Annotated in this window: 49 protein-coding genes and 1 other RNA gene (1 of these 50 running past the window's edge); 30 read left to right on the top strand and 20 right to left on the bottom strand. The window is 45.5% G+C overall.

All coding sequences use genetic code 11. The annotated features are described in order from the left end of the window. Window positions 1-1,113: the 5' portion of an amino-acid N-acetyltransferase gene (gene argA, locus AC5O63_RS17380; protein WP_494505739.1), read on the bottom strand. The gene continues 225 nt to the left of window position 1, outside the view; 1,113 of the gene's 1,338 nt are visible here — the first part of the coding sequence; its start codon is at window positions 1,111-1,113; the stop codon falls past the left edge of the window. Window positions 1,114-1,350: 237 nt separating this feature from the next. Between argA and AC5O63_RS17375 the strand changes: the two genes are divergently transcribed. From AC5O63_RS17375 to AC5O63_RS17310, 14 genes are all read left to right on the top strand, one after another. After that, window positions 1,351-1,752: a DUF2850 domain-containing protein gene (locus tag AC5O63_RS17375; RefSeq protein WP_494505809.1), complete on the top strand. Its 402-nt coding sequence runs from the start codon at window positions 1,351-1,353 to the stop codon at window positions 1,750-1,752. 69 nt (window positions 1,753-1,821) lie between these two features. Then, window positions 1,822-2,925, top strand: coding sequence for a murein transglycosylase A (gene mltA / locus AC5O63_RS17370; RefSeq protein ID WP_494505738.1), 1,104 nt, complete (start codon window positions 1,822-1,824; stop codon window positions 2,923-2,925). Window positions 2,926-2,998: 73 nt separating this feature from the next. Further along, complete coding sequence (gene tcdA / locus AC5O63_RS17365) at window positions 2,999-3,808, top strand: tRNA cyclic N6-threonylcarbamoyladenosine(37) synthase TcdA (RefSeq protein WP_494505737.1); 810 nt, start codon at window positions 2,999-3,001, stop codon at window positions 3,806-3,808. Between the two features lie 16 nt (window positions 3,809-3,824). Further along, entirely contained in the window at window positions 3,825-4,256 is a 432-nt protein-coding gene (csdE, locus tag AC5O63_RS17360) for a cysteine desulfurase sulfur acceptor subunit CsdE (RefSeq protein ID WP_494505736.1), read from the top strand. Window positions 4,257-4,390: 134 nt separating this feature from the next. Continuing rightward, entirely contained in the window at window positions 4,391-5,518 is a 1,128-nt protein-coding gene (gene rlmN / locus AC5O63_RS17355) for a dual-specificity RNA methyltransferase RlmN (protein WP_494505735.1), read from the top strand. A gap of 324 nt (window positions 5,519-5,842) precedes the next feature. Continuing rightward, window positions 5,843-6,817: a cytoskeleton protein RodZ gene (gene rodZ / locus AC5O63_RS17350; RefSeq protein ID WP_494505734.1), complete on the top strand. Its 975-nt coding sequence runs from the start codon at window positions 5,843-5,845 to the stop codon at window positions 6,815-6,817. 9 nt (window positions 6,818-6,826) lie between these two features. Beyond that, window positions 6,827-7,945, top strand: a complete 1,119-nt coding sequence (gene ispG / locus AC5O63_RS17345) for a flavodoxin-dependent (E)-4-hydroxy-3-methylbut-2-enyl-diphosphate synthase (protein ID WP_004746274.1) — start codon at window positions 6,827-6,829, stop codon at window positions 7,943-7,945. 48 nt (window positions 7,946-7,993) lie between these two features. Continuing rightward, entirely contained in the window at window positions 7,994-9,262 is a 1,269-nt protein-coding gene (gene hisS, locus AC5O63_RS17340) for a histidine--tRNA ligase (protein ID WP_494505733.1), read from the top strand. Window positions 9,263-9,319: 57 nt separating this feature from the next. Continuing rightward, window positions 9,320-9,934, top strand: coding sequence for a YfgM family protein (locus AC5O63_RS17335; RefSeq protein WP_494505732.1), 615 nt, complete (start codon window positions 9,320-9,322; stop codon window positions 9,932-9,934). Between the two features lie 9 nt (window positions 9,935-9,943). Continuing rightward, entirely contained in the window at window positions 9,944-11,104 is a 1,161-nt protein-coding gene (gene bamB, locus AC5O63_RS17330; RefSeq protein ID WP_494505731.1) for an outer membrane protein assembly factor BamB, read from the top strand. 167 nt (window positions 11,105-11,271) lie between these two features. Beyond that, window positions 11,272-12,759, top strand: coding sequence for a ribosome biogenesis GTPase Der (gene der, locus AC5O63_RS17325; protein WP_004746279.1), 1,488 nt, complete (start codon window positions 11,272-11,274; stop codon window positions 12,757-12,759). Window positions 12,760-12,919: 160 nt separating this feature from the next. Further along, window positions 12,920-13,786, top strand: a complete 867-nt coding sequence (locus AC5O63_RS17320; protein ID WP_494505730.1) for an alanyl-tRNA editing protein — start codon at window positions 12,920-12,922, stop codon at window positions 13,784-13,786. Between the two features lie 318 nt (window positions 13,787-14,104). After that, on the top strand, window positions 14,105-15,133 hold the full coding sequence (locus tag AC5O63_RS17315) for a sensor domain-containing diguanylate cyclase (RefSeq protein WP_494505729.1): 1,029 nt from the start codon (window positions 14,105-14,107) through the stop codon (window positions 15,131-15,133). Window positions 15,134-15,171: 38 nt separating this feature from the next. Beyond that, window positions 15,172-15,393: a zinc ribbon domain-containing protein gene (locus AC5O63_RS17310; protein WP_494505728.1), complete on the top strand. Its 222-nt coding sequence runs from the start codon at window positions 15,172-15,174 to the stop codon at window positions 15,391-15,393. Window positions 15,394-15,445: 52 nt separating this feature from the next. Here the strand turns inward: AC5O63_RS17310 and xseA are convergent, their stop codons facing one another. After that, on the bottom strand, window positions 15,446-16,777 hold the full coding sequence (xseA, locus tag AC5O63_RS17305) for an exodeoxyribonuclease VII large subunit (protein ID WP_004746283.1): 1,332 nt from the start codon (window positions 16,775-16,777) through the stop codon (window positions 15,446-15,448). Between the two features lie 231 nt (window positions 16,778-17,008). Between xseA and guaB the strand changes: the two genes are divergently transcribed. The 4 genes from guaB (at window position 17,009) to AC5O63_RS17285 (ending at window position 23,049) form a co-directional block, all read left to right on the top strand. Then, window positions 17,009-18,472, top strand: a complete 1,464-nt coding sequence (guaB, locus tag AC5O63_RS17300; protein WP_004746284.1) for an IMP dehydrogenase — start codon at window positions 17,009-17,011, stop codon at window positions 18,470-18,472. Between the two features lie 212 nt (window positions 18,473-18,684). Next, window positions 18,685-20,238, top strand: coding sequence for a glutamine-hydrolyzing GMP synthase (gene guaA / locus AC5O63_RS17295; RefSeq protein WP_494505727.1), 1,554 nt, complete (start codon window positions 18,685-18,687; stop codon window positions 20,236-20,238). Between the two features lie 291 nt (window positions 20,239-20,529). Continuing rightward, window positions 20,530-22,212: a glycoside hydrolase family 19 protein gene (locus AC5O63_RS17290; RefSeq protein ID WP_494505726.1), complete on the top strand. Its 1,683-nt coding sequence runs from the start codon at window positions 20,530-20,532 to the stop codon at window positions 22,210-22,212. Between the two features lie 240 nt (window positions 22,213-22,452). Next, complete coding sequence (locus tag AC5O63_RS17285; protein ID WP_494505725.1) at window positions 22,453-23,049, top strand: acetate uptake transporter; 597 nt, start codon at window positions 22,453-22,455, stop codon at window positions 23,047-23,049. A 160-nt stretch (window positions 23,050-23,209) separates the two neighbouring features. Here the strand turns inward: AC5O63_RS17285 and AC5O63_RS17280 are convergent, their stop codons facing one another. Together AC5O63_RS17280 and AC5O63_RS17275 are read right to left on the bottom strand one after the other, a co-directional pair. Further along, window positions 23,210-24,748, bottom strand: coding sequence for an alanine/glycine:cation symporter family protein (locus AC5O63_RS17280; RefSeq protein WP_004744423.1), 1,539 nt, complete (start codon window positions 24,746-24,748; stop codon window positions 23,210-23,212). 319 nt (window positions 24,749-25,067) lie between these two features. Further along, complete coding sequence (locus AC5O63_RS17275; protein WP_494505724.1) at window positions 25,068-26,318, bottom strand: D-amino acid dehydrogenase; 1,251 nt, start codon at window positions 26,316-26,318, stop codon at window positions 25,068-25,070. A gap of 104 nt (window positions 26,319-26,422) precedes the next feature. Between AC5O63_RS17275 and AC5O63_RS17270 the strand changes: the two genes are divergently transcribed. Further along, window positions 26,423-27,307, top strand: coding sequence for a LysR substrate-binding domain-containing protein (locus AC5O63_RS17270; RefSeq protein WP_494505723.1), 885 nt, complete (start codon window positions 26,423-26,425; stop codon window positions 27,305-27,307). A gap of 144 nt (window positions 27,308-27,451) precedes the next feature. Beyond that, window positions 27,452-28,429: an ion channel gene (locus tag AC5O63_RS17265; protein WP_494505722.1), complete on the top strand. Its 978-nt coding sequence runs from the start codon at window positions 27,452-27,454 to the stop codon at window positions 28,427-28,429. 5 nt (window positions 28,430-28,434) lie between these two features. Here the strand turns inward: AC5O63_RS17265 and AC5O63_RS17260 are convergent, their stop codons facing one another. Beyond that, a complete protein-coding gene (locus tag AC5O63_RS17260) occupies window positions 28,435-28,974 on the bottom strand; it encodes a hypothetical protein (protein WP_494505721.1) in 540 nt (179 codons plus the stop codon). A 148-nt stretch (window positions 28,975-29,122) separates the two neighbouring features. Beyond that, on the bottom strand, window positions 29,123-29,848 hold the full coding sequence (locus AC5O63_RS17255) for a DUF3581 domain-containing protein (protein ID WP_494505720.1): 726 nt from the start codon (window positions 29,846-29,848) through the stop codon (window positions 29,123-29,125). 232 nt (window positions 29,849-30,080) lie between these two features. On the opposite strand from AC5O63_RS17255, the gene AC5O63_RS17250 reads away from it, so the two are divergent. Then, window positions 30,081-31,349, top strand: a complete 1,269-nt coding sequence (locus tag AC5O63_RS17250) for an O-acetylhomoserine aminocarboxypropyltransferase/cysteine synthase family protein (protein ID WP_494505719.1) — start codon at window positions 30,081-30,083, stop codon at window positions 31,347-31,349. 267 nt (window positions 31,350-31,616) lie between these two features. Here the strand turns inward: AC5O63_RS17250 and AC5O63_RS17245 are convergent, their stop codons facing one another. Then, on the bottom strand, window positions 31,617-32,894 hold the full coding sequence (locus tag AC5O63_RS17245) for a hemolysin family protein (protein WP_494505718.1): 1,278 nt from the start codon (window positions 32,892-32,894) through the stop codon (window positions 31,617-31,619). Between the two features lie 122 nt (window positions 32,895-33,016). Beyond that, window positions 33,017-33,910 carry a LysR family transcriptional regulator gene (locus AC5O63_RS17240; RefSeq protein ID WP_494505717.1) on the bottom strand — a complete coding sequence of 298 codons (894 nt, stop codon included), beginning with the start codon at window positions 33,908-33,910 and terminating at the stop codon, window positions 33,017-33,019. A 109-nt stretch (window positions 33,911-34,019) separates the two neighbouring features. Between AC5O63_RS17240 and AC5O63_RS17235 the strand changes: the two genes are divergently transcribed. Further along, complete coding sequence (locus AC5O63_RS17235; RefSeq protein WP_004744414.1) at window positions 34,020-34,880, top strand: MBL fold metallo-hydrolase; 861 nt, start codon at window positions 34,020-34,022, stop codon at window positions 34,878-34,880. 59 nt (window positions 34,881-34,939) lie between these two features. Here AC5O63_RS17235 and AC5O63_RS17230 read toward each other — a convergent pair whose 3' ends face one another. Together AC5O63_RS17230 and AC5O63_RS17225 are read right to left on the bottom strand one after the other, a co-directional pair. Further along, a complete protein-coding gene (locus AC5O63_RS17230) occupies window positions 34,940-36,271 on the bottom strand; it encodes an MBL fold metallo-hydrolase RNA specificity domain-containing protein (protein ID WP_494505716.1) in 1,332 nt (443 codons plus the stop codon). Between the two features lie 136 nt (window positions 36,272-36,407). Next, window positions 36,408-37,178 carry a 1-acylglycerol-3-phosphate O-acyltransferase gene (locus tag AC5O63_RS17225; RefSeq protein WP_239826372.1) on the bottom strand — a complete coding sequence of 257 codons (771 nt, stop codon included), beginning with the start codon at window positions 37,176-37,178 and terminating at the stop codon, window positions 36,408-36,410. Between the two features lie 168 nt (window positions 37,179-37,346). On the opposite strand from AC5O63_RS17225, the gene AC5O63_RS17220 reads away from it, so the two are divergent. Further along, window positions 37,347-39,038, top strand: a complete 1,692-nt coding sequence (locus tag AC5O63_RS17220) for a class I SAM-dependent methyltransferase (protein ID WP_494505715.1) — start codon at window positions 37,347-37,349, stop codon at window positions 39,036-39,038. Here AC5O63_RS17220 and AC5O63_RS17215 read toward each other — a convergent pair. Together AC5O63_RS17215 and AC5O63_RS17210 are read right to left on the bottom strand one after the other, a co-directional pair. Then, window positions 39,018-40,004 (bottom strand): nuclease-related domain-containing protein, encoded by a 987-nt coding sequence (locus AC5O63_RS17215; RefSeq protein ID WP_494505714.1) that lies wholly within the window; start codon window positions 40,002-40,004, stop codon window positions 39,018-39,020. The genes AC5O63_RS17220 and AC5O63_RS17215 overlap by 21 nt on opposite strands. Window positions 40,005-40,119: 115 nt before the next feature. After that, window positions 40,120-41,775, bottom strand: coding sequence for a mechanosensitive ion channel family protein (locus tag AC5O63_RS17210; protein ID WP_494505713.1), 1,656 nt, complete (start codon window positions 41,773-41,775; stop codon window positions 40,120-40,122). Between the two features lie 449 nt (window positions 41,776-42,224). Between AC5O63_RS17210 and AC5O63_RS17205 the strand changes: the two genes are divergently transcribed. The 3 genes from AC5O63_RS17205 to AC5O63_RS17195 all read left to right on the top strand — a co-directional run bounded on the left by AC5O63_RS17205 (window position 42,225) and on the right by AC5O63_RS17195 (window position 45,728). After that, the gene (locus AC5O63_RS17205; protein ID WP_494505712.1) at window positions 42,225-44,579 is read left to right on the top strand and encodes a S8 family serine peptidase; all 2,355 of its coding nucleotides are present in this window, start codon (window positions 42,225-42,227) and stop codon (window positions 44,577-44,579) included. A gap of 9 nt (window positions 44,580-44,588) precedes the next feature. Next, window positions 44,589-44,927 (top strand): ATPase, encoded by a 339-nt coding sequence (locus tag AC5O63_RS17200; RefSeq protein ID WP_494505711.1) that lies wholly within the window; start codon window positions 44,589-44,591, stop codon window positions 44,925-44,927. 84 nt (window positions 44,928-45,011) lie between these two features. Continuing rightward, complete coding sequence (locus AC5O63_RS17195) at window positions 45,012-45,728, top strand: DUF429 domain-containing protein (RefSeq protein WP_494505710.1); 717 nt, start codon at window positions 45,012-45,014, stop codon at window positions 45,726-45,728. 70 nt (window positions 45,729-45,798) lie between these two features. Here the strand turns inward: AC5O63_RS17195 and AC5O63_RS17190 are convergent, their stop codons facing one another. Next, window positions 45,799-46,758, bottom strand: a complete 960-nt coding sequence (locus AC5O63_RS17190) for an L-threonylcarbamoyladenylate synthase (RefSeq protein WP_494505709.1) — start codon at window positions 46,756-46,758, stop codon at window positions 45,799-45,801. A 198-nt stretch (window positions 46,759-46,956) separates the two neighbouring features. Between AC5O63_RS17190 and lhgO the strand changes: the two genes are divergently transcribed. Further along, window positions 46,957-48,189 carry an L-2-hydroxyglutarate oxidase gene (gene lhgO, locus AC5O63_RS17185; RefSeq protein WP_494505708.1) on the top strand — a complete coding sequence of 411 codons (1,233 nt, stop codon included), beginning with the start codon at window positions 46,957-46,959 and terminating at the stop codon, window positions 48,187-48,189. Here lhgO and AC5O63_RS17180 read toward each other — a convergent pair. From AC5O63_RS17180 to AC5O63_RS17170, 3 genes are all read right to left on the bottom strand, one after another. Continuing rightward, the gene (locus AC5O63_RS17180; protein WP_494505707.1) at window positions 48,173-49,324 is read right to left on the bottom strand and encodes an amidohydrolase; all 1,152 of its coding nucleotides are present in this window, start codon (window positions 49,322-49,324) and stop codon (window positions 48,173-48,175) included. The two genes, lhgO and AC5O63_RS17180, sit on opposite strands and share 17 nt — an antisense overlap. A gap of 97 nt (window positions 49,325-49,421) precedes the next feature. After that, on the bottom strand, window positions 49,422-49,847 hold the full coding sequence (locus tag AC5O63_RS17175) for a VOC family protein (RefSeq protein ID WP_494505706.1): 426 nt from the start codon (window positions 49,845-49,847) through the stop codon (window positions 49,422-49,424). Between the two features lie 119 nt (window positions 49,848-49,966). After that, window positions 49,967-51,559, bottom strand: coding sequence for a BCCT family transporter (locus AC5O63_RS17170; RefSeq protein ID WP_494505808.1), 1,593 nt, complete (start codon window positions 51,557-51,559; stop codon window positions 49,967-49,969). A 471-nt stretch (window positions 51,560-52,030) separates the two neighbouring features. On the opposite strand from AC5O63_RS17170, the gene AC5O63_RS17165 reads away from it, so the two are divergent. Next, window positions 52,031-53,038: a tetratricopeptide repeat protein gene (locus AC5O63_RS17165; protein WP_494505705.1), complete on the top strand. Its 1,008-nt coding sequence runs from the start codon at window positions 52,031-52,033 to the stop codon at window positions 53,036-53,038. A 49-nt stretch (window positions 53,039-53,087) separates the two neighbouring features. On the opposite strand, the gene ssrA is transcribed toward AC5O63_RS17165, so the two are convergent. Both ssrA and smpB read right to left on the bottom strand, forming a co-directional pair. After that, window positions 53,088-53,454, bottom strand: a transfer-messenger RNA (tmRNA) gene (ssrA, locus tag AC5O63_RS17160). Between the two features lie 67 nt (window positions 53,455-53,521). Further along, on the bottom strand, window positions 53,522-54,007 hold the full coding sequence (smpB, locus tag AC5O63_RS17155) for an SsrA-binding protein SmpB (RefSeq protein ID WP_004744371.1): 486 nt from the start codon (window positions 54,005-54,007) through the stop codon (window positions 53,522-53,524). Window positions 54,008-54,125: 118 nt separating this feature from the next. On the opposite strand from smpB, the gene AC5O63_RS17150 reads away from it, so the two are divergent. Both AC5O63_RS17150 and AC5O63_RS17145 read left to right on the top strand, forming a co-directional pair. Beyond that, window positions 54,126-54,569, top strand: coding sequence for an SRPBCC family protein (locus AC5O63_RS17150; RefSeq protein WP_004744370.1), 444 nt, complete (start codon window positions 54,126-54,128; stop codon window positions 54,567-54,569). After that, window positions 54,559-54,912: an RnfH family protein gene (locus tag AC5O63_RS17145; protein WP_486786576.1), complete on the top strand. Its 354-nt coding sequence runs from the start codon at window positions 54,559-54,561 to the stop codon at window positions 54,910-54,912. The genes AC5O63_RS17150 and AC5O63_RS17145 overlap by 11 nt, the downstream gene beginning before the upstream one ends. A gap of 252 nt (window positions 54,913-55,164) precedes the next feature. On the opposite strand, the gene bamE is transcribed toward AC5O63_RS17145, so the two are convergent. After that, entirely contained in the window at window positions 55,165-55,524 is a 360-nt protein-coding gene (gene bamE / locus AC5O63_RS17140) for an outer membrane protein assembly factor BamE (RefSeq protein WP_004744368.1), read from the bottom strand. 174 nt (window positions 55,525-55,698) lie between these two features. Beyond that, window positions 55,699-57,363, bottom strand: coding sequence for a DNA repair protein RecN (gene recN, locus AC5O63_RS17135; RefSeq protein WP_069665690.1), 1,665 nt, complete (start codon window positions 57,361-57,363; stop codon window positions 55,699-55,701). Between the last annotated feature and the right edge of the window lie 308 nt (window positions 57,364-57,671).

Genomic DNA, 57,671 nt, shown 5'->3' with positions numbered 1-57,671 from the left:
AATCGCAACACAGGCCATCTCTGCCATCTTTTCATCTGGATAAGGATACAGAGCAGCGCAGCCAATGATCAGTCCATCTTTTTCTATGATGGTGAACTGATGCAGCTCTTGCTCCAACTGTTCACGTGAACGCCTAACTAGCACGCCTTGTTCTTCCAGTGGCTGAATTAGATCTAAGATGCCACCAATATCATCAATGTCGGCAACACGAACTTGTTCGGCACTCGCTTTCACCACTTGGGTTCCGATACCATCAAGTGAAAACAGCTCTTGAATCAGAGCACCATCAACTTTATAGCTCACTAGGTGGCTGCGAGGAACCCCAGCGCGGCATGCCGCAGTCGCTGCACGCAAGAACCTTAGTGTGCCTGAGGAGTTATCAACGCCTTCGATTCGGTCTGTTTCAAGTCTGGATAAAATTCTTTCCGCATCTTTTGGGAACAGTTCAGCAACGACGTCACCATTTTCGTCGATGATGCCCTGTTCTGAACAAAAGCCGATTAACTTGTCCGCATTGAGCTTAATGGCGACCTGAGTTGCTACCTCTTCTGAAAGCAGGTTAAACGACTCTCCGGTAACTGAGCTTGCTATCGGGCCAAGGAGAACAATCGAACCTTGATCCAACATGCGATTGATCCCTTCCACATCGATGCGTCGAATCCGGCCACTGTGACAATAGTCGATACCATCATCGACCCCGAGAGGTTGAGAGGTAATGAAGTTACCGCTAACAACGTTCAGTTGAGTTCCAGCCATAGGGGTATTGCTTAAGCTCATCGACAGCTGAGCAGTGATGGTCAGCTGTAATTGCCCGGCAGCTTGCATGACATAATTGAGGGATGTCTCATCTGTAACGCGGATTCCTTTGTGATATGGGCTATCGTACTGATTTTGCTGAAGAAGGTGATTAATTTGTGGTCGCGCTCCATGAACGAGAACAATTTTGACACCTAAGCTATGCAGTAGAGCCAGATCACTGATAATATTCGAAAAATTGCCGTCAGCCACGGCTTCGCCGCCCAGCATAATGACCATGGTCTTATCTCGGTGAGCGTTGACGTAAGGAGCTGATTGTCTAAACCCTTTGACTAGGGCAGTACTTCGAATCTTCACAACATCTTCCGTGAATTGAATTTATATACAAATATATTGCAATTTTATTCGGTGTTCAGCAAGGTTTTTTTCTATGTGATGTAAGTGCTTCTTTGTGTTCTTAGTGTAAGGAGCGGATTTCGACTTTGAGACTCAGGGCCATTGAGCAGGTCAAAATGGTTTTGTAATTCGCGGTAAACACATTTTTGGTTAACAATTAATGGTGAAATTATCAGTAGTACATTGGTGACAAAGAAAGTGAGTGGTGTGAGCGGTAAGAAAAAGTTTCTTGAGCGAGCAATAGTGTTAGGTGCAATTATTGCGGCGGTAGCGGCTATTATGATGACAAGCAGCTTGTATCAGTTCTACTTAGCTAAAACGTATCCTAAATCGAATGTTTATGGCACTTGGGTTGAGCAAAACGTTGCGTCTTATGCGGCGGAAGAGTTTGTGGTCAGCTCTGCAGGTATCTCTATTAACGGTGGGATTGTCGATACTCAGTATAGTTGGGATGGCTCCCATCTGGAGTATCGCCTTGGAGATAAGGTACGTAAGTTTAAAGCGCTCAATGAGGAATTTACCGAGCTGCAGTTAGTCTCAGAACCCAACTACCAACCCGTGTATCGATTGTCAGAAAAAGTTAAAAATAACATTCATTAACGACGACTCGATTGCGAATTCCTAACAAGTTTGTCATGCTCATGACATAGCTTGTTAGGGATAAAACCAGTGTTTAAAAAATATCTTCCTCTTACAGCCGCCAGTGTACTGTTCGGCTGTGCTCAACCTACCGACCGCGCACAACAATATGTCGATGATGAGTTCAATTCAATTTTGAATAAATCTGCAGTTGTCGAATCGACTAAGCCACGCGATTTTACCGAGTTTCATCGTCAAGCCGAGCAAGTCGTTGATAACTCGCCTTCAATGGCAAAGATCTATCAGCCTCTGTATGACAAGCTAAATGAATGGGTGTTGCAAAGCGGTGAACCTACCGATCTCGCTAGTTTTGGTATTCAAGCTGCTCAATTAGGTGGTGGCGACAAGCAAGGCAATGTTTTGTTTACCGGGTACTTTTCTCCGGTGATGGAGCTTCGCCATGAGCCGAACGAGAAATTTAAATACCCTGTTTATGCTAAACCTGAGTGCGAAATTGATTGCCCGACCCGAGCTCAAATCTATGATGGTGCGCTAGAAGGTCAAGGGCTGGAGCTAGGTTACGCATCTAATAGGATCGACCCATTTTTGATGGAAGTGCAGGGCAGTGGCTTTGTCCATTTTGAAGATGACGATACCTTGGAGTATTTCGCCTACGGAGGCAAAAACAACAAGGCTTATGTCAGCATCGGAAAGGTATTAATCGAACGAGACTTAGTGCCAAGAGCAAAAATGTCGATGAAGGCGATCAAAGAGTGGGTAATGGAAAATGATGAAGCGACCGTTCGTGAGCTTCTTGAACAGAATCCTTCTTTCGTCTTCTTCCAGCCTCGCGCTGATGCACCAGTAACTGGTTCGGCAGGTATTCCACTTCTACCTATGGCCTCTGTCGCTGGCGATCGCTCCATATTCCCGATGGGGACACCAATCCTTGCTGAAGTACCATTGCTAAATCCGGATGGTTCATGGAGTGGTGCGCATCAGCTGCGTCTATTGATCGTGCTCGATACTGGCGGTGCAGTAAAACAGAACCATCTCGACCTTTATCATGGGATGGGGCCAAGAGCGGGTACCGAAGCTGGTCACTACAAACATTTCGGCCGAGTGTGGAAACTGGGGCTTGAAGGGAGTGCGACACAAGCGCCTTGGGCATTGCCTCCAGAAAAGCTACAATAGCTTCATCTAGACTTTTTAATTAAGAGTGCGTATAAATCGCACTCTTTGTTTTTGTACCTTGCGGAATACCCATATGCGTGAACTCGACACACCAGCTTCTGATAATTACAACCAACGTTTTGGTGGCACACGCCGTCTTTACGGTAATAGTGAAGTTGAGATTTTGCGCGCTGCGCATGTCTGCGTAATCGGTATTGGTGGTGTGGGTTCTTGGGCTGTTGAAGCACTGGCAAGAACAGGTATCGGTGAGCTAACCCTGATCGATATGGACGATGTGTGTGTGACCAACATTAACCGTCAGATTCACGCAATGAGCGGAACCGTGGGTCAAAGCAAGATCGAAGTGATGGCTGAAAGGGTTAAGCTGATTAACCCAGAGTGTAAAGTGAATCTGATTGATGATTTTATTACGCCAGACAACCAACATGAGTACCTGAGCAAAGAATACGACTATGTGCTGGATGCGATTGATAGCGTCAAAGCAAAAGCGTCTTTATTGGCTTACTGTCGCAGCAATAAAATCAAAGTCATTACGACGGGCGGCGCTGGTGGTCAGGTTGACCCAACTCAAATTAAAGTCGCAGACCTGACAAAGACGATTCAAGATCCATTGGCGAAGAAGATCAAAGATACGCTGCGTCGTCATCATAACTTCCCAACTAATCCGGCGCGTAAGTTTGGTATTGAATGTGTATTTTCCACTGAACAACTGAAATACCCTCAGCCGGATGGCAGTGTGTGTGGAGTCAAATCAACCGCAGAAGGACCAAAGCGCATGGACTGTGCCAACGGTTTCGGCGCAGCTACCGTTGTGACGGCGAGCTTTGGTTTTGTTGCAGTATCACGCATCGTTGAAAAGCTTATCCAGAAATACAGCAAGTAAATAAGGTCAGAGAAAAATGTCACCGTTTCCTCAATCACCATTTGGTACTGAAATCACGGCCGAAGAGATTGCCCAAACCATGCAAGGTTTCAAAGGCTGGGAAGATCGCTATCGTCAGGTTATCCAATGGGGCAAGAAACTGCCAAAGATGCCTGAAGAGCTTAAGTCTGAGCAAGTGACGGTCTCTGGTTGTGAAAGTACCGTATGGCTAGTGAGTGATAATTCCGATGGAATCTGGCATTTTTGCGCAGATTCCGACGCACGTATTGTGCGTGGTCTGATTGCTTTGGTGATGGCGGCATTCGATGGTAAATCTTCGCAACAAATACAATCTTTTGATATTGATGCCTATTTTGACAAGCTGGGCTTGATTGCCCACTTAAGCCCTTCTAGAGGCAATGGCTTGAAAGCGATTGTTGAGCAGATTAAGCAAATCTCTGAAGACTAATTTCCTCTGTACAAAAAATAAACACCACTATATTAACGCCTTAGTAAATACAGGGCTTTACAGGTCTTGTTGTCGCTGCGTAAAGGCTGTACAATTCGCGCCCTTAATTAATGTTCCGTCGCTTGAGAGGCCACATGACCACTGAAAAAATCAATCTACTCGACTTTGATCGCCAAGGTTTGCGTAAGTTTTTTGCCGATGAGCTTGGTGAAAAAGCATTCCGTGCAGATCAGGTGATGAAGTGGATCTACCATTTCGGTGTCGATAACTTCGATAATATGACCAACATTAATAAGAAGTTACGTGAAAAGCTACAACGTCGTTGCGAAATTAAAGCGCCAACCGTAGCGGAAGCTCAGCACTCGTCAGATGGTACGATTAAGTGGGCAATGAAGGTGGGTGATCAAGACGTAGAAACGGTATACATCCCAGAAGATGACCGTGCTACCTTGTGTGTTTCGTCGCAAGTTGGCTGTGCGCTAGAGTGTAAATTCTGTTCAACCGCTCAACAAGGTTTCAACCGCAACCTGAAAGTATCTGAAATTATTGGTCAGGTATGGCGCGCTGCGCGTGAGATCGGTTTAGAAAAAGAGACAGGTCGTCGTCCAATCACCAACGTAGTCATGATGGGTATGGGTGAACCACTACTCAACATGAAGAACCTGATTCCTGCGCTTGAGCTAATGCTTGATGATTTAGCCTTTGGTTTATCTAAGCGCCGCGTGACGGTATCAACATCTGGTGTGGTCTCTGGCCTTGACCAGATGACAGGTAAGATTGACGTTGCACTGGCTATCTCACTGCATGCACCTAACGATAAGCTACGTAGTGAAATCATGCCAATCAACGATCGTTGGGATATTGACGATTTCTTAGCGTCTGTACGTCGTTATATTCAGTCTTCTAACGCTAACCGCGGTAAGGTAACGGTAGAGTATGTTCTGCTTGACCATGTTAATGATGATATGGACCACGCACGAGAGCTTGCTGAGCTGTTGAAAGACACGCCTTGTAAGATCAACTTGATTCCGTTTAACCCGTACCCGGGTTCGCCATACAAGAAACCAAGTAACTCGCGTATCGATCGTTTCCAAAAAACCTTGATGCAGTACGAGCACACGGTAACGGTACGTAAAACTCGTGGTGATGATATTGATGCAGCATGTGGTCAGCTAGTTGGTGATGTCATCGACCGTACTAAGCGTACAGCGACCATTAAAGCAGCCAAAGGTGAAACAATTGAAGTTAAATCAGTTTCATAAAGCGCGCTAATTTTGCGAAAGCCAGAGCCTAGCTCTGGCTTTTTTGTTACATCTGGTAGCGATCTCTCTGTCAAAATAACGAAAAACCTTGAGCTGCTTGTAAATTATGCGCTTTGTTAGTGTTGTTTCATCTATGATATCTATTAGAATTAATGGTTAACGCTTTCGGGGTACTTACCTCTGTCTATTGAGTGGAGCGTTGATTGACATAAATTAAGGATTATTCCTTACATAATTCAGAGTTTGGTTAGTAGCACGCAACGAAAAATAAATAATTAAGCGGCGATATGGCGAAACTGAAACGAGAAGAGAATTTTTAGTATCATGACATCTGAACAACAACTTCAAGCGAGCGACGAGATCGTCGAAAAAGTGCAAGCAGGCACTCTATTAAAAAACAAACGCGAATCGCTTGGCCTCAGTCAAAAACAAATTGCCGACCGTTTACGCTTACGCGTATCTATCATCGAAAATATCGAAAGCAATAATTTTACTTCTGACCAGGTAGCCACATTTACTCGTGGCTATTTACGTTCTTATGCGCGAGCGGTAGGGATTGCGGAGTCAGAAGTCTTATGTGCATTAGATGGTTGTGAAGATACTCAACCAGAAGAGCAAGAAATGAAAAGCTTCTCGCACAAAACTAAGCGCGAAGCCCATGATAGCCGCATAATGACCCTAACCTTGGGTATTGTGATTATTGTGTTAGGCATTTCATCTGTTTGGTGGTGGCAAAACCAAGAAAAAAGCATGGAGTCACTGACCGACCAAACGGATCAAGAAATACAGCTAGAGCAGGAAATAGAGAATCAACCTCTTGATTTTACAACTTTAACTGAAGCGGAACTGGAGCCTACAGTTGGTGAAGATGCGATTGAAGCACTCGACTCAACGCCCGCGCCGGTTACTGAAGAGGTAGTCTCTACTGAACCTGTTACTACAGAGATAGTCGAAGAGACTCAACCAGTTCAACCAACTCAACCCGCGCCCGTAAGCGAAACGAAAGAAGTTGTTAAGCCTGAGCCTGTAAAAGAAACCGCAACAACAGAACAACCTGCTGCGGCTAACTTACTGGTGATGTCATTCACCGATGATTGCTGGATTCAAGTTAAAGATGCCTCGGGTAAAACCCTTTCTACTGGTGTGAAGAAAGCGGGTCAGAGCCTCAATTTAAGCGGCAATTTGCCTTATAGTGTCATTTTAGGTGCACCAGAAAACGTTTCAATGACATTAGCAAGTGAACCTGTCGACCTTTCTGGGTATACTTCAGGCAAAGTAGCAAGATTCAACTTACCTTAAAAAATTACTATGCAATACGAATCTCCTATCAAACGTCGCCCATCGACTCGTATCTATGTGGGCGACGTACCTATTGGTGACGGTGCACCGATTGCTGTGCAGTCGATGACTAACACTAGAACAACAGACGTTGAAGCGACTGTTGCTCAAATTAAATCACTGGAAAATGTCGGTGCTGATATCGTTCGCGTATCGGTTCCAACTATGGATGCTGCGGAAGCGTTCAAGCAAATTAAACAGCAAGTGAATATCCCACTCGTAGCGGATATTCATTTTGACTACCGTATCGCGCTAAAAGTGGCGGAGTACGGCGTAGACTGTTTACGTATCAACCCGGGCAATATCGGTAACGAAGACCGTATCCGCTCTGTGGTTGACTGCGCGCGCGACAAAAACATTCCGATTCGTATCGGTGTGAATGGTGGCTCGCTAGAAAAAGACATTCAGATGAAGTACGGCGAACCAACTCCAGAGGCGTTGGTAGAGTCTGCGATGCGACATGTTGATATTCTTGATCGTCTTAACTTCGACCAGTTTAAAGTGAGTGTGAAAGCCTCAGACGTTTTCCTTGCTGTCGATTCTTATCGCTTACTTGCGAAGAAGATCGATCAGCCGCTTCACTTAGGTATTACTGAAGCAGGCGGCGCACGAGCTGGCGCAGTGAAATCTTCAGTTGGCCTTGGGATGCTGTTGGCAGAAGGGATTGGCGATACGCTACGTATCTCTCTTGCGGCTGACCCAGTAGAAGAGATCAAAGTCGGTTTCGATATCCTAAAATCTCTGCGTATTCGCTCTCGCGGTATTAACTTTATTGCTTGCCCAAGCTGTTCGCGCCAAGAATTTGATGTGATTGGTACCGTGAACGCACTAGAGCAGCGTCTAGAAGACGTGATTACGCCGATGGATGTGTCCATTATTGGCTGTGTGGTCAATGGTCCGGGTGAAGCAGAAGTTTCTCATTTAGGCTTAGCAGGAAGTAACAAGAAGAGCGCATTCTACGAAGACGGTAAACGTCAGAAAGAGCGTTTTGACAATAACGACCTTGTTGATCAGTTAGAAGCTAAAATTCGCGCAAAAGCTTCAACATTAGACGAAGCAAATCGCATCGACGTTAAAGTACAAGATTAATCTCAACGTAACCCAAATTACGGTAACTATTTTTTACGGTAGATAACTGTGGCAAAGAAAATCCAAGCAATTCGAGGCATGAACGACTGCCTTCCAAATCAATCACCACTGTGGCAGAAACTTGAGAACACAGTGAAGAACGTAATCAGCGCCTACGGTTATAACGAAGTGCGCATGCCAATCGTTGAGATGACTCATCTATTCAGTCGCGCAATCGGTGAAGTGACCGACGTGGTTGAAAAAGAGATGTACACATTTGAAGACCGTAACGGCGACAGCTTAACCCTTCGTCCAGAAGGCACGGCTGGCTGTGTACGCTCTTGTATTGAAAATAGCCTGATCAACCGTGATGAGCAGCGCCTATGGTACATGGGCCCGATGTTCCGTCACGAGCGTCCGCAAAAAGGTCGTTACCGTCAGTTCCACCAATGTGGTGTTGAAGTATTTGGTCTAGACGGCCCAGATGTTGATGCAGAACTCATCATGATGACAGCTCGTCTATGGCGTGAGCTTGGTATTGATAAGCACGTTCGTCTAGAGCTGAACTCAATTGGTTCACTAGAAGATCGCGCGAACTACCGCACTGCACTGATTGCTTTCCTAGAGCAACACATTGATATTCTGGATGATGATTGTAAACGTCGTATGCACACTAACCCGCTACGCGTACTGGATACTAAGAACCCAGACGTACAGGCGATTCTAGGTGATGCCCCACGTCTACCTGATTACCTAGGTGAAGAGTCAAAGCAACATTTTGCAGGTCTTTGTGAACTTCTTGACGCGGCAGGTATCGAATACACAGTTAACGAGCGTTTAGTTCGTGGTCTGGATTACTACAACCGCACTGTATTTGAGTGGATTACTGAAAGCTTAGGTGCTCAAGGCACCGTATGTGGTGGTGGTCGTTACGATGGTCTAGTCGAACAGCTAGGCGGTAAAGCAACACCAGCAGTGGGCTTTGCTATGGGTCTTGAGCGTCTGGTTCTAATGCTAGAAACTCTAGAGCTAACAGAAGTTCGTCGTAGTGTTGATGTTTATATGGTAACGGCAGGCGAAGGCACAATGCTAGCGGGTATGAAGCTAGCAGAGTCACTACGTGAACAAGTCCCTGGACTACGTGTTATGAGCCACTTCGGTGGTGGTAACTTCAAGAAGCAGTTCAAGCGCGCAGACAAAGTAGGCGCAGCTGTAGCTCTAGTACTTGGTGAAAACGAAGTCGCTGACAATACAGTGGTACTAAAAGATCTGATTGGCGGTACTCAAGATACACTGAGCCAAGCAGATGTCATCGCTAAGCTAGCAGAGCTCGTTTAATATTAATGAATTTTGAGTGGCAGTCTCGGCTGCCATTTTGATGTAAGAGGACAGGAAGTGGAACTCTACGATACTGAAGAACAACAAGTAGAAGCGATCAAAGATTGGTGGAAAGAGAACGGCAAAGCAGTCATTTTAGGCGCTGTTGTTGGTCTAGGCGGTCTGTTTGGCTGGCGTTACTACCAAGATTCAGTGACGTCGGCTCAAGAAGCTGCGTCAGAAAGCTACACTAAAGCGGTTCAAGCGCTTGCTGAAAAAGGCGCGTCAGCAGAAGGTGATATTCAAGCTTTCATCGATGCCAACAAAGAAACTGAATACTCAGTATTAGCTGCGCTACAACTGGCAAAAGTTCAAGTAGAAACGGGTAACCTTGATGAAGCTTTGGCTCAACTAGAGTGGGCAAAATCAGCAACTAAAGATGCAGCAGTTTCAGCGGTACTTGATTACCGTTTAGCTCGCGTTAAAGCAGAGCAGGGCGAGTTTGATGCAGCTGTTGCTCAGTTGGCTAACATTACAGATGAAAGCTGGGCTGGTCGTGTTGCTGAGCTAAAAGGTGACATCCTACTGCGTAAAGGTGATGCACAAGCGGCTTACGCAGCATACACCGAAGCACAGCAGTCAGGTGATGCGAGCCAGACACTACAGATGAAACTGGATGATCTAGCCAAGTAAGGGCGTCGCATGAAGAATATGCTGAAAAAAGCACTCACAACGGCGATGTTCGTTGGTGTTCTCGCGGGCTGTGCTGGCGAAGAAGATACCATCATTATGTCACCGGTACCGCAAGTTGACAGTGAGTTCACTCCATCAAGTCAATGGAGTACTTCTGTTGGTAATGGTGTTGGTCAATACTACTCTAAACTCACTCCGGAATACGCTTATGGCAAAGTGTTTGTCGCAAGCCGTGACGGTGTCGTCAAAGCCTTGGATCCTGAAAATGGTAAAACCTTGTGGGAAACCGAGATTGAAGCGGATGTCTCTGCTCGTCTAGCTGGTGGCATTACCGCAGGTTACAGCCAACTCTTTATTGGTAGTGAAAACGGTCAAGTGATCGCTTTCAATGAAGAAACAGGTGAAGTGAATTGGCAAGTCGATGTTGATGGTGAGGTGCTAACGGCGCCAGCAACGGACAGTAACTACGTTATCGTTCACACCAACAGCGGCATGTTAGTGGCGCTAGATCAAAGCACTGGTGAAACCAAATGGACCATCAGTACTGAAGTTCCAAACCTAACATTGCGTGGCAATAGTACTCCTGTCACTGCCTCTGGTGGTGTTTTCTGGGGTACGGCAAACGGCCGACTCGCAGCGGCGATTGTGGAACGTGGACAGCTCATTTGGCAACAACCTATCGGTATGCCACAGGGCGCAACTGAAATTGATCGCCTAGTCGATGTCGATGCTGCACCACTGATTTTGGGTAGCTCACTATACATCGTAGGTTACAACGGGCAGCTAACAGCAATTGATCTGCGCTCGGGCAAACCGGCATGGAAACGCAGCTATTCTTCAGCAACCGACCTGGCGAGCGACGGCAGTCGTCTGTACTTAGTGACAGAAAAAGATCATCTTGTCGCTGTCGATGCTCGCAGTGGTACTGAACTGTGGACTAATGACCAGCTAGAACACCGACTACTGACTGCTCCTGTAATGATTGACGAGTACGTTGTGGTAGGTGATAGCGAAGGCTATTTGTATTGGATTGATCGCAGCAGCGGCGAATTTGTTTCAATGCAGCAAGTCAATACCACAGGTTTTGCTGTGGCACCGATTGCAGTGCCGGGTGGTTACGTGCTGATGACTCGCAATGGCGATGTAAAGAAACTGACGATCAACGAGTAATCGTGTGATATAATTCACATTCGGCTCCTAGCTGGTAACAGTTGGGAGCCGTTTGTTTGTTTTAGAACCCATAGTTAGATGTGGTTATAGGTAAAGCGCTCAAAGTGTGGACTCTGCTGAGTTGTTACCTATAACTACATAAAGAAAAGAATATTGTAGAGGTTGTTATGGTACCTGTTGTTGCTCTGGTAGGGCGTCCAAACGTTGGTAAATCAACGTTATTTAACCGATTGACTCGTACTCGCGACGCATTGGTTGCGGATTTCCCTGGCTTAACTCGTGACCGTAAATATGGCCAAGCGAAGCTTGGTGAGCATGAATTTATCGTGATTGATACCGGCGGTATCGATGGCACGGAAGAAGGTGTTGAAACCAAAATGGCTGAGCAGTCATTGGCAGCGATTGACGAAGCTGATGTTGTGCTGTTTATGGTTGATGGCCGCGCAGGTCTGACGCCATCTGATATTGCGATTTCTAATCACCTACGCAAAATTGAAAAGCCTTCAATGCTTGTTGTGAACAAGGTTGATGGTATTGATGCTGACGCCGCATCGGCTGACTTCTGGCAGCTAGGTGTTGAAAACATGTATCAGATTGCTGCTGCTCATGGCCGTGGTGTTGGCGCATTGATCGACCGAGCTCTGAATCCATTTGCTGAAAAAATGGCAGAAGAAGCGCAAGGTGAGATCGAAGACTTAACTGAATTCGTTGACGAAGAAGAAGAGAAACTCGACTACACCGAAGAAGAAGCGGAAGAAGAGTTCAAACGTCTACAAGATCAGCCGATCAAACTGGCGATTATTGGTCGTCCTAACGTAGGTAAATCTACCCTGACTAACCGTATTCTCGGTGAAGAGCGCGTGGTGGTTTACGATATGCCTGGCACGACTCGTGACTCTATCTACATTCCTATGGAACGTGATGGTCGTGAATACGTTCTTATCGATACTGCGGGTGTACGTCGCCGTAAGCGTATCAACGAAACCGTTGAGAAATTCTCAGTGGTTAAAACGTTGAAGGCAGTTGAAGATGCTAACGTTGTTCTACTGGTTATTGACGCTCGTGAAAACATCTCAGATCAAGATCTAAGTCTGCTTGGTTTTGCACTTAACGCTGGTCGCTCAATTGTGCTTGCAGTGAACAAGTGGGATGGTCTGGATATGGACGTGAAAGAGCACGTTAAGAAAGAACTTGATCGTCGTCTAGGTTTCGTCGACTTTGCTCGAATCCACTTTATCTCTGCACTTCACGGTACAGGTGTTGGTCACTTATTTGAGTCTGTTCAAGAGGCATACAAATCAGCGACAACTCGCGTAGGGACTTCTGTGCTGACGCGTATCATGAAAATGGCTACTGACGATCACCAACCGCCACTAGTGCGCGGTCGTCGTGTTAAACTCAAATACGCGCACGCTGGTGGATACAACCCACCGATCGTTGTGATTCACGGTAACCAAGTAAATGAATTACCAGATTCGTACAAACGTTATCTGATGAACTACTACCGTAAGTCATTGGAAATCATGGGTACACCGATTCGTATCCAGTTCCAAAGCAGCGATAACCCATTTGAGGGTAAGTCGAACAAAATGACTATGTCTCAAGAGCGTAAACGTAAACGCCTAATGAGCATGATGAAAAATCGTAAGAAGTAACTCTGCTTCCTAACGGTAGAAACGACTAATTTCGACAAAAGCGCCTGATAATCTCGGCGCTTTTTTTATACCAGTCGAGATAAATAGGTGATCCGCGATGTTCACTAGCAAGAATGACTAGATGTTTATTCTGGTTAGTATGATATGGAAAAATAGAAAGATGCACATTACACCCACCATTACACAATTCTGTCATCAGACTTGGCAGCTAGAAGCCAGCATTCAACTGACCAAGTTAACCGAAGAACATTTCTATGTAGTAACCGATACCACGCCTTTTCACCCTGTAAGCCATATTTGGCCAGATCATCCAGCAGATAAAGGCACACTGAATGGCTACATAGTGCAAGATTGCCAAGTCGGTGCCGTCGATACTGGAAGCGGTGAACTCTATGTTGGACAGGCGATTCCGGTTAAACGTGATGAAGCTGGATGGGTGTTTGTCACCGTGCATTGTTTATCAGCAGATTGTTCTGATTTAACTCTAGGGCAGAGCGTGAGCCTATCTGTCGATAAAGAGTACCAACTGTCACTCAGTCGAGGTCATAGTGCAGGTCACTTATCTTATCTTGCATTAAATAAGGTTCTGACCGAACAAGGCTATTGGCGCAAAGATGCTGATCGCAAAGACCCTCACGGAAACTATGATTTTAACAGTTATGCTCAAGTGACCAGCTTTGTTACCCCAGATAAGTGCTTAGATACCTATCGTTTAGGAAAAACGCTACGTAAACGAGGTTTAAATAGCGCTGATGTGCTTTCAAATTTAAACCAAATCGAGCAGCAAGTTAACGAGCAATTGATCAACTGGCTTGAGCTCAATTCTGACATCAAGGTTGAGTGTGATGGTGAGGCTTTAACCGATTCTCGATACTGGCAATGTGACTTGAAAGAATCCGCAATGGCAGTCATTCCGTGCGGTGGCACCCATGCTAGTTCATTGGCAGAATATCTCGCTATTGAGGTGAGTTTACTTCATGTTGATGAGCAAAATATTGAAATGCACACCAATGTAAAACCGGCTTAATGGAATCTGATCTTTTTATTAAATGCTAAAAACTAGATTTAAAATTGTATTTCTGAAGTTTTATGCTTTCTAAAATCCAAATGCAGCATATGTAACTTATGCTTTCGGTGTGTGGTTATATAAATGTTCTTTTTAGGGCAGATCGCTGATCACTTTGGATTTTGCCGACGATCAGACTTGGATCTTTTATCATCTTAACGGTTTTGGTGGTAAAGATTAATTGCTCGTGATTATTAATGAGCTAGAGATCGGCTAAAAAGCTCAAACTTTATGCTAGTGTTCGAGGTGAAAAACTAAAACAAATAAAGTAGTCGCCTTATGAGTCACCTTGAACTTCTCACAGCTCACAGAGAAGTAAATAAGCTGCTCGCAAAATTAGCCTTGGGAATGGGAAAAGAAGAGCTCAATCGAAGAGTTGTCGATCTTTCTGAAAGCTGGTTTGGCGAGCGCAGAGCATCCATTCTTCGTTTAGAACCAAACACTGCGAAATTATATTTAGAGTATGCCCCTAGTTTGCCAAAGTTGTATAACGACGCAATAGAAGGGGTTGAAATAGGGGCTAATGTTGGCTCTTGTGGTGCAGCCGCATATCTAAAGCAGACAGTGGTCGTCGAGGATATCAACCTTCACCCTAATTGGGCACCATTTCTCTCACTAACCACTCAAGCTAATTTGAGAGCGTGCTGGTCGGTGCCTATCTTATCAAGCGAAGATACTGCAATGGGGACATTTGCAATCTATAGCTCAACGCCATCTGCTCCCGCGGCTCATGAGCTCGAAGTTCTTGAAATGTTGGCCTCATTGTATGCTGTTGCTTGGGAAAAATATCAGCTTGAAGAGCAGCTTTATTATCATGCACGGTATGATTCGCTAACCAAGTGCTTAAATAGATCTGCATTGCTAGACCAAGTCGCTGATTGCTTAAACACCGATCTTCAGTATGTCTCTTGCTTCTTCGCCGACATAGACCAGTTTAAGTTGATTAATGATCGTTTTGGTCATGAAGTCGGTGACAAAGTACTGTCTACCGTTGGAGCGCTGCTTAACCAAACCTTTAAAGGTTGTAGTCTAAAAGGTCGCTATGGAGGAGACGAGTTTGTTGTGTTTTCCTTCTCGAATAGTAGAGAAGTGTTCACAGAGCTCGAAGAAATGTTTAATCAACAGCTGAAGAATGCCTTCCCAATAGAAGGCTTAACGATCAAAGTGAGTGTGGGTAAGGCCGTATGCGAAGTGAGCCGAGTGACATCACTACAAAGCTTAATAAAGCTTGCTGATCAGCAGATGTATAAGGTTAAACACCAGCGCAGGTATGATAAAGATCAAGGCAAACTCACCGCAGAACATTAAAGTTAGCGTAAATGATGAAAGATTATTGAGTGTCGTTTATGAACGAGAATATTTGCCCTGTGTGCGAAGACGAACTCGAGTGGACAGGTAAATACCACTGTTCTGCTTGCGATGAAAACTATATCAAGGTGGGGTTCTGTCCTGATTGCGAAGCCGAGTTAGAAAAGCTCCAAGCATGTGGTGCGGCGAACTACTTTTGCAATAACTGCAATGAACTGAAATCTAAATCTCGCGTTCGATTCGAGTTTCAACCAAGCTAGTTCTCTAGTTCTCTAGTTCTCTAGTTCTCTAGTTCTCTAGTTCTCTAGTTTTCTAGTTCACGATTGAGCGGACTTCGCCATCAGAAAGACGGGTGACCAAAGTGTCACCTGTTTTTATTTGCGAGGATTGAGTCACCACTTTACCTTGTTCGGTCTGAGTGATCGAATAACCGCGTTTGAGTGTGGCTAGTGGGCTTACAGTCTCAAGCTTTTCCGCTGCCATTGCTAGTTGGTGGCGAGTATTGAGCAGTTTTCGATCCATCGCATCCAATAGCTTTTGCTCCAGTCTTTGTAATGAAGCATTTTGCTCGGCTAGTCGTTTGATTGGAGAATTGAGCTGAATTTTGTGCTGCTGACGTTCAATCTTCTGATTGCGCAGAGAGATAAATTGCCCCATAGCACGGTGCAATCTAGCCTCAAGCTCGTCTAACTGTTGGCTTTGACGCTGCAGTTGATAATTAGGATGGTGGCGCTCGATGCGATGAAGTAAAGAAGTGGTCGTTCTTTTTTGCTCAGCCAAGTAGTAGCGCATTGAGCTAATCAGTTTGTGCTGGCGAGTGGTGAGCGCTTGCTCTTTGTGGCTGTTATCTCGACTAACTAATTCGGCTGCGGCTGATGGAGTAGGAGCACGCATATCCGCAACAAAGTCGGCAATCGTCACATCGACTTCATGGCCGACTGCGCTGATGATCGGGATTTGGCTCGCGGCAATGGTGCGCGCCAGTATTTCATTGTTAAAACACCACAAGTCTTCCAGTGAGCCACCACCACGTCCAACAATTAAAACGTCACACTCATTGCGGCTATTTGCACAGCCAATGGCTTGTGCTATTTGGATAGCGGCTTCTTCTCCCTGAACCATGGTTGGATAAACAACCACAGGAAGGGAAGGATCACGACGCTTAAGTACATCGAGGATATCGAACAGAGCCGCGCCCGTTTTTGACGTGACAACTCCGACGCGCTTAGGGTGCTCTGGTAACGGCTGTTTACTGGTTTGAGCGAATAAACCTTCCCCCGCCAGTTTCATCTTCAGCTCTTCAAATTGCTGTTGAAGTCTGCCATCACCTTCGGGCTGCATACTTTCAATGATCAACTGATAGTCACCGCGAGGCTCATAAAGAGATAAACGTGCTTTGACTAAGACTTGATTGCCGTTTTGCGGTTTGAAAGTAACGCGACGATTGTTACCACGGAACATGGCACATTTAACTTGGGCGCGAGAGTCTTTTAGAGTGAGGTACCAGTGCCCAGAAACAGGCGCAGAGAAATTAGAGATTTCTCCCACTAACCAAACAATGCCCATTTCATTTTCTAGTAACAGACGGACTTCAGCATTAAGACGAGAAACGGTGAAGATGTTTTGATTGGTCAGAGAAGACACAGCTAATCCCGTGGACGTGGGTATGGAAATTAGCGGCAATATAATACATAGCAAGGGGGTAAATGCAAGAAAAAAATTAAAAAATTTGTGGTCAAGCGATTGCGTTAGCCGTATAATCCGTCCGCAATATCTAATCCAAATGCAGCCAAGCATCTCCGCTTACTGCTCTCATTATGCGAAACGATGAGATTGGATTGTTCTTTTTACTCCTCTAATTGTGAGATATTGCAAATGCTAAGAATTGCCAAAGAAGCGCTGACATTCGATGACGTACTACTTGTGCCAGCACACTCCACTGTTCTCCCAAACACAGCTGATCTTCGCACTCAGCTAACTAAGAACATCACCCTAAACATCCCAATGATTTCGGCGTCTATGGACACCGTTACTGAAGCGCGCCTAGCAATAGCACTAGCGCAAGAGGGTGGCATTGGCTTTATCCACAAGAACATGTCGATTGAGCAGCAAGCAGAAATGGTTCATCAGGTTAAGATTTACGAAGCAGGTGTGGTTTCTCACCCTGTGACAGTTAGCCCAGATGCATCAATTGCTGATGTGGTTGCTCTTACTGAAAAGCATGGTTTTGCAGGTTTCCCTGTAGTGACGGATAACAACGAATTGGTTGGTATCATCACTGGTCGTGACGTTCGTTTCGTAACGGACCTTTCTAAGAAAGTAGAAGTTGTGATGACGCCTAAAGAGCGTCTAGCGGCTGTTAAAGAAGGTGCAACTCGTGAAGAAGTACAAGAGAAAATGCACGAAGCGCGCGTAGAGAAAGTACTGGTTGTGAACGATGAGTTCCAATTAACCGGTATGATCACCGCAAAAGACTTCCATAAAGCAGAGCGTAAACCAAACGCATGTAAAGACGAGCAAGGTCGCCTACGTGTAGGTGCAGCCGTTGGTGCGGGCGCGGGTAACGAAGAGCGCGTAAAAGCTCTAGTTGAAGCAGGCGTTGACGTTCTACTTATCGACTCTTCACACGGTCACTCTGAAGGTGTTCTAAACCGTATTCGCGAAACTCGCGCGGCATACCCAGATCTAGACATCATTGGCGGCAACGTAGCAACAGGTGCAGGTGCGAAGGCTCTGATTGAAGCTGGCGTAAGCGCAGTGAAAGTGGGTATCGGCCCTGGTTCTATCTGTACAACTCGTATCGTTACTGGTGTTGGTGTACCTCAAGTTACTGCTATTGCAGACGCAGCAGAAGTGGCTGGCGAGTATGGCATTCCTGTTATTGCTGACGGCGGTATTCGTTTCTCAGGTGATATCTGTAAAGCAATCGTTGCTGGCGCATCTTGTGTGATGGTTGGTTCAATGTTTGCGGGTACTGAAGAAGCTCCGGGTGAAGTGATTCTATACAACGGTCGTTCATACAAAGCTTACCGTGGTATGGGTTCACTAGGCGCTATGTCTCAAGGCTCTTCTGACCGTTACTTCCAGTCAGATAACGCAGCAGACAAGCTAGTACCAGAAGGTATCGAAGGTCGTATCGCATACAAAGGCCGCCTAAAAGAGATCGTTCACCAACAGATGGGTGGTCTACGTTCAAGCATGGGTCTTACAGGCAGTGCAACGGTTGAAGATATGCGTACTAAAGCTGAATTTGTACGTATTTCAGGCGCTGGCATGAAAGAGTCTCATGTACACGACGTTCAGATCACGAAGGAAGCACCAAACTACCGTCTAGGTTAATTTTTACTGGTTATTTCGTTCGATAGCTGCATCGAAAGTGCTCATTTATACTTATAGACTGCGCGCTTTCTCTTGGCTCTCAAACGAAATACCGTCGTAAAAACAAAACCTATATATTTAACGGAAACGTTTGCTTTTTTTCCTTGAAGCATTAATAAGAGGCGAGTAAACTCGCCTCCGTTTTAATAACCTAGCTTATAAGACTGCTCAAAATGACTAAAAATATCCATGACCAACGTATTCTGATCTTGGACTTCGGTTCTCAGTACACTCAACTTGTCGCGCGCCGCGTACGTGAAATCGGCGTTTACTGTGAACTTTGGAGCTGGGATGTAGAAGAAGCGGATATTCGTGAATTCAACCCAGATGGCATCATCCTATCTGGTGGCCCTGAAAGTGTTACCGAGGACAACTCTCCTCGCGCTCCTCAATATGTATTTGACTCAGGTGTTCCTGTGCTTGGTGTATGTTACGGCATGCAGACAATGGCAGAGCAGCTAGGTGGTAAAGTTTCAACTTCTGATGAGCGTGAATTCGGTTACGCTGCAGTACAAGTTTCTGGCGAATCATCAATCTTTAAAGATCTTGAAGCTTCTCAAGATGTATGGATGAGCCACGGCGACAAAGTGGTCGAGATCCCTGAAGGTTTCGTGAAAGTCGGTGAGACAGACACCTGTCCTTACGCTGCGATGGCGAACGAAGAGAAAAAATACTTTGGCGTTCAGTTCCACCCAGAAGTAACGCACACTAAAAATGGCTTACAAATGCTAGAGAACTTTGTTCTTGGCGTATGTGGCTGTGAGCGTCTTTGGACTTCAGAATCAATCATCGAAGATGCTGTTGCTCGTATTAAAGAGCAAGTGGGTGATGACGAAGTTATCCTAGGCCTTTCTGGTGGTGTTGATTCATCGGTTGTTGCGATGCTGGTTCACCGCGCAATTGGTGACAAGCTAACATGTGTATTCGTTGATAACGGTCTGCTTCGTCTTAACGAAGGCCAACAAGTAATGGATATGTTTGGCGACAAGTTCGGCCTAAACATCATTAAAGTTGACGCGGAAGATCGCTTCCTTAAAGCACTTGAAGGCAAATCTGATCCAGAAGAGAAGCGTAAGACTATCGGTCACGTATTCGTAGACGTATTTGATGAAGAGTCGAAGAAGCTGAAAAATGCGAAATGGCTAGCTCAAGGTACTATCTACCCAGATGTTATCGAATCAGCGGCATCTAAGACAGGCAAAGCACACGTAATCAAATCTCACCATAACGTTGGCGGTCTGCCAGACGATATGGAGATGGGTCTTGTTGAGCCACTACGTGAGCTGTTTAAAGATGAAGTACGTAAGATTGGTCTAGAGCTAGGTCTGCCTTACAACATGCTTTACCGCCACCCATTCCCAGGTCCTGGTCTAGGTGTTCGTGTTCTTGGTGAAATCAAGAAAGAGTACTGTGATTTGCTACGCCGTGCTGACGCTATCTTCATTGAAGAGCTGCACGCTGCTGACCTATACAACAAAGTATCTCAAGCGTTCACGGTATTCCTACCAGTACGCTCTGTAGGTGTAATGGGCGATGGCCGTAAGTACGACTGGGTTGTTTCTCTACGTGCTGTAGAAACTATCGATTTCATGACTGCGCATTGGGCACACCTACCGTACGATTTCCTAGGTAAGGTATCTAACCGCATTATCAACGAAGTTGACGGCATTTCACGAGTTGTTTACGACATCTCTGGTAAGCCACCAGCGACAATCGAATGGGAATAACCCCTGTTTGAATAGATAAGCTAAGCCAGTCATCAGACTGGCTTTTTTTATTTTGAAAGATTTAAAGTATGGCTTTTGTTATTTTACCGAATGATCACACTATTTAGGTGGGCGGTTTTAGTATTTTCGGTTTTTGAACCCACTAGACACTTTTTACTAAACCTATAGTTTCAAATTCCGTTGCAACTTAAGAGTCACTCGCAAGTTGACCTTGCCACATCACACTAGCCGTGAAGTTAGTGCTCGAGTTTTCTAGTCTTTTCATCAGAAATACACATAAGGACTTGTCTGATGAAGAAAACAAGCTATCTTGCTGCAATGGCCATGCTATCTGCGGCACCTACCTCTTGGGCGACGATGAATATCCAACCCGATCCTCAAAACCCTACTGGCTATGTCGTTTCACGTGCTGATATCCAAGCAGCAGAGAGTCAAAAGACGGCGGATCCAATGTACCAAATCTGGTCTCAAGCGCTGCGTACTGCACCCAACTCGGTTGTTGAAGCGATTGATTCTGGGTTAGCAACCAACCCAGATAACGTAAAAAGGGCTGAACGTGTCTTTCCACGAGCGGAATGGGATTTTCTGACCCACATGGCCGCGCCGGAATACACCTACACGCGTTTCTTGCGCGCAATTGGTAAGTTCCCGGCATTTTGTGCAGAGTACACGGATGGACGTGATTCTGATGCCATCTGTAAACGTTCGATCGTGACCGCTTTTGCCCACTTTGCGCAAGAAACAGGTGGCCACATCGCTAAAGATAATACCTCTGATAACCCGTTAGCGTTGGAAGAGTGGCAACAAGCCCTAGTACATGTGCGTGAAATGGGCTGGTCTGAAGGTCAGGAAGGCTACACAACCGGGTGTGGTCAAAACGATTGGCAAAACAAAAAATGGCCGTGTGCTACAGGGCAGGGCTATTTTGGCCGCGGGGCTAAACAGCTTTCTTATCATTTCAACTATGGTGCATTCTCTGAAGTCATGTTTGACGGTGACGCGTCAGTATTGCTTAACAATCCTGGCTTAGTTGCCGACTCTTGGTTAAACCTAGCTTCTGCGATTTGGTTCTTTTTGACACCACAAGCACCTAAGCCAGCTATGCTGCATGTCATTGATAAAACATGGACGCCTTCTCAGCGCGAAATTGACGCTGGTATTGGTTACGGTTTTGGTACCACTATCAACATTATTAACGGTGGCATCGAGTGTGGTGAGCAAAACAGAGACAAAGGTCAGCCAGTTAACCGTATTCGCTATTGGGAAGGTTTGTCGGCGCACTATAAGATTCCTATTGAAGCCGATGAAAAGAACACTTGCTGGCAGCAAACGCCTTACGGCAGCCTGAATCTTAATGGCGCAACGGATGTGCTTTACACCAACTGGGATGGTAACTGGAAATACTATGCAGATAGACCGGGTGGCTACTCGTTTGAGTGTGAACTGGTGGGCTTCCAGACTGCGTATTCAGCATTGGTTCCGGGTGACTACGAGAAGTGTGTAACCAACCTCTACGGCTCACACGCTAGCTGGCCTGAAGTCCGAGTTGTCGACAAGTTAGACCCCGTCGATCCTAATCCAGACAATGGAACAGGTTGGAGTGCGACTAAGGTATATAACACGGGCGATCAAGTGACATTCAATGGGGCAACTTATAAAGCGAAATGGTGGACGCAAGGTGATGATCCAAGCTTAGGTGGCCCATGGGAGCTAGTGGCTGGTACACCAGAGCCGACGCCTGATCCTACTCCAGACCCAACCCCAACGCCTGATCCGCAGCCGACACCAACTCCAGACCCAGAACCAACACCGGATCCAAATACGTTTATTCAGTGGCAACCGGGTGTTTCTCAGGTCGCGAATGGCGATAAAGTGACCTACAACGGCAAGTGCTTTATTGCTAAAAATGGTCCAGGAACGTGGGATACACCAACTCAAGCAAACTGGTTCTGGGACGAAATTTCTTGCCAGTAAGTCTTTAAAACAAGCTAAATCGATTGAATAGGCCCTGAATTTATTTCAGGGCCTATTTTTTATTGCTCGATGTTGTACGGATTTCACGTGTTTTACATCCCTTATCGGCTCAAATACGGTCAAAGTTCTAACTTAATGATTTGCGCAACCTTAGATTGCGATTCCGAACACTATCTTTTTTATTGAACGTCACTAAAATTTGCGCGTAAATTTTATTAACTTTTTTTAAAGGTGCGCAAAATGTCAACAAAACTGGCAAACCCGGCTCCACTGGGCCTAATGGGTTTCGGTATGACAACCATCCTGCTAAACATCCACAATGCAGGTTTTTTCCCTATTGATTCAATGATCCTAGCAATGGGTATTTTCTATGGTGGTCTGAGCCAAGTTTTTGTCGGCATGATGTGTTTCAAGCGTGGTGATACTTTTGGTACTACGGCGTTTACTTCTTACGGCCTGTTCTGGCTAACACTGGTTGGAATTCTGGTTATGCCTTACATGGGGCTACCTGCAAGCCCAGCAAGCTTTATGGGTTGGTACCTAGCGCTTTGGGGTATTTTCACAGGCTTTATGTTTATTGGCTCACTGTGCTACCCAGTAGCAAAGCAAGTGGTATTTGGCTCACTAACAATCCTATTCTTCTTACTGGCAGCGCGTGATTTCACTGGAAGTCAGCTTATCGGCACTATTGCTGGTTTTGAAGGTATCTTCTGTGGCGCGAGTGCGATTTACTTCGCTATGGCACAAGTACTAAACAACGAATACGGTCGCACTATTCTGCCAATTGGTGAGAAGAAGCCGGTCCAAGACATGCCGCTAGAACAGGTAGCTGCATAATTAAAAAGAATTTGGTTGATGGTGTGCCTGAAGCAACATTGACTGAACCTAAGTTATCTAACTTAGTAAATTTTTGGGAACGATAAGATGAAAGGGGTTAGCCATTGGCTAACCCCTTTTTTTACCACTGCATTTTCTTATTTTTTATAGCGTGTCGCTATTAGGTTGAAGGTTGTTCAACCGGTTTAGACTCAGTTTCAGCCGAAGGCTCTTTGCCTGTCTTACGGCGGTACTTGTCTTCCCAGTAGTCAGCACCTTTGATGCCTAGTTTTACTGGGTTGAACGTGTACTCTGTAACACCTTGTTTTTGTTGCTCTTCATAATCATTCAGAGCTTTCAAAGCAGGCTTAGACATGAAGAAGATGATTAGGATACCAACGATGTTTAGCCACGCCATTAGACCTACACCTACGTCACCCATTGCCCATGCAAGGTTTGCTGTCTTAACTGTACCGTAGAACACGACTGCGATTAGCGCCACTTTTAGTAGGAACATCAGGCCATTAACTTTGATGTGGCGACGGATGTAAGCCACGTTAGTTTCTGCGATGTAGTAGTAAGCAAGAATCGTAGTAAACGCGAAGAAGAACAGTGCGATTGCGATGAATGGCTTACCAATGCCTGGTAGTGCACTTTCAATCGCCATCTGAGTGAATACAGGGCCGTTTGCAGCAATATCAGCAGCAACGTTCTGTACTAGGAAGCCTTCAGCGCCATGAACGTTGTATGCACCAGTGATGATGATCATAAATGCAGTTGCAGAACATACTAGTAGTGTATCGATGTAGATAGAGAACGACTGTACTAGACCTTGTTGTGCAGGGTGGTCAACGCTCGCTGCTGCCGCTGCGTGAGGACCCGTACCTTGGCCTGCTTCGTTTGAGTAAACACCACGTTTAACACCCCAACCGATAGCAGCACCAACACCCGCCATAGGTGTGAATGCATCGCCAATGATCATAGAGAATACGCGTGGTACTTCACCGATGTTGAGAAGGATGATGATGAACGCCGTCACGATGTACGCAAGCGCCATGAAAGGAACAACAATCTGCGTGAAGTTAGCGATACGTTTAACGCCACCGAAGATGATAAACGCTAGGATGACTGAAATCAGTGTACCCGTGAAGATCTTCGCAAAGCTGAATGTACCGATAGCTGTTTCAATCATTTCACCAGAACCGAATGCTGCTTCAACCGCATTACCGATACTGTTTGACTGAACGCCTGGTAGTAGGAAACCACAAGCAAAGATAGTCGCGATTGCGAAGATCCATGCGTACCAAGTTTGACCCATTGCTTTTTCAATGTAGTAAGCCGGACCACCACGGAATTGACCTTCGTCTTCTTCCTTGTAGATCTGTGCCAGTGTTGACTCTGCGTATGCTGTTGCTGCGCCAAAGAAGGCAACAACCCACATCCAGAATACTGCGCCAGGACCACCAAAACCGATAGCCGCCGCAACACCTGCAATATTACCTGTACCCACACGACCAGATAGCGAAACCGCTAAAGCTTGGAATGATGAGATACCCTTAGTAGAACTTTTCCCTGAAAGAAGTAAGCGCCACATTTCGCTAAAGTGACGAACTTGAACAAATCGAGTCATGATCGAATAGAACAAACCAGCGCCAAGGCAAAGGTAAATCAATACCGGGCTCCAGATAATTCCATTCAGAAAATCAACTAATGACTGCATAAGTATTTTCCCTGTTTTGTTTTGTTTTGTAGTGGTTGTTTTCTGAACAGGATATTACCCTTTCTGTAATGTAATTGTTAATTTATTTATTTGTTAGTGTTAATTAGCGTGACCCAAAACACAAAGTGCTAAAAAATTGTTAAATAGTAGCGATTGATTACTTACTGGGCTTCAATTGGAACGCTATATGGTCGAATGGGGAGGTTTGGTGGTGGTTTATACGTACGACAAATAACCCAGATACGTTGCTATATATTTTGTTAATAGAACGTAAATGAGTTAATTGTGTTGATATGAAAAGTGCGTTTTAGCTTAGCTTTTAGGCATACCTCTCCATGCTGAGTTCTGAAAGAGGCTTCTGACCGTTTGATGCCATCAACTCGGCTAAGATATCAGCTGAACCACACGCCATCGTCCAGCCCAATGTTCCATGCCCTGTGTTGGTGAACAAATTACTGAACTTTGTTTGGCCTATGATTGGCGTTCCGTCCGGTGTCATGGGGCGAAAGCCTGTCCAGTACTCAGCCTGAGAGAAATCAACACCTTGTGGGAACAAGTTACTGACAACGTGGTTCAGTGTTGCGAGGCGCTTGTCGGGTAAAGCAGGATCAAACCCTGCCAACTCTGCAGTACCCGCGACACGGATCCTTTGGTCAAAGCGGGTGAGTGCCACCTTATAGGTTTCATCCATAATGGTGGACGAAGGAGCTTGCTGCTCGTTAGTGACTGGCAGGGTCAATGAGTACCCCTTAACCGGATAAACCGGAATATCGATACCGATCGGGTTAAGTAGAGCTTTCGAGTAACTGCCTAATGCGACCACAAAGTGATCGGCACTTAACGTCCCTAGAGAGGTTTTAACACCCACCACCTTAGTGCCTTCCGTCAGCAGAGCCTCAACATCGGTGTTAAACATAAACTCAACCCCAGCTTGCTCTGCCATCTTATGCAGCTGTTGGCAAAACAGATAGCAATCTCCGGTTTCGTCATCAGGCAGGTAAAGCCCGCCAACCAACTCACCTTGCATGTTAGCCAGCCCAGGTTCTTGATTGAGGCATTGCTTGGCATCGAGTAATTTGAATTGGGTGCCACTCTCTTCGAGCAGCGCCATATCTTTTTCTACGGCTTTAAGCTGGGCAGAAGTGCGGAATATTTGCAGCGTGCCTTGAGTACGTCCTTGGTAATCGAGCTCAAACTGTTGGTTTAATGCGGCTAAACACTCACGGCTACGATTGGCGATGGTAAGCATGCGAGATTTGTTGACGCGGTACTTATCCAATTGGCAATTGCCGAGCATTTGGCTCGCCCAATGGAGCAAATCAGGGTTGAGGGAGGGCTTAATTTTCAGCGGGGCATGTTGTTCAAACAGCCACTTAATGGCTTTGGTAGGAATGCCGGGCGCTGCCCAAGGTGAAGAGTAACCATATGAGATTTGACCTGCATTGGCAAAGCTGGTTTCTTCTCCCGCTTTAGCTTGTCTGTCTATCACAGTGACATCGAATCCAGCTTGATGTAAGTACCAAGCACTGGTTAATCCGATGACCCCACTCCCTAAAACAATAACCTTCACGAACGCTACTCACAGTTTGAAATTTTGCTAAGGATGAAGAATTTACATCTGCTTAACAATCGATAAGAATTGATATTAGGTTTTAGTTTTTCTAAAGGCTTAATATGAAATCGACCTTGCTGCACGGGGTGAACTTAATCTGCATTGTTGCTCGCCATCAGAGCCTAACAAGCGCTGCTAAAGAGCTGAACCTGACGCTCGGAGCTGTCAGCCAACAACTTCAGCAAATTGAACAACGGTTAGGGTTTAGTGTATTTGAACGTCATGCTCGTGGAATCCGTTTAACAGAGCAGGGCGCGAAATTGGTTGATGCGACTAGCCATCATCTGGCTTCGATTGAAGAAAATGTCTTTCAGCTGACGCAGGTTTCAGAGCGTAAGCAGATCCGCCTCAAACTAACGCCTTCTTTTGCTTTTAAATGGCTGGTGCCAAGACTAGAAAACTTCCACAAACAGTATCCAGACATTCAAATTCATACCTTTGCAGAAGGGGCGCTCGTTGACAGTGACAAGCGCAACTTCGATATTGCGATTGATTACGGGCCGCTCCCTTACAAGCACTCAGATGCCGAGCTGCTGATGGAGGAGTCACTGATCCCGGTCATGAGCCGTGACTACTTGCGCTCACATCCGCAGCTAACGGAGGGAAACACCGAGTGGCAACAAGTGACACTATTACATGATGTGATGCCTTGGCATGGTGCGCCGAAAGATTATGAATGGCTCTATTGGGCGTCTCAGCAGCAGCTAGATTTTGAAACCAATCGCGGCCATTTTTTTAATCGTACTGACATGGCGATGTCAGCAGCAGAGGCCGGAGTAGGGATAGCGCTAGCAAGGGTTGCGCTATTAGGTGATGAGATTGAACAGGGGAAGCTGGTTGCACCTTTTGCTGCCATCGAAGCCAATGCGGGTTATTTTGTTCTTACTCATATCGATGATCCCTACACTCGATTGTTCAAACAATGGTTGAGAGATCAGGTCAACTAAATTTCTTACGTAAAGTCAGTCATTAAGCTTAAGTATTATTAATTAAATTATAAATAACAATGGCGCGACCATATGCACCCACTACACTTAGTAATGTGTCTATGTTGGCTTCTGCCGAGATAGATAATGTTAGGGGCAGCGCATATGGAATCTCACCAAGGCAAATGCAGCTATCAAAATCCTGATGGCTGGTGCTGCGATCAACCGTGTGGGGAGTCAGGCTTGTGTTACTGGCATGACCCAAAAGTCGATAAAAGCAAAGATGATATAAAAGACCAGGTTGAAGAATGGGCCGCAGCGGGTAAACCTTTAGACGGATTTCAGTTGGCAAAAACAAACCTCGAAGACATAGATTTAGTAAACCGAGGCTGTAAAGAAGGTTATCTATGTCGAAATGTTGATTTTTATCGAGCAAACTTAACCGATGCTCACTTTTTTGGCTTAGATTTACGTGGTTCATCTTTGATGAAAGCCAAGCTTATTGGCGCGAATTTACATTGTGCCAAGTTAGACAATTGCAACTTACTTGGGGCTGAACTCTCGCGGGCCAAGTTAGAAAATATCGAATGGGGTGGTTGTTTAAAGCAAGAACTTGAAGCGAAGAAAGCGTTAAAACAGCGAGATCGTAAGAAATCCGTCATGCTGTGTCAGGAAGCCGAAGAGGTGTGCCGTAACATTCGCAAGCAGTGTGAGAAGCAGGGGCTATTTGAAATGGCTGGTGACTTCTTTAAGCGCGAAATGCGATATCGGCGCTATCAAATGCCATTGTTCAGTTTGAAAAGAATGATTTCCAAGTTGGTGGACGTCTTTTGTGGATATGGTGAAGATCCTGTGCGAGTCGTCGGCTTTTCTATCTTCTTGATACTGGTTTGTGCGTTGGCTTATTTCTTGTTAGACACGACCGGAGCACATCCTATTTATGAAGGGGTCACGGGGTGGAAGTTTTACGCTTTAGAGTTTTTCAATTCGCTCTATTTCAGCGTCGTGACCTTTACCACTTTAGGCTATGGAGATATATCGCCCGTCGGGGTCGCGAGGTTTATCGCTGCCTGTGAAGCCTTCTTAGGCAGCTTTACCATGGCGTTGTTTGTGGTGGTGTTTGTTAAGAAGATGACTCGTTAAACCAACTACTTTGCTTTGTAGTCACTATCTAGCCAGTCAGAGAGGATTATTTGGTCGTCTTTGTACTGGTTAGAAAAGTGCTCAATTAAAGCGGCAAGGTGCTCGCCTGTGTCGCACATGGTGTCAGCAACTAAATCTTCAGAGACGGTAATCGCGCCGCCTAGAGGAGTAGCGTTTGTCGCTATCTGCACAGGGACAATGAACTTCGACATACTTTCAAGATGGCACTCTTTCAGCCGCCTAGCTTGCTGGTGGATATTGGCTTTTGACTCTTCAGTATAGCCTTGGTGAACAAGGTCAATGGCGACTGGGAACACCAAGCCGCGATAAAGAATAACTACCTCGATACCCAAATTAGAATCTGCTTGCGACAAACCCAAAACAATATCACCCGCCAAATGGGGCAGTTGATTGAATTGCTGTTTAAGTAGGTTAATTTTTGTCTGCCAGTCTGAAGTGGAGTGTGAAAGCTGCGCGCAGATATCAGAGTTTTTAGATTGGACAAAATCGAGAATGGAAGCGGAATATTGGGCGTGTAAAGTCATCTTGGTTTATGGGTAAATAAGCGAAAAGCAGAGGCTAACCAAGATAGGAGAGCGAGGCTAGCGAGTTAGCTAAATTGTTTGAACTTAGTGTCGCGGAAAACAAAAAGGGTTACCCGAGGGTAACCCTTTATGCAGAAATTTTTGCTGATTAAGCAGCGTTTGCAAACTCGGCTAAGAAGCACTCTTTGCGCGCGTTAAAACGCTCGACAAGATCGTCAACCGCATCTTGGTCATAAGGTTTCAAGCCGCTTGCCACCATGCGCTTAATGCCTTTGCCAACCACTTCGCTATCTTCTTTAAAGCTAAAGTTTAGTGTGACAACACCACGCTTGCCATCTACGTCAAAGGTCGCGCCCGCAAACTCAACTTCAGGGTGAGTCAGATCAAGACGATCAAACTCCACTTCCATGCTTTCGTAAATCACGAGTGGACGTTGGCAGTTAATCATCATTTGCGCTTCTTCCATGAGCGGGACCATGATGTGAGGGAAGTTCATGCCAGAGAACTGAACATAGCTAGTAACAACATGTTCGATAAATGCAGCATTACGGCTAACTTCACCTTCGCGCGACATGTGCAGGTATTCTTTCGCGTTCTCATCGACCAACGCGCTTTCTTTCTCACACTTATTCTCAATTGATAGCGAAATTCCATCGTTAACCATGCCAGAGAAGTCAAAGCGCATTTTTTGGCTAATGCCTTCTTTGCTTAGCAATACCGCAAATAGCAGATCGCCAGGTACGCAGAAGCGTTTGTTGTCTTCATCATGGATAGGGTTAAAGTCACCCGCGACCTTCTTAGCAAAGTGGCTTGCTTGTTGGCGAGTGAACTGGAACTGATTGTTATCTTGTGAAAAATACGGTGTCAGAAACATACTTTTATTCATGTGGCTATAACTGCCGCGCAGTATACATGAAGCTATGCAATTAAATGGTCTATCCAGATGATATTGACCAAAGCTTAACCTTTGTAGCGAAAGTGACATTGAAAATAATGTGCCTATGAATGTGAATGAATCCACATATTTGCGTAATTAATGAACAAGTTAGTGATGATTGCTGATATGACAATACACATAATTCACGTTACTCACGCAAGGAAGGCAAATGAAAGACGAAACGCTCTCAATCCATTTTGGTTACGAAACTGACCCAACAACAAAATCTGTTGCCACACCTATCTATCAAACGGTCGCTTATGAGTTTGATAATGCTCAGCATGGCGCCGATCTATTTAACCTAGAAGTCCCGGGCAATATTTATACGCGCATAATGAACCCAACCAATGATGTGTTGGAAAAACGCATGGCAGCTTTAGAAGGCGGGATCGCTGGTCTTGTTGTGAGTGCGGGTAGCGCGGCAATTAACTACGCAATCCTGACTTTGGCTCAAGCAGGTGACAATATTGTTTCGACACCTCAGCTTTACGGTGGCACTTATACGCTGTTCGCTCACATGCTGCCAAGTCAGGGCATCAATGTTAAATTTGCCAAAGATGATAAGCCAGAGAGCCTTGCCGAGCTGATCGATGAAAACACCAAGGCTGTGTATTGTGAAAGTATCGGTAACCCAGCAGGTAACATCATTGATTTAGAGCGAGTAGCAGAGCTTGCTCATTCTCAGGGTGTACCAGTCATTGTCGATAATACCGTTGCTACGCCAGCGCTTTGTAAGCCAATCGAGTTTGGTGCTGATATTGTCGTACACTCACTGACTAAGTATGTTGGTGGTCATGGTACGACGCTTGGTGGAATCATTATCGACTCCGGTAAGTTCCCATGGGCACAGCACAAAGATCGCTTCCCTGTATTTAATCAGCCTGAGCCTTCATATCATGGTGTTGTTTACTCAGAAGCTTTTGGTGAAGCGGCCTTTATTGGTCGTGCGCGCACCGTGCCATTGCGTAATACAGGGGCTGCCTTGTCACCGATGAATGCTTTCATGCTAATGCAAGGGCTAGAAACATTATCTCTGCGCATGGAGCGCCACACTGAGAACGCAATGAAAGTGGCCGAGTACTTACAGCAGCACGAGAAAGTGAGCTGGGTGAGCTACGCAGGTCTGCCTAGTTCAGAGTTTTTCCCACTTGCAGAAAAATACATGAAAGGTAAACCTTCAGCGATTTTATCTTTTGGTCTTAAAGATGGTTACGATGCCGGTGTGCGTTTCTATGATGCACTGCAGATCTTTAAGCGTTTGGTCAACATTGGCGATGCTAAGTCGCTCGCTTGCCACCCGGCCTCAACCACGCATCGTCAGTTAAGTGAAGCCGAGCAGAAACAAGCTGGCGTCTCACCAGAGATGATCCGCCTATCTGTAGGTATTGAGCATATCGACGATATTCTTGCTGATTTGGAGCAGGCGCTTAACGCTTAAATGCGAGAGGCGGGAACGGACTGCGTCCTATGGAACGCTCCGCTTCTGGAAAACTAGATAGGTTTTCGCCTTGAAGGAATACATTGTCATTCCATAGAGTGACGAAGGAGCGAGTAGGGAATCTCATAAGGTCTTCTACTCGTTTCAAGAGGTCCCCAACTCGTTCGTGCCTCACTCTTGAGGATGACAAGGTAAATTTTTGAAACTAAAGTTGGCTTCACAACCACTGTGGAGCAACTTTAGTTATCCAGTTATCCAGTTATCCAGTTATCCAGTTATCCTAACCACCCTAACCTGCAATATCCGGTTGTTTTGTACCTTCAAAACCTCAAACTGCCATTCTTGATACTCAATCACTTCGCCCACTTCAGGGACTCGGCCGATTAACCAGGTCAGAAAGCCATTCAGGGTTTGGAATCCTTCGCACTCTTCCCCTTCGAATGTGCTGATGTCTAAACGTCGTTTTAGCTCATTGAGTGGGATCAGTGCATCCATCCACCAGCTACCATCTTGATGTTGCCTTGCCCATGTGTGTTGGGGCGCTAACCCGAGTTCTCCTGCGACTGACTCAAGAATGTCGTAGTGGGTGACTAGTCCTTGAATGTCTCCATATTCATCGACGATAAACGCCATCTCACAGTTGTTTTGCTGCATTTGATTGAGCAAAGGCAAGCCTTTCATTGACTCGGGGAAGTATCGCGGCTTTCTAACTAAGCGAGCGATCTTTTCAATCGAAAGCGACTCATATTGGTCGAGCAGAACCTTAGAGGAAATCGTCCCGATTATATTGTCTAAGCCGCCATGACAAACCGGCCAAACCGAGTGCTGAGTCTGACGAATCTGCTTTAAACAAGACTCAATGGGCTGCTCGATATCGAGATAATCCATATCGCAACGCGGCGTCATCAAAGAAGTCACTAGTCGGTCATTCAAGTGCAGAATATTACGGATCATCTCTTGTTCTTGTGGCTCAATTGCACCGGACTCGGAGCCTTCATTGACCACAGCAAAAATATCTTCTTCGGTGACTTGGTCATTATCGCCGCCGTTTTGACGAAATAGCTTGAGTAACGCATCGGTAGAGGTACTCAGCAGAACCACAAAAGGTGTGGTGATAATGGCTAGCCAATGGATCGGGTAGGCGACAATAACCGCAATCTTCTCTGCATTTCGCTGAGCAAAACGTTTTGGCACCAACTCACCGACCACAATCGCAAAATAAGTGATTAATACCACGACACTGGCGGTTGCGACGATAGAAGCCAATTCAGCATCAAGCCCTTGCTGCGTGAGCCACAAAGAAAAAGGTGCTGAAAGGGTCGCTTCACCAAAAATACCACTCAAAATACCAATAGCCGTGATACCAATTTGAATGGTTGATAAAAAGCGGGTTGGGTTGTTCTTTAGCTCAAGAGCGAGCTGTGCGGAAGGTTGAGTCTGAGCTAGGCTTTTTAAACGACTCGATTTAGCGGCAACAAGCGCCAGTTCTGACATGGCAAATAAGCCATTAAGGGTGATAAGCCCCACCAGTATGAATATGTCCATTGAGAGTTCCAGTGATAAACACTTGTTCAGAATAGCCTCAGTTAAGGTTAAAAGATATCAGCATATTGGCGAATAGTTTTTATGGTATGGATTAAAATATTTGATCCCTAGTAGAGTGACTTTTAGCGGGCATTCTGCTGTTGCTCAAAATGATTGACAAGGAAATCTATCAGGGCTCTAACAGGATGAGATAAGTGCTTACGAGAAGGGTAGAGCAGATACATTTGTAGTGTATTCAGTTGCCAGTCTGGCAGTATCCATTCCAGCTCGCCACTGGCTATTTTGCTATCGGCTAGGTAGGTAGGCTGCATGGATATCCCTAGGCCAGAGAGTGAGCCATGGAGTAACACGGTGGCTTCGTTAGCGGTGATATCACAATTCACCTCGATTTGATGTTTTTGCTCATCTTTCGTCAATTGCCAGATATGTCGACCAAAGTTTTTGTAGCCAAGACAAGCATGCTGCTCTAAATCTGTTGGATGGGTAATAGCGGATCGCGCATCTAAGTACGCTTTAGATGCCACCAACTTAGAGTGGCATACCGCAAACGGGCGTCCTATTAAGGCAGGATTTGGATCATTAGTGGTGCGAATAGCAAGATCGATTCTTTCGCTGACCATATCTACGGCTCTGTCTTGAGCATCAATATCGAGCTTTATTCCCGGATATTGTTGGCGAAAAACCGTCAAAGCGGGCATCAGTTCTGAAAATCCAAAGGACATGCTGACTGACACACGCACAAAGCCTTGTATTGCCTGGGTGGGCATTAAGCTTTCTTCAATTTGCTGCGCTTGTTCTACCCAGCGCTGTAAGTCTGGCAGCATTTGTTCACCAGTATTGGTCAGGGAGACTTTGCGGGTGGTGCGTTGCAACAACCGAGCACCGAGCCAGTTTTCTACCGCTTCAACATGGCGAGTAACCATAGGACGAGAAATATCTAAACGGTCGGCAGTGGCGGTAAAGCTCTCTGTTTGGGCCACATCCAGTAGCACCTTTGCTGCGGTTAACTTGTCCATTGATATGATCGTTTTACGAAATAATGATGAAAAGAATAGGCTCTATTTAGAAATAAAACCAGAGGCTAACATGCTAAGCAACAAAACAAGCAATCCACTAGGAGACAGCATGAAAGCCTTAACAACACTCGCTTTATTACTTACCACTTCTTCAGCTGCGATGGCGGCAACCGATTTGAACTTTGAGGTTTACAACGCCGATGAGCACAGCTTCAACGTCACTTCGACTCTGGTTGTTGGAGAAACAGAATCCTTACTTATTGATACTGGCTTCACCCGCGCGGACGCACTCCGTATTGCAGCTAAAGTATTGGATGCAGGTAAACCGCTGAAAACCATCTTCATCAGTCAGGCCGATCCAGATTATTACTTTGGCGCCTCTGAATTGCTCACCATCTTCCCTGATGCGCATGTGGTCACTACGGCCGCGGTAAGGGAGGCGATTGCGAAAAAGCTTGAGAAAAAAGTCAGCTTCTGGGGGCCGAAAATGGGCTTAAATGCGCCGAAAGATCCCGTTCTGCCAGAGGTGGTGAAAGGTAACGAGTTAACGATTGATGGTGAAAAGATCGAAATACGTGGTACAGAGGGAGTGCTAGCGCATCGACCATATTTGTGGGTGCCGAGTGAAAAAGCCGTATTGGGTAACGTTGGTATTGTTCAAGGTATGCATGTGTGGATGGCTGATACTCAAACCGACCGAGAAGTTAAAACATGGTTGGCACAGTTGGAAGAGATGCAGGCGCTAAACCCAGAGTTTGTTGTACCTGGACATATGCAAAAATCAGGTCGATTGGATGCCAGCACCATTGCTTATACTCATACATGGATAGAGCGTTTTGTTGAAGCGAAAAAACAGAGTAAAAACAGTGCTCAACTGATCAAGATGATGACTAACCACTACCCAAAACTCGGTTCAGATTTTAGTCTAGAACTTGGTGCTCAGGTCCACATGAAAGAGGCGAGCTGGTAATAGCCTTTTAGCCGATATTAATGGCTATATAGCGAACAGCGTAAGGCTGTTCGCTTTGGTTAGTCGGAGTCGCTTTTCACTTCGAACCCGAGTGTTTTAAGTTCAGATGCAAATTGCGCTTGAGTATCGGGCTCGCCATGAATCAAGTGAATTTGCTTTGGTTTTTCAGCAATGCCACGGATAAAGCGCAATAGATCGTGTTTATCTGCATGGGCAGAGTAGCCTGACATTGTATGAACTTTCGCTTTGACTTCGACCTCTTCGCCGTCAATTTCCACATCCATCGCGCCTGCTTGAATTTCTCGGCCCAAAGTCCCTTGCGCTTGGTACCCTGCTAGAAGAACATCGGTTGTTTCCAAAGGCAGTAGCGCTTTCAGGTAGTCCATGATACGACCACCTTGGCACATTCCAGAGGCGGCGACGACTATCGCAGGCTCTTGGGTGGATTGGAGGCGATTAACCAAGCGCTGATGAGTGCGATGATCTTCGACCGTAATACATTGCTCAAATGCGAGTGGGTGGCGATGCCTCTCTAGCCGCTGTTTCGCTTCCTTGCCCCATAACTGTTTGAAATGGCGATAGGAACGAGTGACACGCTGGGCCATGGGAGAATCGAGAATAATAGGGATAGAAACATCAATTTGATGGTGGTGGATGAGCTGCTCAATATCGAACAACAATTCCTGAGTACGTCCAACACTAAACGCAGGAATTAAGATTGCTCCTCCATCTTCAAGAGAGCGATCTATGATGGCTTTTAACCGCTCACCGCGTGTTGCGATATCTTCATGCTGCTTGTCACCATAGGTTGTTTCAATCAGTAGGTAATCGGCACGCTGTGGAGGTTTAGGGTCAGGTAGGAGTGGGGTGTTATTTGGACCGAGATCGCCAGAAAAGACCACCACTTCTTGATTCGCCAAGCGCACTTCCACATAGGCGGAACCGAGTATATGCCCCGCAGGTTGAAAACGTATCGTCATCGAACTAAGGGGGTTACTCTCGTCTAGACAATGCCAACAATTGTAGTCCAATGGCTCAATCAGTCGACGTATCTTGTTTAACACGCGCTCGGTTTGTTTGCGGTCTAAACCGAGTTGCAGCTTTAGGCTATCTTCGAGCATTAATGGGATCAATTCGGCTGTTGCGGTCGTGCAGTAAATAGGTTGGTTATAGCCAGTTGCGAGTAACCACGGCAGTCGACCTATGTGGTCAATATGGGCGTGGGTAATGACAATCGCGGTCAAGTGAGAGGTTTCAAATTCAATATCCAATGGCCGAGCATCAGCGCCTTGAAACAGTCCGCAGTCGATAAGAATGGCTTGAGCCTCTGATCTTAGCTCATGGCAAGAGCCAGTAATCGTTTGTTTGCCGCCATGGTGAATGATCTTCATGTTAAATCCTCGCAACCGTTTCAAGCTGACTGTGCCGACAAAGCTATTTTACGACAACTAGCCCAGCCAAATTTGCGAGGATTGAACACTTTTGGCAGTAAGTTATAGAGTACTCAGTGGTTTATCTGCGACTGAGTTACTCTTTGATCGTATTATCCTGCGTACTTACGCCACAGTTTTGTTGCGCTTCGATCGCTGCCACTTCTTTATCCAGTTCTGCGATTTTAGCTTCCATTAACTGGTGACAATGCTCAGCAAGAGCGCGGGCATCACTCAGGTTGTATTGAGTGGTATCAATTGGCTCAAGCATTTCAGTGATCACCACACCATTGTTACGACGGTTAAGGTCAATCTTGTTGTGCGTAGTGCTCACTACCATAGGTGTGATGGGCACACCGGCTTCAATTGCCATACGAAAGGCTCCGGTTTTGAATGGTAGCAATCCTCTCCCTTTGCTGCGGGTACCTTCCGGGTAGGCCCAAACGGACAGATCGCGCTGGTGGATGGCTTCCGCCACTTGCTTAATCGTATCGCGAGCTTTGGACTTATCTTGGCGGTTAATCAAAATATTGCCAGTGATCCAATACAGTTGACCAAAAAAAGGTACCCAAATCAGTTCTTTCTTACCTAATGAAACGGTACGTGGTCTTAGCATTCCCGGTGAAGTAACAAAGTCATATACGCTTTGGTGGTTAGAAATATAAACACTGTTTTTCGGCGTAGGCGCTCGTTCTAACCCGCGCTGAATTAGTTTTAAACCTACCAGTTTATGCAGTTGGTTAAACCAACGACAAAAGAAATACACATGCCGCGGATTTCTGGGGCTAAACAGGCAATAAACCATAGCGAAGAGGGTCATAAACACGATAAAAATAGCAGCCAATACAAGGCGAAGAATACTTAACAAAACGCGCTCCTTCCGTTATCCAACCCACGTATGAGTGGTCAATCTGGTTGATACAGTTAGAGTTTTAATTCTATTTAACCAAATTGCAACAAGTTTTGCTGGCACTTGGGTGGTAATCAATTATAAAGCCAATTACTATGCAGTAAGTTCCACTTCGGTAGCAAAACTATGTCTTCAAGTTCTTCTTTTTACGAGAAAAATGCAGAACAACTGTGCGCTCAATATAACGCTCTCCAAGCGGAATCAGTGAATAGCGCTTGGCGTCTCTATTGGCCTATTTCGGGGGATAAAGTCCTTGATGTCGGTGCAGGGTGTGGGCGTGATGCGAAGTGGATGGCGGAGTCTGGTTGTGAAGTGTATGCCATCGAACCTTGTCAGGCTTTACGCAATCTAGGCAATGAACACACAGGGGAATCTGTTGTTTGGCTTGATGATTCGTTACCCGCTTTGTCTCGCACAACCAACTTAGGTATTCGGTTTGATGTGATTCTGGTCAGCGCTGTTTGGATGCATCTTGCTCCGACACACAGAAAGCGCGCATTCAGAAAGCTCGCCAACCTTCTCGCACCCAATGGAAAGTTGATCATTTCTCTCCGTCACGGTGAATTTGATGATGGTCGGGTGAGCTATGACGTCTCGGTTGAGGAGTTGGAACAACTCTCTAAAGACAGTGCTCTATTGGTGCGCGACGTTACTGACCAATCGGATCAACTCAATCGCTCTGATGTTTCATGGCAAACTGTTGTCATGACATTACCTGATGATGGTTCTGGTGACTTAAATAAAGTCCGCCATATCATCGTGAATGACACCAAAGCAGCTACGTATAAATTGGCGTTACTACGTACTTTGTTACGTATCGCTGACGCACACTCCGGGGCGGTTATAGATCGAAGTGACGGCAAGGTCGCTATCCCATTAGGTTTGGTTGCTCTTTACTGGAACCGTCAGTTTAAGCGCCTGATAGACATTGAAGATATTCAGCAAAGTGCCAATTCTTCGGCTGGACTTGGTTTTGTAAAGCCCGAAGGGTGGGGAAAGCTAACTCACTTAGCTGCTGAAGATCTCGCTGTTGGTTCACTCTTTACGGGTGAAGAGGCAAAAGCTTTAGACAAGGCCATTCGCGACACTTTAGCTACATTGAAGAGTGGTCCGGTCAAATACACTTACCAAAGTGATATTTCAAATCCCTATTTTCATATGCACCGTAGAAAGTATAAGAAAACTAGCTCGTATATTATTGATTTGGATTTCCTAGAAAGTTACGGTGAGTTTGTTTTGGACGAGAGTCTGTGGGACTGTTTCCGTTTGTACCACTCTTGGATAGAGCCACTAGTTGTAAATCAATGGATCTTAGAAATGCAGCGCTTTGAGAGGAATAAGCAGCGCAATATTTCTTTGCAAACTTACCATGACTGCCTTGTCTGGATAGACCACAAACACAATACGCGTGATGTTCGAACTAGGATTGAGGCATTACGTAGAGACAGTTTAGTGATGAAAAGTGTTTGGAGTGGTAAGTCCCTCAAAAATGACTACCACATTGATCACTGCTTACCTTTTGCTCATTGGCCGAATAACGATAAGTGGAATTTACTGCCAACCACGGCAAAAGAGAATCTTGATAAAAAAGATCGTATTCCTACTTATTACCGTCTTTGCTCATCTCGCCAAAGGATTTTAGAGTGGTGGCAATTAGCTTGGGGCGAGAACGAGCAGTTACAACAATGCTTTTTCTCGGAAGCCACGCTTGCCTTACCAAATGTCCCAAACCAATGCCGCGACTTTGAGCAAGTCTTTGAAGCTCTTGGCCTTCAAGTAAGAGGGGTTAAGAGTCGATTATTGGTTAGTGAGTGGTGATGCCTTTGGCGATGTGTATTGAGTCTTATGACCACATTCGCAGGTTAGCGTATAGACACATTTGTTTTTCGAGACACCTACAGCTTTTCCCCCACACGAGAGGCACACTTGCTTCATTGATGTATTTGTTTGGCAGTTCTCACAATGGACATAGTAACCAAATCGTCCCGATTTTTCTGTTGTATTGTAACTGCCGCAAGCTCGGCACTTAAACCATGAGTTTTGTTTGTTAGAAGAGGTTATTTGCGGTTGAAGATCTGACTTGGTTTCAAGGTTTTGGTTTAAAGACTCTTCTGGGCAACTAGGCGATGTGTGGTTTTGCGCTGTTCCTAATGGCTTATGTTGACCAAGCAAGAAATTGCGTACTTTCATCATTTCTTCGGGTGAAAAATTAGGGTTAGTATTAAATATAGTGCTGCTTGAAGAAATCAGAGAACTAACTTTGTTCGCTATTTGTTCCGCTTTAACTATCTGATTAGAAATGGATTTAGGCATTGAATCTCTTTCAATCAAAGTCTCATTTGAAGAGGCACAAACGAGATCCCAACATCTTCCGCCAAAATACGCTTGTAGTCCTATCAAAGCGAGCTTGCCGAGCATGATATCTGCATTTTCATTAAGTAACTGCTTTAAAAGCTTTTTCTGTAGATGTGCTTGAGCAATAGGAGATGCCATACCTTGCCAGTGGCCGTTAAATGTTCTTTGCCACTCTAGTTGCTTGTTTACTCTTACCTTGCCTTTGATCGACTTTGACTCAATTAGAATAAAGCCTTTTTTATAAAGGATTAGGTGATCAATTTGGGCAAACTGCTCATCGTGCTCAACTCTTAAATCATTGAAGACAAAAATGTCTTCCTTATCTGCAAACTCTCTGGATAGGTAGAAAGAAACATCTTTTTCTACCTTTTCTCCGCTTTTTTGTCTCTTGTTGTTCGCGGGTTTTCCATCTCGGGTTTTAACTATCATACCAACTGGCCTTTTCTTTTTATGCTACCAGATGTGTATTTTGCTTATAAAGTGTTCTTATGACTCGCTCTTTAGGAAAGAGATGTAAATCACTAACTTATTTAAGGCTGATATTTTAGTTCTCCACAGTCATCCTATTGCTATCCAACTGTGTTTTAGAATGAGAGCCTCTTTTTTTCTCCATCTGCAAAATCGTGGCTTGAATTGGGATGGCAAACTCGGCGTTGTTTTGTTTGATGATGCGCTCGATGCTAAACAGCAGTTCTTGTTGTAGTTCCAAGAAACGTTCTCGGTTGGTGGTATCTAGGTGAGCAAGAATCTCTAAGTTGATGCGATAGTTATCGAATGTCGAGAAATGGACGCGTACGGGCGATTCTAGCGTGTCTGGATGAGCGACAAGCATCGCTTCAATTTCGTGCGTGATCTTTGTAACTACGGTGGTTGGGGTGCCAAATCGCAGTGCGATGTCAGCTTTAAACGGGTATCGATCACGGCGACTGTAGTTAACGATCTCCATTTTAACTAATGCGCCATTGGCGATGGTGATTTGCGTACGGTCTTTGGCGCGGATTCGGGTTGAACGCACGCCAATACGCTCAACAACACCCGAGACTTTTCCCATCTGGCAGTAATCACCGACCGAGAGTGACTTGTCTAAGAATAGAATCACACCACCAATCAGGTTTTCCATCGTTGGTCGAATGGCAAGTGCAATCGCCATCCCGCCTAAACTTAGTCCAGTAACGATGCCATACACAGGTACGCCGATTCGGTGCAATCCATAGCCGAAAATGCTGACAGCTAATGCTGAACCAACCAGTGTGCCGATAATTTGAGTAATGCTCTGGCGCAGGTTGGAGGCGTTGCGAGTTTTTGCCATGGCACTGCACGTTTTATAGCCCAGCAAGTAGGCGGCCTGTGCGACCAATAACCAAACAATGAGCTCACCAGAGATCGACATAACAGACATTAACTTACCTGTCAGATTGAGCTGGTGGTTGCTCAAATAGATAAATGAACCAATACCTGCCGCCATAAGTAGCGGGCGCAATAGCACTAGTTTGTTGGCGCGATAAACGAGCAAGGCATAAAGTGCCAATCCGGCAGATAACACCGCTAAACCTATCCATTGCCATACCGCTTGATCGGCAACTTCTAGCATGAAAAACGGCGGTAAACTTTCAACCCAAGTAAACCAAGTTGGAGGCACGAGCTTACCAGCAGACAGCGAGAAGTAGCGGTAGAAATCTTTTACTGTGCCATCACGGTTGGGTAGATGCTTGACTAATTGATAGTTGGAATGCAGTGCTTCGACAGTTTGAGCAGAAAAAAGGAATTGTCCGTTTGGCTGCTTTTCAATCGACAGTTGTGTATTGGGGATCGTCCATCGCTCAATGCTATTTGTAGCGGGAATAGAGTTAAGATCAAACGCTGGAATTCGATCGAGGATCTCTTTCATCAGCATGACGGATTCTAGAGAGATACGTGGGTACTCAGATTTAGGTTGCTGCGAAAAATCAAAGCATTGCACTGCTTTGTTGAACAACGCGTAGACAGACTGCCGAGCGCCTTCTTGCTGCTCGCTTGGTAAGTTTGGTAACTGCGCGAGTTGGTTGTTTGCCGCGTCGACGAGCTGATGAAAACTATCAAATGTGGCTTTGGGGCTAGTGGTGTCTGGTGGAGCGAGGGGGAACCGATCTTGTGCGTAACCCCCTGTAGTGATCACCAATAACAAGGTTGAAATAAATACATTAATAGCTGCTTTAAACATGTTTGATAAACCTAGTCTTTCCCTGACATTTATAAGCTAATTCATATCCTTTTGATTGCATACCTATGCTTTTTGCTCTCAGCCTTTTTTCACTGGATTGTGTGCTGTTCATCAAGTCAGGTTTGATTGGTACTTTCGTTTAGTTATGTGGCGTGCAACTGGCCCTTAGATTTTGAGTTCTTGGATTAAGGTTAGCTGGTTGTTTAAGAGGTGTCTAAGCATAATAAGTGTTATTAAGTAATTGCTTTTTAAGGAAATAATTTTTCTAATGAGTGTTCACTTTTTAGATGTAAAGGGTGAGCCTTAGCGTAAAAATAGAGCATTAACTTTATAAAATGTTGGCGGTTTTATAATCATTCTTTATAGCTAGATAGCTTGTGAATCATCACTAGAAATGATGATTCATGAGTGGAAAATGAATAAAAATAGCTCAATGAGGAATAGAGCAGATGCATAACATAACAAGTAAAACCAAAGGGTTATTTACCCTTTCAACTATCGCAGTGGCTATGGCTGGAATCTCGGTGGCGAATGCTTCGCCTTCAATGGGATTCAATGAGGCTGATCTACCAACTAAGTACATCGTTAAATTTAAACAAGACGCACCTATGCCGTTTACTCGTGCTGGTGAGCCAGTTATGGCTGCTAGTGAAGTTCGCGAATCGGTGCTTCAGCAAGTTAAAGCTCGTAAGGTCGAAAAGCTAGGCTCTGAGCCAATCTACAGTGTAGAAATGGATGACAACGAGCTGTCTTCTTTGCGTACTAACGCGCAAGTGGAATACGTTGAGGTCGATCCTCCTCGTTACCTGCTAAGTGAAACGACACCGTGGGGCTACAATGCTGTGAACGCTCAGCTTTTGAATGACTCAAATGCTGGTAATCGCACGGTATGTATTATCGATTCTGGCTATGACATCAGCCACAATGACCTAAGTGGCAACCGCGTTAACGGCACCAACGATAGCGGCACAGGCTCATGGAGTTCTCCGGGCAACAACAATGCACACGGTACGCACGTGGCTGGTACGATTGCGGCGATTGCCAATACCGAAGGTGTTAAAGGGGTAATGCCGAACCAGAATGTGAACTTACACATTGTTAAAGTGTTCAACGAATCTGGTTGGGGTTACTCATCGAGCTTAGTTAAAGCCATTCAAACCTGTGCGGACAATGGCGCCAACGTGGTTAACATGAGCTTGGGTGGTAGCCGTTCAAGTATTACTGAACAAAACGCGATGCAAGACCTTTACGACAAAGGTGTTCTGCTTATCGCAGCGGCAGGTAACTCAGGTAACACGGCACACAGCTACCCAGCATCTTATGATGCGGTAATGTCAGTTGCAGCGGTTGATACAAACAACGACCACGCTGCGTTCTCTCAGGCAACTGACCAAGTAGATATTGCAGCGCCAGGTGTAGCGGTACTTTCAACTGTGACAGTAGGTGAAGGTGTTCTGTCTGATATTACCATCAACGGTGCGAGCAGCTTTGATCGCGGCGTTGTGCCACATAACCGTAAAATCAAAACTTCTGGCAGTTACGAGTCAGCACCAGTGGCAGGTTCGTTTACCGCTCCTATCGCTGCATGTGATATCTCTTCAGGTAGCTACAACTGTGGTGATATGACGGACAAGATCTGTCTAACTGAACGTATCGAAAACCAAAGAACGGGTGTTCGACCTGAAATCAACCCAGTGAAAGCATGTTCTGATGCGGGCGCTAAAGCGGCGATTGTATACAGTAATCAAGATCTACCTGGTCTTCAGAACCCATTTGTTCTGGATGACAACGATAGCTACCGTATGGTTTCAGTTACCGTTGACCGAGCATTTGGTTTAGAGCTAGCAGGTAAAGTTGGTGATACCGTGACGGTTTCTACGGAAACGGGTAAAGATTACGAGTACTACAATGGTACTTCTATGGCGACGCCACACGTAGCAGGTGTTGCAGGGCTAGTTTGGAGTTACCACCCAACCTGTACAGCAGCGCAAGTACGTAAAGCACTAAACGCAAGTGCGACAGATATTGATGTAGCAGGACGTGATGATCGCACGGGTCATGGTCTGGTTAATGCAGATGCTGCAAAAACTTACCTAGATGTGGGCTGTAATGGTCCTGTAGGTACAAGCACTGTACTAGAAAACGGTGTGGCGAAAGGCCCTCTATCTGGCGCAAGCAAATCAGGCACGGTTTACACCTTTGAAGTCCCTGCAAGTGCAACAAAAGCGACATTCAAGCTAACTGGCGGTAGCGGTGATGCGGATATGTATGTTCGTTTTGACGGTACACCGACAACAAGAACATACGATTGCCGTTCATGGGAAAGCGGTAACAACGAATCTTGTTCTCTTGATGTCACTCAGGCAGGCACATACCAAGTATTGATCGATGGCTACTCGGCGTACTCAGGTGCTTCGCTTGTTGCTACGCACAACGGTTCTGACAATGGTGGTCAAGCACCGTCAAACTACAGCAACCAAAATGCAATGGCGATTCCAGACAACAGCGCGCTAGGTGCAACGAGTGAGATCGATGTACTACGCTCTGGTGATTCTGGTACAGTGACAGTTGCAGTTGATATTAGCCATAGCTATGTGGGTGACCTTAAAGTCACGCTGACTTCACCAACCGGTGGTCAAGTTGTGCTGCATGAAAATACAGGCGGTTCAGCAAATGACATTCGTACTAGCTTCCAAGCAAACTTTACTGGCTTTGAGTCAAAAGGTAACTGGAAACTAAAAGCGGTAGATAGCGCACGCCAAGATACAGGTACGATCAACAGCTGGTCACTGTCATTTCAATAAGGAGTGAATATGAAGAAGCAAGTGTTTTATGGCGTTGGTTTAATTGCCTTGCTGATGAGTGCGGTTGCGACATTGAGCCATGCTGATAACCCAGCGTTTCCACCTGTTGATGAAAGACAGGCAGAAGCAGAGGCTCAATCAACCCGATTCTTTGTGAAGTATCATAAAGGCACTGAACAGCAGACTCGCGAGCTTCTTCATTCTTACCAGCTAGATGTTGTCGAAACGTTAGACAGCCAACAAGTGCTGGTAGTATCGGGCAGCCAGCAGCAAGTGGATAAACTGACATCCAGTCAATACATCGACTATGTTGAGCCAGAACCGATTCGAAGCTTATACTCACAATAACAAAACGTCCCATCGAGAGATGGGGCGTTTTTTATTTTGTCTTAACCACTTAAACTACGCTCATTAAGGCGTAGGAAAGAAATTATGAGAGCGATAGGAATAGACGGTTGTAAAGCCGGCTGGGTAATTTGGCAGGTTTCTGATGGTGTCCCCACTTGCCAAATTGTGCCTGAGATAGCAGATGCGGTACCGTTGATCCAACAAGGCGCAGCATTGATTGATATTCCTATTGGTTTTAGTGATACCGCTAGTCCTGACCGAGCATGTGATAAAGCGGCGCGTCGATTTTTAAGCCCCAAACGTGGTTCGTCGGTTTTCCCGGTTCCTTGCCGAGAGGCGGCTTACGCAAACACGTACCAACAGGCGTGTGATATCAACGTCGCTCGGCTTGGTAAGAAGCTATCTAAGCAAAGCTGGTTTATTTTGCCAAAGATCAAGCAAGTTGATCAGCTGCTTAACCAATTTCCTAACCTATATCTTCGTGAGTCACACCCAGAAGTAGTTTTTGCAGCGTTAAATAATAGGCAGCCATTAGACTATGGGAAGAAGAGTCGGGAAGGCTATCAAGAACGACTGGCGATCATCCAAGCCATCACTCCATTAGAGTGGGTAAGGGCTTTAGAGCATCAGATAGAATCGACGTTAGTGAAACATGCCAGCCTAGATGATTTAGTGGATGCTTTTGTTTTGATGTTGGCTGCAAAGCATCCTCAGCACTTAAGCTGCTTACCCGAAGTTCCAGATAAAGACTCAACAGGGCGAGTGAGGGAAATTGTTTACTGGCAGCTACAAAGCCAATAACAGGTGAGCGTAATCAAAAACGCCAGAAGATAGGGCTTCTGGCGTTTTGTTTTAATTTATTGGCCTGAGCTTAAAGCTTAGACTGTGCTCGACTTAATCGGTCATGAACAGCCAACCACTCGTCTGAGATAGGAGGATGTTCAACCCAGATCTCTTCGCAGCCCCATTTATCTGCTTCATCTAACGCGCGATAAAGATCGTGAGAATAGTCAGCCACATCTGATGGCATTTGTTTCGACTTAAAGCTTTGATTTTCAATCGCCGATATATGCAGGCAGGCAATGTTACTCCCTTCTGCGTTTTCAATCTCAGCAAGGTCAACCAAACGTACTCTGGTATTAGGTTGGTAGTGGCTAGTCACATTCCCCGGAACGGCAACAGTGTGTGCCTTCGGTGACAGCACTTCTTCGCCCAGCGTTTCTGATAGCTGCGCTGCTGTCACCGGACCGCTGCGCAAAATACGGAAAGGTTTTTGGGTTAGGTCAATGATGGTTGACTCTAAACCATGAGCACAGTTACCGCCGTCGAGTACAGCCGCAATTCTGCCCCCTAAAGAGTGGAGCACGTGCTCGGCTGACGTGGGGCTAAGTTTTTTATATGGATTTGCTGAAGGCGCTGCAACAGCCATACCTGAAGATTTCAGCAAAGTAGCAAACACTTCATGAGCGGGCATGCGAATGCCTATGGTGTCCAAACCGCCGGTTACCACTGGTGTTGCTTGGTCAGCTTTATTGAGCAGTACAGTCACAGGTCCAGGCCAGTACGCTTTGGCAATGGTGTACGCTTCTTGAGGAATGTCTTTTGCCCACTCAGACAGTTGCTCGACCTCTCCAATATGAACGATCAGTGGATGATTCGCTGGTCTACCTTTGGCGGCAAAGATCTTTTTCACCGCTTCTGGGTTTGATGCATCTGCAGCAAGGCCATAAACGGTTTCAGTCGGAATCGCAACAAGCTCGCCAGATGCGAGAATGTCTTTAGCTTGTTCGATATCTTTGCTGTCACTTGCCAAAAGGTGTTGCGTGTTCAATGTCTCTTCCTCAAACAACCAATAGGGTTAGAAAATCTAAGCGGGCTATTTTAACCATGTTTCACAAAGTTTCGACGTTTAATTGAGTATGAATTGTATCTATCGATAAGTTTTTTCTATATCAGTCGATCTTTCAATCGCTTAACGCCAAGATTAATATTGGTGACTAGGATTAGTTTGGCGGCAAGGAGCAATAGAGTGGATCAGCGTTACGATTACATTGTGATAGGTGGTGGGATAGTCGGTGTATCGACGGCTTGGCAACTACAGAATCGCTATCCGGATAAGTCCATTCTCTTGCTAGAAAAAGAGCAGCAACTCTCATCCCATCAAACCGGACACAACAGTGGTGTGATTCACGCTGGTGTCTACTATGCGCCTGGAAGTTTGAAAGCGGAGTTTTGTAAGGCCGGAGTTGCCGCTACTATCGACTTCTGTAACAAACATGATATTAAGGTCGAGAACTGTGGCAAATTGCTGGTTGCAACAAGCCCAATTGAAGTCGAGCGTATGCAAGCGCTGTATACCCGTAGTCAGCAAAATGGCATAGAGGTTGAACTGATCGATCAGCAAGAGCTTAAAAGGCGCGAACCTAACATTGTTGGGTTGGGGGCTATTGCCGTTTCAGCCACCAGTATTGTGGATTATCGCCAAGTCACCGAGGCGATGGCACAAGAGTTCCGCCAAGCGGGCGGACAGGTGCGCCTTGGAACACCTGTGGTGAACTTACAAGAGTACTCAGATAGGGTTGAGGTCTCGGTTGTCAGTGACGGCCGGGCGCAATTACTTCGAGGTCAGTTTTTGGTCGTCTGTTCGGGGTTAATGGCCGATCGCATGACCAAGATGATGGGGCTACAAACGGATTTTCAGATCATTCCTTATCGCGGTGAATATTACCGCCTTGCGCCTAAGTACAACCAGATCGTCAACCATCTAATTTATCCAATTCCTGATCCCGATTTACCTTTTCTTGGGGTTCATCTTACTCGTATGATTGATGGCAGTGTCACGGTTGGACCGAATGCGGTGCAAGGATGGAAAAGGGAAGGTTACTCACGCATTAACTTTAGTTTTCGCGATGTGTACGAAATGCTCTCGTTCAGTGGTTTCTGGAAAGTGACGGCCAAGCATCTAAAAACGGGGTTAATTGAGACGAAAAACTCTTGGTGGAAAGCAGGCTATTTGAAATTGGTGAATAAATACTGCCCAAAAATTCGAGTTGAAGATCTTGAACCCTATCCAGCGGGGATTAGAGCTCAAGCTGTGTTAAAAGATGGTACGCTAGTACACGATTTTCTGTTTGCACAAAGCCCACGTAGCTTGCATGTGTGCAATGCCCCTTCACCCGCAGCGACCTCTTCTATCCCAATAGGTAGCTTTATTTGCGACAAGATTGCGAGCAAGCAAGCTAAGACTATTCAAGACCATTAATTTGCTTAATAAGGTCGAGAAACAAAGCGTGCCCAATAGGGATTAGCTCGTCCTCAAAGTCATAGTCAGGGTTATGTAGCTGAGGTGTGTCGACACCGGCTCCCAAAGCAAACATTGCTCCCTGATTTGCTACTGCGGTGAATTGGCCAAAATCTTCAGACCAGCGCATAGGTTCATCCAACAAGATGTATTCCGTGGACGTGTTGCGACACGCCTGAACGACGCGATCACAGCCTTCATTTGAGTTAACACTTGCCTGAAAAACATCATCAAAACTGAATTCTATTTCTAATCCGGCTTTGTGAGCACAATCGCGCGCGAACTTTTGTGTGATCTCTACTAAGGTGTCCATTGCTTGATTGGTCTCGCTACGAAGTGTTGCCATGACAACGGCATCTCCAGGTGCAGTACCAAAAGCTACTTCGCCAAGTTTGGCATGGATGACGGTAACCCATAGCTTATCTTCGACGCCTTGTTCGGCTAGCTCTTCTGGAAGCTGGTTGAGTTTTTCGATGATCTGGCACATTGCGCCTGCGGGGCTAATACCATCTTCAGGATGTGCGGCATGTGATGTTTTGCCGCTGAGCTTAATGATGATGCCGCGAGAAGCACAATTAAAAGTCCCAGCTCGTACTGCTACCGAGCCAAGTTTTAGGCCTGGGTAGTTATGTAGTGCAAATGCGTAGTCTGGCTTTAGGGGGGCGAATTTCTCATCGTTGACCATATCAATCGCACCAGCCCCTGTTTCTTCCGCTGGCTGAAAGCAAAGTATCACTCTTCCAGATTGCGGTTTGCGAGTCGCGAGTGTCGCGCCCAAAGCAGAGATAATCGCCATATGACCATCGTGGCCACATTTATGTGACACGCCATCAAGGATAGAGCGATGGTCAAAGGTGTTTTGTTCGTGTATTGGTAGGGCGTCTAATTCGCAGCGTATTAAGGTTGAAGGCCCTATTTCTTGACCGTGGAAGACAAATGCGATGCCATGACCACCAAGCTGAGTGTGGACTTCGTCCGGCGAGAAGCTTTTAAACACGCGAGTTATACGCAGAGCCGTTTGTTGTTCTTGATGTGAGAGTTCGGGGTGCTGATGAATGTTTTTTCTAAGCTGAGTAAGTTGCGGAATATCTAACATGCGCTATCCATACACTTTTTAACCAGTGAAATACTATACGCTGAGGCTAAAAACAGTATGTTGATGAGGCTCTAACTATCTAAATTCGAGTGATTTTCTAATTGGTGGTTATTTTAAAGGGTTTAAGTTCCACAACATTGCCCTCAGGATCATCAACGTAAACAGAGCGACCGTATCCTTGTGCGCCGTATCGTTCGGCAAAGCTTGATGTAGTGATATTGTGTTGCTTTAGATAGTCGAGTAATTCCTCTTCCTCAAATGCGGACACTTGCAGACAGAAATGGTCAACGTTTCTACCGTTTTGTTGTGGCGCTATGCCTCCCATTCGACCTAGCTCACTATCAACTGTCACTATGTCAATTAATGCGCTCCCCGCTCTGAGTTGGGTAAGCCCAATATCGAGCTTTTCTCGTTCAATCACGCAGCCAAGAATGTTTTGATAAAAGTGCACCATGTTATCAAGCTGGCTCGTTCGCAGCACAATATGATCGAGTGCGATGATATTTATAGGCCGTTTACTCATTGATTGCTGCCTCCTCTAAAGCCATAAATTTAGTATACGCAGTAGTGGAAGAGGTGATCGATTGAGAAAAATAAAAAAGGCGCTAGAAATAGCGCCCATTGAGTTTGTCTCGCTTACAGTTAGGCCGTTACTTGTCGAGTCGAGGACTGATAAGCCGGTAGCTCTGAGCGCAAGCCTTTGATTAGGCTGACACACATTACGAGTAGGACAAGAGTGAAAGGAAGGCCTGTTGCAACAACACCAGATTGAAGTGCTTGCAATGCCTCTTTACCACCAATCCAAAGCATAACCGCTGCAATCGAGCCTTCAATACATGCCCAGAAAATTCGCTGTGGAACAGGGGCATCAATTTTGCCACCTGCGGTGATACTGTCGATAACGAGTGAGCCAGAGTCAGATGAGGTAATAAAGAACACCAAAATTAGGACAATTGAAAGCACAGAAATCACTGAGCTGTATGGCAGAGCATCATAAACCTGGAACAAGGTCAGCGAAATATCGGTTAAGCCATTAGTACCAAGCTCACCGACTTGGTTGACGACCTGGTCAAGAGCAATACCACCAAATACCGACATCCAAATAAGCGTTACTGTGGTTGGAATAATGATCACCGCAAACAGGAATTCACGTACAGTTCGACCTTTTGATACGCGTGCGATAAACATACCAACAAATGGTGACCAAGATACCCACCAAGCCCAATAGAACACCGTCCAACCGTGCATCCAGCCAGTATCTTCGCGGCCGTGAGGGTTGCTTAGCGGAAGAATATTTTGTGCATAGGCAATGGTCGTGTCCCACAGTGACAGCATTGCAGTGTCAAAACTGATGAACAATACAAACGCAAGTAAAGCAAAAGCAATCACCATGTTGATGTTGCTTAAAAGCTTAACGCCTCCATCGATACCGCGAATAACAGAGAGCACCGCAATGCAGGTCACGAAAGTGATCACAATCATCTGCATGCCGATGCCACCATCAAGACCAAATACATGATTGATGCCGCTGGTGGCTTGCTGTGCGCCTAAACCTAAAGAAGTAGCTAAGCCAAACAAAGTAGCTAGGACGGCGAGAATATCGATTACATGACCTAGCCAACCCCAAGCTTTATCGCCAAACAGTGGGTAGAAAGCCGATCGTAGTGAAAGTGGTAATCCTTTATTGAAGGCAAAGAAGGCCAAAGATAGCGCCACAATAGCGTAGATAGCCCAACCGTGAATACCCCAGTGGAACATAGTGGCACCCATAGCAAGCGCTTTCGCTTCTTCACTATATGCTTCCGCGTTAAGTGGCGTACCGTACCAATCAGTAAAGTAGGCCGTTGGCTCGGCAACACTCCAGAAAAGTAACCCTATTCCCATACCAGCTGCAAACAGCATGGATAACCATGAAATGGTCGAGTGCTCGGCTTTGGCATCGATCCCTCCAATACGGACCTTGCCTAGAGGGGAGAGTAGGAGCACTGCGGCGAACAAAATGAAGAAGTTTGCTGACCACATAAAGAAGGAGTCAAAATCTACAATAATGCTGTTTTTAAGACCGTTCAGAGCGTCTCGAGCAGTAGTTGGGTCAACAATTAAAAGAGTCAGTAGACAAAGGATCACAAGGCCAGCACTAATCCCAAATACCGGATTGTGGATATCGAATCCCCACTTTTGTACGTTGTCTTGTCCAACTTGATAATCAGTGGTTTCGATACTGTATTTTTTAATGCATTTTCCATAAATACAAGGTTTACGTTTTTATAATGTGTTTCACTTTTTCAAGAAAAACACTAAAAGCGCCCTCCATTTGTTTTGAGTTCAAAGTAATTTTTTTTGCGGCGCAACTATAACCTTTAGTGTGTTTAACTGCAAATTTGCTGCGGAAATGATCAGTAACCTCTTTTATCTTGGTTAGTTTTCTAATGTTTTGATGTGTAATGTTTTTGGCAGGGTGCGTTATCTAAACCCGAGGAAAAGGAAAGATTTCAAACAGTTATTGCGGGCAGGAGAAAGCGTAGTGATTTCTATTGTTTGCTAATCTGAATCTAGAGAGGCGCGAATAGTTGCGGCTTGTGGTACTAAATTTTTATGTGAGCTTATTTGCATAAAATTACTTTTCTTTAGATTTGCCAACCTATCAGATATAGGATGCTTTTGTGAAAATAAATACAATTAATCAATAGGTTAAATTAGGTTGTTATGAATAAAAGCCGATGCACTATCCTCACATGTTTCTCGTTATTAATGTCCACTCAGGCGCTTTCTTATGATCTTAGTTGGGAGCTGTTTGAGGGTGATGACCTCGCGTTGCTAAAAGAGGCTGAAACTTCAAGCGACCCAGACGTACTCTATAAAGCGGCTAACTTGTTGATAGATGAGTCTGTTATGCAAGCGAATATAGACAGAGCTCATGAGTATCTAGAACAAGCACTAAAGTCAGGTCATGATAGCGCTGAAACTCTGAAAGCAGATTTAGAGTATTCGGATGGTAACTATGAAGAAGCACTCTCGTGGTATCACAAAGCTGAAGATGGGCAAGATCCCTATGTGTTGTATAGCTTGGGGGTTATGTACTTTGATGGTGAAGGTACAGAACAAGACCTCGAAAAAGGCAACGAGTACTACTTAGCTTCAGCAAAACTTGGCGATGATGACGCTATGTACCAACTCGCTTTTTCCTACAACGATGGCGTTGGAGTCGAAAAAGACTACGCCAAAGCTGCATATTGGTTTGAGCAAGCCGCAAAACAACAGAATACCAGTGCGATCTATAACTTAGGGATCGCTTATCTCAATGGCGAAGGCGTTGAGATGAACTGCCAAAAAGCGATACAACACTTCGAGCATGCAATTGAACTTGAAGATCATACTCGCTCGGTGGCGAAACTTGGTGATATTTACTACTACCCTAAATACAAACAGCGTTGCGGCTTTAAAACGACTGATTACGCTAAGTCCTTTGAATTCTTCCAAAAAGCAGCAATGCTAGATGATACTTACGCCCAATATATGGTGGGATACGCGTATCGAAATGGTCATGGTGTATTCAGTGATTTTGCCAAATCATTAGCATGGTTTGAGATTGCTCAGGAAAATGGCGATGAGGATGCCGAAAAAGAAATCCTTAATGTGAAGCAATATATGTCTAACGATGAACTCGCTAAAGCACAGCAGTACAAAAACGAAATCATCGACGAAATTTGGTAAGCATACAAAAAAGGCGCTAACTCTAAGAGTTAGCGCCTTTCCAAACGTTTGGTGGAGCTGGCGGGAGTTGAACCCGCGTCCAAAAACCATTCATCATTGGTACTACATGCTTAGTCGATCTTTAAATTCACCAAGTACCTGCGAACCGACACGCTAGTAAATGACTATCCTGAATTATAATTCGCCGTTCATCTCTCAGGCGGGAGAATCCGGGCTAGCGCGTTTGGGTTTGATCTCTCGTTGGTCCCCGTCTTACGTGCGGAAGCTAGGGCGAGAGAGCTCTGAGCAGGTTATTAAGCTGCTAGTGCGTAGTTTTCGTCGTTTGCGACTATTTTTTTGCGGCTTTTTACGTGGCCAACCGCCCCACGGCATGCACCTCAGACTGCAAAATTCCTGTCGAATCCTAAATCAGCCCCAAAGTGTTCTTCGCATAGTACCAGAAAAGTGTAACCTGTCTAGACTTGTGCGTTTAAGTGCTCAATATTAGCGCAGTGAACTCTTCATTACGCGCGCTTTTTCGCGAGCCCAATCTTTTTCTTTAAGATCAGTACGTTTATCGTGCAGCTTCTTACCTTTCGCTACGCCGACTTTCATTTTAACCCAAGAGCGAGACCAGTACAGGGAAAGGGCCGCAAGTGTCATACCTTCACGGTTGATTCGACCTAGCAGGTTATCAAGTTCGCGACGGCTCATTAATAGTTTACGCACACGGGTAGGGTTCGCCACTACGTGTGTCGATGCTTGGTTAAGAGGGGTAATGGTCATGCCACTCACGAAGGCTTCGCCGTCACGCATAAACACGTAGCTTTCTGCGATGTTAGCTTTGCCTTGACGAAGGGCTTTTACTTCCCAGCCTTGAAGCTCCACACCTGCTTCGATTTCATCGTCGATGAAATACTCGTGGCGAGCTTTCTTATTGACAGCGATGGTATTGCTACCCGCTTTTTGTTTAGATTTTTTCTTTGCCATAATGGCTGCATTATACGGCTAGGAGTTAAGTTAGGAAATCCCTTTATTTGCGCTGAGTGCAAATAAAAGTAAAATTGCACCAAGCTTGAAGTTCAAGCAGATGTTACGAGGAGTCAATATGAAGCAAGTTAGTCGTTCTGCTTTAGTGTCGTTTAGTGCCCAGCAGATGTTCAATCTAGTGAACGACGTCGCGAGCTACCCTGAGTTTTTGCCGGGTTGCTCTGGTTCGCGTGTGATTGAGTCGAGCTCGGATGCGATGGTGGCTTCTGTTGATGTTGCAAAAGCAGGGATTAGCAAAACGTTTACCACGTCGAATGAGCTGGTTGATGGTGAGGCGATCCTAATGAATTTAGTCGATGGGCCGTTTAAAACACTTAAAGGTGGATGGTTCTTTACTCCGCTTGATGAGCAGGCGTGTAAAGTCGAGCTTAAGCTTGAGTTTGAGTTTTCAAGCAAGATGATTGAAATGGCGTTTGGTAAGGTTTTTAACGAACTGACCAGCAATATGGTCAACGCTTTTACGAAGCGCGCAAAACAGGTGTACCCAGCTTATGAGTATTGAGTCTGAAATGATTCATGTTGAAGTCGTCTATGCTCTGCCGCAAGAGCAGCGCGTATTTACGCTAGTGGTTAATCAGTCAATGACCGTCGAAGAGATCATTGCTCAGTCTGGTGTGCTTGAGTTATATCCTGAGATTGACCTAAAGAAGAATAAGGTCGGCGTATTTAGCCGTAATGTTAAGCTGGATGCTACGATCAATGATAAAGACCGCATCGAGATTTATCGCCCACTTCTAGCTGATCCAAAAGAGATCCGCCGCAAGCGAGCTGAGCAAGCCAAAGCTGCAGGTTCTGCCGATCCGGTTACGGGTGGTAAGAAAAATCCGTTGAGGAAGGAAAATTAGATAGAACGGGCTTCGCCCTATGGACCGCTCCGCTTCTGGATAACGAGATCGGACTTCGTCCTTCCGGAAAGCTAGAGTTAATTTCTCAACCACAGTGGATCAACTTAGTTTTCCAGTTTTCCAAGGACGAAGTCCGTTCCCGCATCTCGTTTCCGTAACTAGGCGTTCCAAACAAAAAGGGTTGACGTAATACGCCAACCCTTCAAATCTTCTCCAGCTCTCCAGCTCTCCAGCTCTCCAGCTCTCCAGCTCTTAGTTAATACTCTCAAAGAAGTCTTTGCTCGGTGGGAAATCGCCAGCGACATTAACAAGTTGGCCTTCACCGTTGAAGTCAACGATGAGGTTTTTCTGAATTGAGTCGTTGTGACCTTCGGTATGATGGTAGATGTAGTACCAAGTATCAGGATAACCATTCTCTACGAGCATAGGTGAGCCCATTACATAACGGACTTGCTCTTTAGTCATACCAAACTTTAATTGTTCTACTGCAGATTGCTCTACGTAGTTGCCTTGGTTGATATCAATGCGGTATACCAACTTTTCTAATAGCGAGCAGCCTGTCAGCATTGTCATAGCGAGTGGTACAGCGATAAGCCACTTTTTTAATTGCATACTTAAATTCTTGTAACTGATAAAAATCAAACTCAGCCGATAATAAACAAGCTAAGCGCTAAAGTAAAAAGCTGAGAGCATTTTGAATTGATTCAGACCATGATTTTTGAATTTGGTTGCAAAGTCGAGTCAAAATTCTTCATTGAAAGGAACTTTGACTCGAAAAAGCGGGGATTAAGCGGCGATAAGCAGCTCTTTAGCGTTGGCTAGCGTTGAATCAGTAATTTCACTTCCACCTAGTAGTCGGGCTAATTCTGAAACGCGTTGTTCATTGTCTAAGCAGTGCATCTGAGTTTCGGTTTTACCTGCTTTAGTTTGTTTCGCGACGAACAGCTGTTGGTGACCGCAACCCGCCACCTGAGGAAGGTGAGTGACACACAGAACTTGAGTGGATTCGCCAAGTTTACGTAGCATTTTTCCTACCACAGCGGCTGTTGGGCCACTGATACCCACATCGACTTCATCGAAGATGAGGCTAGGAGTATCGACTTTCTGCGCTGTGATCACTTGAATTGCTAGCGATATGCGCGAAAGCTCACCACCAGAGGCAACTTTGGCAATAGGTTGCATTGGCTGCCCAGGGTTAGTTGAGACAACAAAGCACACTGTGTCCATGCCAAGTGGGGATGGGTGAGTGCCTTCATTTGATACCTCAATACGGAACTGCGCTTTTTCCATACTAAGCTCATGCATACTAGCTGTGATCAGTTTATTGAGTTCTTTGGCATAACGAATGCGCGATTTATGGAGCTTTTCTGACGTTGTTAGGAAGCTTTGATATTTATTTTCTACTTCTTGTTCAAGCTCTTCTAGGCGTTCGTCTGAGCAATCAAGTGCTTCTATTTGACCGAGTAGATCTTGATGATGTTGGTAAAGTTCATCAGGCACAACATGATGCTTTCTCGCAATCGACATGACTTTAGAGAAACGCTCTTCCACGTAAGCCATACGTGCAGGATCGACATCGATGTTGTCCAAGTAATTACGAAGTTCACTATTCGCTTCTTCAACTTGAATAATGGCTTCAGCAAGCATATTGGGTAACTCAGCCAACTTTTCATCCAACTCAGCGAGCTGGATTAAGGAGTGATTGGCCGATTGCAAAATACCAAGCGCGTTAACTTCTTCACCTTCGTAAATAAGTTCGATGGCTTGTTGGCAGGTAGAGGCAAGTTCTCCACTGTTTGAGAGACGCTTGTGTTCTTGTTCGAGTTCTTCATATTCATCCTCGCCAAGAGAGAGTTCATTAAGCTCTTTAATTTGGTACTCAAGAAGTTGTTTCTGAGCTAGGTTTGCCGCACTGTTTTCTTTCAACTGCTTAAGGTTGTTGTCTGATTGTCGCCAAGATTGGTAGGCGTTACGCGTGCTCTTAAGCTGGTTAGAGTGACCTGCATATTGATCCAACATTGCCATTTGGTACTCACTTTTCATCAATTGATGATGAGCATGCTGACCATGGATGTTGATTAACAGCTGCCCCAAGGTTTTTAACTGAGAAAGTGGAACAGGGCTACCGTTAATAAATGCACGAGAACGGCCTTCTTTACTGATGATGCGACGCAGAATACAGTCGCTCCCATCTAATAAGTCGTTGTCTTCTAGCCAGCGAGTGGCATTAATATTGTTCTCTAAAGAGAAAGCCGCGCTTACTTCAGTTTTCTCTTCACCTTGACGTACCATGCTGGCTTCCGCACGCCCGCCTAAACACAAACCGAGAGCGTCAATGGCGATGGATTTACCTGCGCCAGTTTCACCGGTAATGGTTGTCATTCCCTTGGATAGCTCTAGCTGTAGAGACTTAACAATTGCAAAATTATTAACACTTAGATGAGCCAGCATTTTGTTGTACCTGTTTAAATGAACAATACTGTATAAGAAAACAGTATATACTGTTTCTTTATACAGTAAAGATGCTGGTGGAAATTTTTGTGATCAGGAGCGGGAACAGACTTCGTCCTAAGGATCGCTACGCTGCTTGAAAACGGGATCGGGCTTCGCCCTTCTGGAAAGCGAGAGTTGACTCCTCAGCCATAACAGAGCAACGTTAGTTATCCAGTTATCCAGTTATCCAGTTATCCAGTTATCCAGTTATCCAGTTATCCAGTTATCCAGTTATCCAGTTATCCAGTTATCCAGTTATCCAGTTA

Source organism: Vibrio sp. SCP2 (assembly GCF_059295395.1).
The sequence above is the reverse complement of the archived record's forward strand: the minus strand, read 5'-3'. Positions and strand labels throughout refer to the sequence as shown.

Excerpts from the sequence above, each read along its gene's own strand:
- tcdA (WP_494505737.1), top strand. The coding sequence starts at position 2,999 with ATGCGTGAACTCGACACACCAGCTTCTGATAATTACAACCAACGTTTT.
- csdE (WP_494505736.1), top strand. The coding sequence starts at position 3,825 with ATGTCACCGTTTCCTCAATCACCATTTGGTACTGAAATCACGGCCGAA.
- rlmN (WP_494505735.1), top strand. The coding sequence starts at position 4,391 with ATGACCACTGAAAAAATCAATCTACTCGACTTTGATCGCCAAGGTTTG.
- rodZ (WP_494505734.1), top strand. The coding sequence starts at position 5,843 with ATGACATCTGAACAACAACTTCAAGCGAGCGACGAGATCGTCGAAAAA.
- ispG (WP_004746274.1), top strand. The coding sequence starts at position 6,827 with ATGCAATACGAATCTCCTATCAAACGTCGCCCATCGACTCGTATCTAT.
- bamB (WP_494505731.1), top strand. The coding sequence starts at position 9,944 with ATGAAGAATATGCTGAAAAAAGCACTCACAACGGCGATGTTCGTTGGT.
- der (WP_004746279.1), top strand. The coding sequence starts at position 11,272 with ATGGTACCTGTTGTTGCTCTGGTAGGGCGTCCAAACGTTGGTAAATCA.
- AC5O63_RS17320 (WP_494505730.1), top strand. The coding sequence starts at position 12,920 with ATGCACATTACACCCACCATTACACAATTCTGTCATCAGACTTGGCAG.
- AC5O63_RS17315 (WP_494505729.1), top strand. The coding sequence starts at position 14,105 with ATGAGTCACCTTGAACTTCTCACAGCTCACAGAGAAGTAAATAAGCTG.
- AC5O63_RS17310 (WP_494505728.1), top strand. The coding sequence starts at position 15,172 with ATGAACGAGAATATTTGCCCTGTGTGCGAAGACGAACTCGAGTGGACA.
- guaB (WP_004746284.1), top strand. The coding sequence starts at position 17,009 with ATGCTAAGAATTGCCAAAGAAGCGCTGACATTCGATGACGTACTACTT.
- guaA (WP_494505727.1), top strand. The coding sequence starts at position 18,685 with ATGACTAAAAATATCCATGACCAACGTATTCTGATCTTGGACTTCGGT.
- AC5O63_RS17290 (WP_494505726.1), top strand. The coding sequence starts at position 20,530 with ATGAAGAAAACAAGCTATCTTGCTGCAATGGCCATGCTATCTGCGGCA.
- AC5O63_RS17285 (WP_494505725.1), top strand. The coding sequence starts at position 22,453 with ATGTCAACAAAACTGGCAAACCCGGCTCCACTGGGCCTAATGGGTTTC.
- AC5O63_RS17280 (WP_004744423.1), bottom strand. The coding sequence starts at position 24,748 with ATGCAGTCATTAGTTGATTTTCTGAATGGAATTATCTGGAGCCCGGTA.
- AC5O63_RS17270 (WP_494505723.1), top strand. The coding sequence starts at position 26,423 with ATGAAATCGACCTTGCTGCACGGGGTGAACTTAATCTGCATTGTTGCT.
- AC5O63_RS17265 (WP_494505722.1), top strand. The coding sequence starts at position 27,452 with ATGGAATCTCACCAAGGCAAATGCAGCTATCAAAATCCTGATGGCTGG.
- AC5O63_RS17260 (WP_494505721.1), bottom strand. The coding sequence starts at position 28,974 with ATGACTTTACACGCCCAATATTCCGCTTCCATTCTCGATTTTGTCCAA.
- AC5O63_RS17255 (WP_494505720.1), bottom strand. The coding sequence starts at position 29,848 with ATGTTTCTGACACCGTATTTTTCACAAGATAACAATCAGTTCCAGTTC.
- AC5O63_RS17250 (WP_494505719.1), top strand. The coding sequence starts at position 30,081 with ATGAAAGACGAAACGCTCTCAATCCATTTTGGTTACGAAACTGACCCA.
- AC5O63_RS17245 (WP_494505718.1), bottom strand. The coding sequence starts at position 32,894 with ATGGACATATTCATACTGGTGGGGCTTATCACCCTTAATGGCTTATTT.
- AC5O63_RS17240 (WP_494505717.1), bottom strand. The coding sequence starts at position 33,910 with ATGGACAAGTTAACCGCAGCAAAGGTGCTACTGGATGTGGCCCAAACA.
- AC5O63_RS17235 (WP_004744414.1), top strand. The coding sequence starts at position 34,020 with ATGAAAGCCTTAACAACACTCGCTTTATTACTTACCACTTCTTCAGCT.
- AC5O63_RS17230 (WP_494505716.1), bottom strand. The coding sequence starts at position 36,271 with ATGAAGATCATTCACCATGGCGGCAAACAAACGATTACTGGCTCTTGC.
- AC5O63_RS17220 (WP_494505715.1), top strand. The coding sequence starts at position 37,347 with ATGTCTTCAAGTTCTTCTTTTTACGAGAAAAATGCAGAACAACTGTGC.
- AC5O63_RS17215 (WP_494505714.1), bottom strand. The coding sequence starts at position 40,004 with ATGATAGTTAAAACCCGAGATGGAAAACCCGCGAACAACAAGAGACAA.
- AC5O63_RS17210 (WP_494505713.1), bottom strand. The coding sequence starts at position 41,775 with ATGTTTAAAGCAGCTATTAATGTATTTATTTCAACCTTGTTATTGGTG.
- AC5O63_RS17205 (WP_494505712.1), top strand. The coding sequence starts at position 42,225 with ATGCATAACATAACAAGTAAAACCAAAGGGTTATTTACCCTTTCAACT.
- AC5O63_RS17200 (WP_494505711.1), top strand. The coding sequence starts at position 44,589 with ATGAAGAAGCAAGTGTTTTATGGCGTTGGTTTAATTGCCTTGCTGATG.
- AC5O63_RS17195 (WP_494505710.1), top strand. The coding sequence starts at position 45,012 with ATGAGAGCGATAGGAATAGACGGTTGTAAAGCCGGCTGGGTAATTTGG.
- AC5O63_RS17180 (WP_494505707.1), bottom strand. The coding sequence starts at position 49,324 with ATGTTAGATATTCCGCAACTTACTCAGCTTAGAAAAAACATTCATCAG.
- AC5O63_RS17175 (WP_494505706.1), bottom strand. The coding sequence starts at position 49,847 with ATGAGTAAACGGCCTATAAATATCATCGCACTCGATCATATTGTGCTG.
- AC5O63_RS17165 (WP_494505705.1), top strand. The coding sequence starts at position 52,031 with ATGAATAAAAGCCGATGCACTATCCTCACATGTTTCTCGTTATTAATG.
- smpB (WP_004744371.1), bottom strand. The coding sequence starts at position 54,007 with ATGGCAAAGAAAAAATCTAAACAAAAAGCGGGTAGCAATACCATCGCT.
- AC5O63_RS17150 (WP_004744370.1), top strand. The coding sequence starts at position 54,126 with ATGAAGCAAGTTAGTCGTTCTGCTTTAGTGTCGTTTAGTGCCCAGCAG.
- AC5O63_RS17145 (WP_486786576.1), top strand. The coding sequence starts at position 54,559 with ATGAGTATTGAGTCTGAAATGATTCATGTTGAAGTCGTCTATGCTCTG.
- bamE (WP_004744368.1), bottom strand. The coding sequence starts at position 55,524 with ATGCAATTAAAAAAGTGGCTTATCGCTGTACCACTCGCTATGACAATG.
- recN (WP_069665690.1), bottom strand. The coding sequence starts at position 57,363 with ATGCTGGCTCATCTAAGTGTTAATAATTTTGCAATTGTTAAGTCTCTA.